The sequence below is a fragment of the Sphingobacterium sp. UBA6320 genome, from assembly GCF_002440335.1.
Taxonomy (GTDB): domain Bacteria; phylum Bacteroidota; class Bacteroidia; order Sphingobacteriales; family Sphingobacteriaceae; genus Sphingobacterium.
Genome location: NZ_DJTA01000015.1, coordinates 1 through 57,671 on the forward strand (window position 1 = coordinate 1; position 57,671 = coordinate 57,671).

Below are 57,671 nucleotides of genomic sequence, written 5' to 3' on the forward strand. Positions count from 1 at the left end.
ATTAAACTAAAAAATAGCACCATTATATTTTTACAATTAATCAAAAAAAACACAATAAATCATAAAATACTGATTAATAATCAAAAAAGGATTTAACTCATTATTTAAGAGATAAAAACAGATATTAAAAAATATATATTAAATTATTTTAACCATAAAACATGGTATAAACAAAGTATTTAAATAATAACATTATGAACAAGAACAAAAAAATGTACATCGCTCCAACTATTGAGGAGCTAGTAATTGAGCTGGAGCAAGGTATTGCTGCAGGATCAGGAAATGCACAACCCGGCGCCCCTACGGTTAATGACGAAGACGGTGCAGGAGGAAGTAGTTGGGAGGTAGATGGCTTTTAAGAATTAACTTATCCTAACTAACAATTTTAACATTATGAAGACAATGAATAATAACTTAGCAAGCAAGTTTGCTCTTGCCGCTTTTTTGGCACTAGGAACTTTAGCAGTTACTAGCTGTAACAAAGATAATAGCCAAAATGGACAAGAAATTCCAGAAGGAAGTAGTCAACTTGTAGTCCGCATCTCCGGTATCAGTGATGGTGAAAACATCAGTACAAAAGATGTAAAAGGAAGCACATCGAGCAAAAAATCCAGCTCTAATTCTGTAGAATTAGTTCAATCCAAGGGTTTCGATGCCATTGTTGCAGTAGATAATAACGTTCCCTCGGCCGGAGAGACCACACTTTCTCAAGCAGGATTAAGAGCATCAAGTGGATTAAAAGCCGCATCTACGCCCCTGACATCTACTACTACATATCGCTTATATTTATATAAAAATAACGGTGGCACCTACACGTTCACCAAATCTATGCAATTCACACCTGGAGCAGAGACACCTATCCAAGTCCCTAATGGATCTTACAAATGGGTAGCATTGTCCTACAATAATACTGATGCTATACCAGATGCAGATGTCTCAAACAATCTTATTTTGCCAGAGAATAAAGATGTTCTTTATGCGACTTCAGGTGCTACTGACATTGTCATCAACAGCAATACAGCTCCCTTAAGCATTACTTTTAATCGTCTTTACGCTCGAATTGCCATTGAAATCAATACTTTAGGTATGTTTGCTCCGATAAATTCTGCAACTATAGCAGTTACAGGACAAAGCGCAAAAGCAGCAACATTTAATCTGACATCAGGCGTTTTGACATTAGCACCGACCGGAGGTGTACCTGCATTAACAGAGGTTAATTTTACCAATTTAGATGGCAATGCCAGCAGAAAAGTTGCATACTACTACACTGCAGACCAAACCGCCCAAAACTTAACTGTTGCGGTATCCAATTTAAAGATTCAACTTGATAATAATACTGAACGCGACTTTGGTGTTACAGCACTTACACAAAGCAAATCGATCACACCTGAGCGCGGCAAAAATCACCGTTTCTTAGTAGGTATCACCGAATCAGCATTAACTTATGGAGGTGTCAACTGGTCCAGATCAAATCTATATTATAAACCAAACGATCCGACACCATACCGTTTCTACCATACCAATCCACAAACAAACGATCCAAATAGTTACTTCTCGTTTGGTGCGCATCGTCCGCGCGTGTTAGCAAGCGCAAATGCTGCTGTAGATGCCTGTTCCTTAGTTTATCCCGCTGGTTTATGGAAAATACCGACCGGTGCACAATTGGACAATGTAACCTCTAGAGGTGTGCTGGGTGGATTGCTTGGTGATCTTGGCCTAACCAATGTTGCCGGAATCGATGCGTTAGTTATTGTGCAAGATGCATTAGCTGCCCGAGTAACTAATTCAACAGCAACTGCAGCCTATTCAGAACTTACACCTACAGCAGGCAATAACTCTGCATATGGAGCAGCAACATCATCTGTAAATAGATTACGCTTTAACTACAATGGCTACATGAACACATTAGGGGCTTTAGATAATTTGATCACACTTAATTTAGGAAATACCTACGGTAGTTACAATGCATTTTGGACAAGTGAAAACTTAATCGGATCTCCTCTTATCAATCTTGGAGTGAAATATCAATTAGGACATACTACAGGTGGTAATTATAAAGCTTATAGAACAACAAGTCTTTTAAGCGCAGGTCTTCTTGGCGCAGTAAGTGTCATCAACTCACCATTGATGAACATACGTTGCGTACGTGATGCAACTTGGGCTGCAAAAAGTGCTCAACCAAGTTATAACCCAATGCCTGTTTACCCTATCTAAGATAGAAGTGTAGAACTTGGCAATAATTAGTTTAGTTAACTGTCAAAAAGTAAATAAGAGCCGTCACTTATAAGGATGGCTCTTGTTTACTATCTTTATCACATCAAGATGTGTAAAAATAATCGAATAAGCAATTTCACTTCCCTAGCACCATGGATTAGCTTATATTAAAGCTTCAATTAAAATCAAATGATATACAAGAGCAGTTTATGATACTCTATTCCAGAAAAAATTTATAAAATATAAATCTATCTTCACGCAGTTACTATTTTTCAAAAAGTGGAAAAAACAGACGGATTACAGTTCCTTTTCCCAGTTGACTCGAGAGATTAATATTGCCTCCCATAAATTCAATTAAGTCTTTTACCAATGATAGCCCTATACCAGATCCCTTTCTGTACGATGTGTTACTCCCCCTTACCTGCATATGAAAAATTTTATTTAATTCATCCTCTGGAATACCGATACCATTATCCTCAAGCACGTAGACAATTCCTTGATCAATGATTTCACTATGGATATTTAAGTAAGCTTTGTCGGTTTTGTCTGCATATTTAACCGCATTCCCGATAAGGTTAGTAAATATTTGATAGACTGCACCAAGATCTGCATACAGAGCGTACAGATTTTCTAATCTGAATTCAATCTGTTGATCAGGAAAATTCATTTTCACTTCTTTGATCCATTCCGCTATTTTTTGATCCATAGGGATTTCTTCCAACTTATTTTCAGTTCCTCTTACCGTATTGATTTGTAAGGTTTGGTTAATAATGGATTCAATATTCTGGATTGAATCCGAAAAGTTTTTATACCATCGTTTACTTACTTGCTTTGGAATATTTTCATTCTTACTCAGAAAATCATTCCCTAATTTTAAAACGGACAATGGGTTTTTCAAATCATGAGAAAGTGTATTAGCCAAAATATCCAATTTATTACGAAAAGAAAGCTGTTCACTCTGCCGTTCCATTCGATGATAAGCTAGTTTTTGATCAGTCACGTCACTAGCGGTATGGAAGATGGCATAACAGAGTCCATTTTCATCAACCATCGCTCGATATTCAAAATCAAAATAACGTTTTACCTTGTTATCACCATCGACAATATTGGCAGGCATTGCATGGCCACGATAAGTAATACCCGTCTTCCATACATTCTTTAAAATAGAACTAAATCCTTCTTTTTCGAAATTTGGAAAACATGAACATAATGTTTTGCCAAGGATAGCATCATCCGCGCGCCACATGTCTAGCATGGCCTGATTAGCATAAGCAATATGAAGATCGCGGGTGTCATAAATAGCCGTTGCCAGAGGCGAGTGCTTAAGTAAAGACAATATTGTGCTATCATTTACCATCATTGGTGTATATAAATTATTCAAAAATTACTCGGATATAAACAAAGCTGTATGACAGCATAAACATTTTCCATGCCCTTATCATAAAACCATCATCATATTCATGGACACATATCATAGACGATCAGATCTCAACTTGCGGTAGCATATGCATTTTTATTGTTGGTACAGATACCTCCAATTCAAAACATATCATACAAAAATAGATCAAAAAACAATCTTAAACAACAGCCCATTTTTACTTTGGTTGCTGCAGTGTGGAAGTCGGAATCAGTCCATCTATCGCATAACGCTTCTTTAAATGGGGATAACGCTTTCGATATTCTGATGGTGTACAGCCAAAAAGCTTTGTAAACTGTTGTCTAAAATGTTTAATATCACGAAAACCAACTTGATATGCAGATTCATTGACATTTGCTTTGGTCGTAATTAGAATTTGTGCGGCCCTACGAAGTCGGATATATCGAATGAATTCATTGGCAGATTTTCCTGATATTGCTTTAATTTGTCTATAAAGATTTGAATGGCTCATACCCATAGTTTTAGCCAGTACTTTTACCGTAAAATCTTCTTCCAACAAGTGTGCTTCAACAGCTTGGATCACCTTTTCCAAAAACTCTTTATATTCAACAGGAATTTTATGGTCATTGGACTGTAATGTGATCTCGCTATGGAAATATTCGTGCAGACGATTCCTATTCTGAATCAGATTGTCTACACGTGCCATCAGCATATCTTTATCAAAAGGTTTGGTTATGTAGTCATCTGCCCCTCCTTCAATACCCTTTAGCTTGATTTCTGATGAAGAACTTGCTGTCAGAAGAATGAAAGGGATATGGCTCCATTGATTACTTTTCTTTATTTTATGACATAGATCAATCCCCGAGCCACCTTCCATCATAATATCACTAATGATGATATGGGGTTCTATTTTTTGTAAGATTGTTATCGCCTGTTCTCCACTTTCAGCCTGTATGACATGAAACCGATCTTGAAACAATTTGTAGAGATAATTTCTGATATCAGCATGATCATCCACCAATAACATGATCTCGCGTTCATGAGCAATTGATCTATCGGAGGCCTCGCTATAAAGGTTAACTTCAGTATCTAAGGTTTGCCCTACCATCGGACGATCTAGTTCCATCGCTTCCAAAGAAGAAGAAGCATGCTGGACAACTTGCAAAATTTGATCCTGATCATTGACAATTGCATGCTGTGGCAAGTCAACACAAAAAGTCATCCCGCGATCAGGATTGGAGTAATACGTGATTTCACCATGATGGATATCCACAAATTTTTTGACTAGAAACAAGCCTATTCCAAAACCCTCCCTAACAGTATTGGAAGAGGATAAATCACGCTGAAATGGCTTAAAGATATCTTCCTTCAACAAAGTCGGAATACCCTTGCCCGAATCCGAAATTTCAATGCGAATACCTTGACCAGTACTTTTAATATGTGCGGTCACCATTCCACCATCTTGTGTATATTTTAAGGCATTCTGCAGCAGATTAAAAAAACAGATTTCCAATTTTTCAAGATCTCCATGATAGGGATAAATTTCGATCTCCGTTTCCAATGTGTAGCTGATCTTTCGCGAGTGCGCAATTTGCCGAAAACATAGAAAAACTTCCTGAACCAAACTCACTAGATCCAAATGAACAAGAGATAGTTCATCAAAGTTTCCTTCGGATTTTCTGAAGAGTAATAATTTATCCACCAGATTTAACAATCGTTTGGAATGACGGTACACATCCTGAAGCTCGTCATAATCTTTTACCTCATCTTCGTTGGCCTTCAGTAATTCTTTTATTGGATTTATAATAAGGGTAAGCGGCGTACGTATTTCGTGTACGATATGCGTAAAAAATGTGACTTTTTTCTCTGTAAGTTCATTTTCCTTATCGCGTTCAAATTCAGCAGTCTTCAATTTGGTCAACAACAACGCTCGATGCCTTACATACAGAAAATAAAGATACAGGGCAGCGGCAACACACATCCCATAGCCTGTATAAGCCCAGCCTGTACGCCACCATGGCGGTAAGATCTGAATCACAATAGTACGTTCAGTCGGGTTCCAATCACCATTTGCATCCGTCGATTTAATTCTTAAAGTATAGGTTCCTTCTTTAAGATGCGAATAGTAAGCTGATCGCTGTTTATCCACATAGTTCCAATCCTTGTCCCAACCTTCAAGAAAATAAGCATATTTAATCCGATCAGAAAAACTATAATCTAATGCGGCAAAGGAAAAAGATAATACCGCCTGATTATAAGGAATTGTCAAGTTGTTAATGGCATTGAGAGGATCTGTACCATAACGGTTATCAATACCATAGGGATTATTATTGATCTGGAGTTGCGTCAGTCTCAGTGGCGAAAAGACTGCATGAACTAATAGGTCACGCGGCTGAAACAAATTGAAACCCCGAATACCTCCAAACACCAAATGTCCGTCTGACAATTTCAGCGCCGCATTATAATTAAATTGATTGCTCTGCAATCCATCAGATTTATAGAAATTTTGGAATGAACGCGTTTTGGTATCAAATTTTGAAAGTCCATGATAAGTGGATATCCACAAATTGCCAAAATCATCATTTAATGCATTTAATAAAGTATTGCTTGGCAATCCTTCTTTTTCGGTATATTTTTTAGATTGACCCGTCACTGCATTAAAGTATAATAATCCTCCCCCTTCCGTACCTACCCATAAATGATGACGATCTGCCTGCTTAATAAAACGGACAGGTGTGCCCACTGCATATTTTTTAAAACGTCTGGTTTGCAGGTCCAAGCGGATCAATTCAGACCAAGATCCCATCCAAAGAACATCTTCCTTTTCCTCAAAAAAAGTAAGTACATCATATATGGGCAAGTTTAAAGGTTTAAACTGATCTTCCATCGCATCAAAAAGATAGACCTCTCCCCCTCCCAAAGTCGATGCCCAGATTCGCTTTCGGCTATCTTTAAACAAACGCCAAGCTGCTGAATTGACATATTCCGTATTGGGATAATAACAGGTATAGGACTTGACCTGACCGCTAGCCATATCCAACTTAAAAATACCAGCATCATAGGTCCCAATCCATAATTGATTGTTCTCATCCTGAATAAGCCCCGTGACAAACGCGCGCTCAAGAAGCAATCGGGAGGTCATGGGGTACTGTACAAATGCTTGTTGTTTTAAATTCCACTTCAACAGACCAGAACCATCCGTACCGACCCATATATGATCACCATCTGCTTGTTCCAACACAGAAATAAAATCCCGAGGGCTTACCTGCCTGTCCAATAAATTATGCTTTACTAATTGAAACTTACCCTTACGAGGATCGATCACATTCACTCCACCACGAATCGTTCCTAACCATTTCCGACGCTGAGCATCTTCGTAGATAGCAATAACAGCAGTACTGGTTAGTTTTTTTTCATCAAAACCCGTATTCTTTTCGATTTTTTTGGTATCCATATTAATCTTTTGTATACCATCTCCATCGGTACATACCCAGATTTTACGGTCCTGACCAAAATAAAGATTCACAATCCTTTTATTGGTTAGGCCATTTTGTGAACTATAATACTGAAAGGCTTTAGTTTGCAGATCATAACTGGTAACTGCCCAACTGTTTGAAAACCATATCACTCCATCGCTTGACGCAGTCATCAATGTCGCATTAAAATCTCCCTGTACAAGAACTTGAATGCAGTTATTTTTACGATCATACATGGCTAAGCCTACCCCCTGTACCATCAGCATTAAGCTTCCATCAAAAGTTTTACAGATCGAACTGACACTGTACTCCTGATCACTCACTCTTCCTGAAATATATAAAGGGACAGTATGTGCTGTGAGACCTGTTCCTGTTTTCGTAATCGACAATAGACCCGCTTTCCCGGAAGCGGCGAAGATTTGACCATGGTTATCTTTCTCCAGCTGATGGATGGAGAAATCTATCGGTTGCAATTCAGAATTTTCCCGAACTAGATCTATCCGGGTAAAATGATTACGATCCATGTCCAAAACACACATTCCGCCCTTGGTTGCAATATAAAGAAGACCCCTTTGATCTTCAAGAATATCCGTAATGCGATTGTCGGGAAGCGATTTATTTTCTAATGGATTATTTCTAAAAACCTTAAATTCATAGCCATCAAAACGATTGAGTCCATTAAAAGTTCCAAACCACATAAATCCATCTTGATCTTGGTAGATATCGGTCACAAAATCATTAGACAGGCCATGATCGATCCCCAAATATGCGATGGACGACTGCGCACGCGCATCAAAGCATAGCAATAAAAAAACAAGAAGGCATGATAGGTTGTTCCTCATAATTATTGGCGGTAAAATGATTGGTTAGATAGCTATAAATCTATGTAAAAAGCAGACTTTTTACAAGTGTTAAATTAACATTTAATATTCACAAAATGAATTTGATCTCATCTTGATAAAAATAAGCCACTTTTGTCAACTAACCACGCCAAAAAACCATTTAGCACTTAAAATTGTGATTGATAGAAACTTTTGATTAAAATCTCAGCAATCCAATTATGCTGATTTCCCCCCTTATTTTTGACCAAATCCCCCCCAATCTATTCAAAAGATAGTTGCGATAATTGTATATCGAGTAAAAATACTCACCAATTTATAACCAAACTAATTATTAATGAAAAGAGGTAAAGTGCTTAAAAAGCGTCTTGGAATTTGGATATTTCTAATGACGGTAAGCTGCTATGTTGCCACAGCTCAACAAGTCCGCGTGACCGGAAAGGTATCGGGTAGTGGCGTCCCAATTCAAGGGGTTACAGTAGGAGTCCTAGGTAGCGAATCAAAAATTCTTACAGATGCACGGGGAATGTATGCTATAAGTACCAGTAAAAATGCAACCCTGGTTTTTACAAGTGTGGGATATGCCCGCCAAGAGATCGCATTAGCGGAAAAAAAAGTGGAATCCGATAATATGATCTTACTGGATGTCATACTCCAGATGAATGAAAATGTGATAGAAGATGTCGTTGTTACGGGTTTTGGACAACGGGAAAAAAGAACCTCCGTTGTAGGATCAGTGACGACCATCAATCCAAAAGAATTAAAGGGGCCAACCAGTAACTTGACGACCATGCTAGCAGGACGTGTAGCTGGTATGATTGCTTTTCAGCGCAGCGGAGAACCAGGATCTGATAATGCCAACTTTTTCATCAGAGGCCTGGGGACATTTGGTACCGGTAAACAAGATCCGCTGATTTTGATCGATAATGTCGAATCATCCCCAACCGATATGGCCCGCTTGCAACCAGACGATATTTCCAGCTTTTCAGTTCTGCGTGATGCAAATGCTGCTGCCATGTATGGTGCTCGCGGTGCAAATGGAGTCGTATTGATTACGACCAAATTAGGTACAGATGGAAAAACAAAGTTTGAATTTCGAACAGAAAACAACATTTCCACCAACACCAGAAATTTTCAGTTTGCGGATAATATTCGCTATATGGAAATGGCCAATGAAGCTTATCTGACACGACCTGCAGATGCTTCGAGCGGTCAGGGGTTGCCGTATTGGCAAAGTAAAATCGATCATACACGCGCTGGAGATAATCCGCTATTTTATCCCAATAATAACTGGATCGATCAGCTGATCAAAGATTACACACTCAATCAACGAAACAATTTAAATATTTCAGGTGGTGGTGCAAAAGCAAGGTACTACTTAGCCGGAACTTACAATATCGACAACGGGATTCTGAAAGTTGATGGCATCAACAATTTTAATAATAATATTAAGCTGAAAAATTACTCCGTCCGTTCCAATGTCGATATCAATTTTACACCGACCACAACGGGAATTGTGCGTGTCTACGCCCAGTTTGATGATTACAATGGTCCTATTGGTGGTTTGGACGAGAATAATAACCGTATCAATGGTGGTGCGGTCACCTTTAGACGTGCAATATGGTCAAACCCTGTGATGTTTCCCGCGCTATATCCATCTTCATATATGCCTTATATGAACCATCCGCTATTTGGCAATGCATTAAATCGCAACGGAGGACTGTTTGTCAATCCTTATGCGGAAATGGTACGTGGATATCAGGAATTCAATACCTCGACCATTATGCCTCAAATTGAATTACGTCAAGACCTAAGTGCTATCGTACCAGGTCTAAACTTAACCGCTATGACCTACTTAAAACGCTATGCATATTTTGAAGTGAGCAGAAGGTACAATCCATTTTATTACTCCGCAACATCAAATGCTGATGGCGACCTATCACTGCGTGTCATGAACGATGGATCTCAAGGTTCAATAGGCCCTGTAGGAACAGAATATCTCGATTACTCAGAGTCTGCCAAAGAGGTCAATTCGATGTTTTATGCCCATGCTATTGCCAATTACAATCGTGGATTTGGCAAACACAATGTTGGCGGTACACTCATTGGATTAATTCAAAACTCATTGAGTGGTAATGCTGGTTCGTTACAATTATCTTTACCGGCTCGTAATATCGGTCTTTCGGGTAGATTTACCTATAATTTTGATGATCGCTACATTGCCGAATTTAACTTCGGTTATAATGGATCTGAGCGATTTGCAAAAGCAAGACGTATGGGTTTCTTCCCTTCATTTGGTGTATCTTATAATATCTCCAATGAGTCGTTTTTTGAACCGCTACGCGAAGTGGTCAATAAATTCAAATTAAGGGCCACCCATGGATATTCCGGAAATGATCAAATCGGTCGAGCACAGGACCGTTTTTTCTATCTTTCAGAAGTCAACATGAATGCCGGTGAAATTTCGTTCGGAGAATTGGGGGGATATCAGAGACCGACTATTGCAATCAACCGATATGCCAATGAAGCCATCACCTGGGAGCGATCTCGCCAAACCAACTTGGGTATGGATCTGAATCTATTTAATGCTATTGAATTAAACATCGATATATACAAACAAATCCGTAGCAACATTCTCACCAATCGGTCTTATATTCCTAGCACAATGGGCTTAAGAGCCCCTATCGTAGCCAATACCAATAAAGCAGAAAGCAAGGGTGTGGATCTCACATTGAGCTATAATAAAAACTTCATGAACGGCTGGTACCTTCAGGGAAGAAGCACATTAACCTATGCCGTCAGTAAACGCTTAATCGTTGATGAACCAGCTTATCAAGAGCCCGGACGCTATACCGTCGGAACCTCAGCCTCACAAGAGTTCGGATACATCGCTGAAAGACTTTTTGTGGATGATCAAGAAGTGTTAAATTCTCCTGTCCAATTTGGTAAACCTGGTATTGATTATTTAGGGGGTGATATCAAATACAGAGATATCAATGGCGATGGCCAAATTACCGACCTGGATCGTGTAGCGATTGGGTACCCAACCACACCCGAACTGATTTATGGGTTTGGAGGCACAGTGGGCGGTAAAGGTCTAGATTTTAGCTTCTATTTTCAAGGTTCTGCAAGATCTTCATTCTTTATCAATCCTGAAAACATCTCCCCTTTCTATCTCAACGGAGGTTCTCAAAATGGACTTCTAAACGTGATTGCTGATAGTTACTGGAGTGAAGAAAACCGAGATCTATATGCCTTCTGGCCAAGATTAAGTGAAAATATTATTACCAACAACAACCAAAGATCGACGTGGTGGATGCGCAATGGATCATTCTTAAGATTAAAAACTGTTGAAATCGGCTATACCTTCAAAGAAAGTTTAATGAATAGACTGAAAGCAAAAAATCTACGGATTTATGCCAATGGAATGAATCTATTCGCGATCAGTTCTTTTAAAATGTGGGACGTAGAGATGGGGGGACGAGGTATCGGTTATCCGATTCAAGCCACTTATAATATTGGCTTGCAGCTTGGTTTTTAAACATTACAAAATGATGAAACACTCATGAAATGCGGCATGGTATCCTGTTAGTTGAACCCTGCGGAATCATATCGATTGCCAACAAGCAACTCATGATTATTTATAAAAAATTATCCAAATGAAAAATTTAAAGATAAAAAAGATAAAACGGTACCTCATATATCTATCCGTAAGTACCATCGGTTTTTCCGCATGTGCAGATTATATTGATGTCGTTCCCGACAATGTTGCGACTATAGACAATGCGTTTTCATTACGCAACGAAGCTGAAAAATTCTTATTTACATGCTATGCATGGCTACCAAATAATGCCGATGCACAGAGCAATACCGGTTTTTTAGCAGGCGATGAAGTATGGATTCCTGTAGCGCAGCGCGAGATCTATCCTGCGAATAATTGGCGTATTGCACGTGGAGGACAAAATGTAAATGACCCCTTGGTAGATATCTGGCGAAGCGGAATGTGGACCGCTATACGTGATTGCAATATTTTTTTAGAAAATGTTTCCAATCCATCAAAAGTACCCGATTTATCCAGTGAAGACCGCTCGAGATGGATTGGGGAAGTGATGTTCCTAAAGGCATACTACCACTATCTTTTGATGCGTCAATATGGTCCTATACCCTTGGCACGCACCAATATTCCTTTGGATGCAAACCAACAAGAAGTACGAGTAACACAACGTCCCGTAGACGAAGCCGTGAATTACATCGTATCCTTGTTAGATTCAGCTTCAAACAGTGCTGTTCCTTTGATTATTTCGGATCAGGCATCTGAATTAGGTAGGGTCACCAAGCCTATTATTCAATCGATAAAAGCCGAAGTTTTGCTAACAGCAGCAAGTCCCTTATTCAATGGTAATGCAGATTTTCAGTCGGTGAGTAACAAAGATGGAGAACCTCTTTTTAATCCCGTGTACGATGCTTCCAAATGGACACGTGCTGCCGAAGCAGCCAAAGACGCAATTGCATCAGCTGAATCTGCAGGTATTGCATTTTTCCCATTCCGCAAAACGGAATATGGACAATTCAAAATGAGTGATGAAACTGCACAAGTATTAGGGATAAACTTAGGTTTCAATGAGCGCTGGTCTTCTGAGCACATCTGGGCAAATCCTAATTACCAAGCTTGGAATATCCAGCGAGATGCGATGCCTTTGCTCACCACAGATGCTGTAGTCGGTACTGCAAGACAGCATTTAAGCGCTCCAATCAAAATTGCTGAAATGTTTTATACCAAAAATGGCGTCCCGATCAATGAAGATAAGACCTTAGACTTTACCAATAGGTTTACCCTAAGGACCGCTAAGAATGAAGAACGCTTTCATATAAAAGAAGGATATACCACAGCTAGGCTAAATTATGACCGTGAAGCCCGATTTTATGCATCATTAGGTTTTGATGGCGGTATCTGGTTTAAATTTGACACGAAAAGCTTATCCGATGAAGACACCTATTATGTACAGGCAAAACTTAATCAACCTGCAGGGGCTAATAATCACGGATGGATCAATGAGACTGGTTATTTCTTAAAAAAACTAGTCAACTGGGAACAAGCCTTTGCCAGCAGTGGTGTGAGTTACAAATCATACCCGTGGCCAACGATCCGTTTGAGTGATATCTACCTCATGTATGCCGAAGCTTTAAATGAAGCCAATGGACCATCTCCAGAGGTATATACTTATTTGGATCGCATCCGCGAACGGGCAGGATTGGCCGGTATCGTCGAATCTTGGAGTTCATTTTCTACCAATCCCAGCAAACCAAATACGAAAGATGGACTACGCGAAATTATTCAACGTGAACGCATGATCGAATTAGTCTTTGAAGGAAAGCGCTATTGGGATCTACGCCGTTGGAAATTGGCGGTTAATTATTTCAACCAAAATATCACAGGATGGAGTGTTAACCAAGAGGTGACCAGTGATTACTACCGCTTACGCACGCTATATGCACAAACATTTGTCGCACCACGTGATTACTTTTGGCCGATCGCACAAGGAGAATTAACCGTAAACCCTTCACTGGTGCAAAATTTGGGTTGGTAGCCCTAATTTTAATATCAATGATACAAGATTATTAAGAACATGAAACAAACAAAACTTTATATTTTCACAATACTGATGCTAACAGCGGCATTGAGTAGTTGTAAGGAGGAGTTTAAAACAGCTCAGGTAACTAATACTACCGCACCACAGCCCGTAAGCAATGTCCAGGTCGAAAATTTACCGGGAGCAGCTCGTATCCATTACACACTGCCTAAGGATCAGGATCTGCTTTACGTTCGGGCAACCTACACTTTGGCCTCTGGTCAAGAAATGGAGGTAAAATCTTCCTACTACAACAACTCATTGCTTGTAGAAGGATTTGCGGATATGAAACCTCATGATATTAAACTCTCTACCGTAAACCGTAGCGAAATGAGTTCAACACCTGTAACCGTATCGGTTACTCCATCGGAAAATCCGATCTGGGATACTTTTCGAAGTTTAGAAGCGATTGGTGCTTTTGGAGGAATACGCATAACTGCAGATAATGAAAAGGAAAAAAACTTGACCATTATGGTTATGGTTGATTCTTTAGGAGAATGGGTGCCATCGGTAGACAATATTTACACATCTGTAAAACAGATCAATCGAACCATTAGAGGATTTGCCCCTAATCCAAAACAATTTGCGATCACCATACGCGATAAATACATGAATTTTACGGATACCATGGTGACCACCATTACCCCCTTATTTGAAACCGCATTACCAAAATCCCGTTATAATGCTATCAGTTTACCTACTGATGCTAAGCAACAGTATGCGTCGACAGGATTATCAAAAATGTGGGATGGCGATATCATCAATTGGCCTAATATCTCCCTCACGGATGTCACGATCAATGGTCCTCAATGGATCACTTTTGATACAGGAACCTTAGCAAAAATGAGTAGGATCGTCATCTGGAATTATCCAGAATACACCAACAATGGCCGTATGTATTATTATGGTGGGAATGTAAAAAATTTCGAAATCTGGGGTTCAGACAACCCACCTTCGGATGGAAGTTGGAATAACTGGAAACTACTAGGAACCTTTGAAAGCAAAAAACCTTCAGGATTACCGATGGGGCAACAGACCGATGAAGATTACCAACTCGCCAATTCGGGACTAAGCTTTGATTTTGATGTCAGTGCTCCAAAGGTGCGCTATCTGCGGATAAAAACTTCAAAAAACTGGCAAGGTTCTTCATTTATGGCAATTGCAGAAGTTCAGGTATATGGAGACCCTCGCTAACGAGGACCACCATTTATTTTTAAGACAAAAATTATGAAAACACAACTCATTAAAATAATAGGTAAGAGCATGCTGTTTGGCGTGGCGCTACTTCATCTTTTCAGCTGCTCAAAAAGTGATGATTATAAAAAATATCTAAAGGACGGAGAAATAAGCTACACTGGAAAAATAGATTCAATAAAAGTTTATTCTGGAAAAGAGCGGGTATATATTACCGGTCTATTTATGGCTGATCCAAAAATCGAACGATTAAAAGTCTATTGGGACAATCGACAGGACTCCGCCGAGCTCAACATCAATAGAACTCAGGGTGTAGATACGTTAAAGTTATCGTTACCCATCCGAGAAGGGGTACATAATTTTGAATTTATCACCTTTGATGGACAAGGCAATAAATCACTCAGCGTTTTTAAAACAGGAATTTCCTATGGCGAAAGGTATGGATCTGGATTACTCAATCGCCCTTACTACACGACCGGCTATTTTGCCGGCGATCAAAAAACGACCATTTCTTGGGGCGGTATCGATTTGACCAGTGGAGCAACATTTACAGAAGTTGAGTATACCAATACGGCAGGAAAGCTGGTCATACAACGTGATTCGATCCATATCGGTGAAAGCATATTAAAAAACTATCTTCCTGGAAAACCGTACCGTTATCGTACTCTATTTGTCCCCGATACCTTAAGTGTAGATACATTTTACACCAACTATGTCACAGAGATAGTGCCCAAAGAGATTTACTTCAAAAATATGAATTTCCCATTCCAGACTTCTGCCATGGCAGGAAGCAGATGGGGAACTCCAGCAGACTGGTTATTGAATGATGCCGCAAAAAACTTTAAACATACCGACAATAAGTTCTATGGAGGTATAGAGATACGCTCCAACCAAGCTTGTTTATCCCTCGAAGCAGGATGGTGGCAATGGGCTACACCATCGCCAAACTTAGCTCCGATTGTCAATGGAAAAATGTATCAAACGACCAACCTTCAACCTGGAAAATATCGGTTTACCATTACAAAACTAGACAAAGGAGCTGCAGGAACAGTACATTTAGTTGCTGCTAAAGGAACCCAATTACCTGATCAAGCTCATTTAGCTGTTCAAAGTTTGGGTTATCAGGTTATTTCAGGAACCCAGGCCGTATTGGAATTTAATTTGTCTGAAGCAAGTGCCGTCACTATCGGACTATTGGGCAACATGCCTGGAACAGCGAGTGATGGATCATACATCAAGATAACAGGTAATATGACTTTTGAAGTTTTACAATAAAAAAGAAAATATGAAAAAAAGATATTTCTATCTGCTTATGCTCGGTTTGACCCTGCAGGCATGCGCCAAATCAACATCCGATATGTTACCCGTAAAGCCAATCGAAAATTCGGAAGGAATTGCTCTGCCCAGTTTGGGAAAATTAGCATTTTCCAATATCACCACCTCAGGAGCAATGGTTAAAGGAATGGTGTCCCATAAAGGCGGAGCGCTCGTCACCAGTCGAGGTGTCTGCTGGAGCACGAGTCCCAATCCCACGATTGAAAATAATCCTCACGAAGCAACAGTCAGCAAAGGATCAGGAGAATTCAGCGTTCAGCTCAACTCCCTTGTACAGTCTACCACCTATTACATCCGACCTTATGCAAAAAACAAAGGTGGAGTGACGTACGGAGATCAGGTAATTTTAAAAACGGCAGATATACAATCTGTCAATTTTGCCCAAACACCGATGTTTATTATCGGTTCATCACGAGCTTATTATGACGTGGAAATTTTGAGCAGTGGCGGCGGAGCAGTAACGGAGCGTGGTGTTTGTTGGGGAACAGCAGAAAATCCGACAATAGCGCAAAACAAGGCTGCACATGGAACAAACGGTGTCGGCAAATTTAGAATCGGATTATCAAACTTAACTCCACAGACCAATTATCATCTTCGGGCATATGCGATCAATGAAACCGGAGTGAGCTACGGAACCAATATTCCCTTTCGAACGATTAAGACAGGGAACGTCACGTATACATTCAACAAAGCAAGCAGTCCTACAGCTGAAGAACTCGCAGCCTACTCCCGCCTGCAGGTTGCGATTGACAGTGCCGTTTGGTATGCGAATCAATATACATCAGCGACTAAGCATGTATACCTCAATTATGTACCTGGGGTAGCTACCGCTGATGCCAATAATGAAGGATGGATGCGATTTGGATCAAATACCTCTTATCAAAATATCCGTACAATGCTACATGAAATGAATCATACATTTGGAACAGGTACAACAAGCTGGTGGTCACAGCAAGCAATAAGTGCTGGAAAGTATCAATTGACCAATGGAAATAATATGTTAAAATTGATCAATTCGGATCAAAATGCGGTCTTAAGTGGCGACAGTCAACATTGGTGGCCATATGGTCTGAATCAAAATTCCGAGGTCAGTTCAAGTTGGGACTACGTATATAACTGTTTGATTATTGAAGCCATGCGTAAAGATGGTATGACCAGCCATAGCGGAAGTTATGCACCATGATTAATACCTAAAGAATTAAATCAATAAGAAAATCCAGTTTAAGATTGCAAAACCTCAGTCTGCAGAGCGGGGCTATGCAATCTTAAACTAATACATATGTACAAGTTTTTTACACATGAAATCCACCATTTTTAACAGAACAAAGACTACAAAGTGTAGTTATCTTTGAGTAACAGTTATTATTAAAAATAATTGTTCTTCAATAATGTTAGAATAATGGGACGAAGGGATTTCGTCCCATTTCTTATTTAAATAAATTAACAAGTCCAAGCCAAATTTATCTATAGATATACTATTATATGCTTATAAAGCTGTTAAAGTATATTTAAAAATTGCTATTGTTGCGATGTCATTCGATTTCTCATTTACTAATTTCACAGCAGACTTAGCCTCGAGAACCTTTAAACCAACCTTTTTACAAAAAAGTGTATCAACGCCAATATTATCCCAGTTCCTTATGAGCTGTACATCGAGACTTATTGAATGATTATTAGGAAGATTTATATGATCGACCCGAATCTCAAATGCTTCATTTGAACCAACCGCTACATGTTCAAAGGATTGATGATAGGAATACGATCCTTGAGCAAGCATTTCGGTCTTGCTTGCATCAATTTCTCTATTATACACTGGATTCACACTTAGTGATAAGAAAGGACGTAGAGTGATGGAAAGTGCTGTGCTCGCTATCTGCGCTTTAGTTTCTACAACACCAAAGAGCAGATAGCTTGCCCCAATATATAAACACAAGCACAAATATTTTTTCATAGGATGATAGGGTCAATATTATCATTAAGGTGATAGTCCAGTGTAATGGATAAAGTTAAAAAATAGCGATCAAGCTAAGTCTGTAAAAAAAAGCATTCCTCATGTTAAATATAACAGCGTCAAAGTGCGTATATCTGTCGATAGCTCATCGGAATATTCCCAGTACATTTCTTTACAAAATGCCTAAAATTGGATTCATCCGTAAATCCCATCTCATAAGCAATCTGTGAGATCGATAGATCGGTATATTTAATATAACGTAAAGCCTCCTTCAGTACGATATCGGAAATCGCTGATTTTGCGGTTTTCCCCCATATAGCTAAACACATTTCTGTTAATTTTCGAGGAGTAACGTTCAGTTTTTCCGCATAAAACTGAACATTGGTCTGCTCTTTAAAGTGCTTATGTACCAAAATAGAAAAAGCATTTACCATTCCACGTATTGGAACTGCCCCGTAGTCCAGCAAGCAGGAGTTGAATTTAATATGCTGCATACCCTCCAATAACAACGACTCAATACAATTGTGGATCACAAGATCCGATACATCATGGACAAGATTTTCTGTACGGCTGATCAGCTTCATAAAATCTTCCTCATCTCCAAGAGTGTCTGTAATCTGCACCGATTGAAAAGCATCAAAAAATAATTCCGAATTGAGAAGTACAGAATCAGAAATTGATTTTTCGTAGAAAGCAGCTGTAAAAGTGATGATATACCCTTTAGCCATTACACTTTGAGTGATATCATATTCTTTTCCTGAACCGATAAACGCCATTTTATCTCGACCAACTCTATATTGTTCTATTCCAGTTGAAATTTCTAAAGGCTCAAAAGCTCTCACAATACTAAAAAAATCAACAGGCTTATACCAATAAAAAACCTGTTCACGATTCCAATCACTTAATGGAAACAGTTTGAATTCAGTAGGGGGCACATTCATATTATTATCGTGTAAATGCTGGTTTAAGGATTGTTTTAATTTGGATTAACATGGCTGCAGGATCTGTTTTAGAAAATACATGAGATGCACCATGCCGCTTAAAATCTTCAATCTCTTCATCATCTGCACTGGCTGTATAACCAAAGATTTTGATTTCTGGAAATCTAACACCTATTTCACGAGCAGTGCTTATCCCCCCCATATTGGGCATATGGAGGTCCAATATGCAAATTTCAGGAAGCACCTCAGCGTCAGCAAGTTTTTCGATCAATTCTGCACCATCATTGCAGGTAAAATAAAGATCAAAAATCTCCATTCTTTTGATCAGCAATTTCATCATAGCTTGTTGGAAAACACAGTCATCTGCAAAAACAAGTTTAAGTTTGGGCTCCATGGCTATTATATTAATAAACTGCAGTCTCTAGACTACTTTTTAATAAAATTTTAGTTATTTTTATTTAATTATTTTTAACTCAATTAAATTCTTATTTTCATGACTGCTAACAGGAAATAAACAAATTGGTCCTGCTGCTAGGCAGTTTTCCATTTCTATCAGTATCATTTCAATTTTTGGTTGGATGTACTTTTTTTTTCGCTTATTATCTTGGTTCATATTTTTTCTTTTTAAGCCAAATAAAATATAAAATGTAGTCTAATTCAGACTTAAAAAAATATTTAAATCATTAATTATCAACCTACTATTTGTCGTAAATATTACGTTTTTAAAATTTTTATTTATTTGAGCATTGTGGTCTTTATGCTTTTAAAATGCTGTCTGATAATTAGCTATTGCTTAATTCCAATCTTTTTCATAAATTTACTAGATACAATACTAGTCTGAATTAGACTAATCAAGATATAGTACTAACTTAGCTACAAACAATTAGCTAAATGTTACTATTATGACTTTTAATTTTATTTTACTGGATGCTAACTTATCATCTACTATTGCAATCAGGTTTATCGACGATAAAAAGGATGAGCATCTTATAAAAACTCCTTTAAGGATTACCTCTTCCCGATGGGATCAAGAGAAACAACGTCCTGACAATATTTATCTAAAAAGATACAAAAAGCTACATTTACTTCTGAATAGGATTCGAATCGGAATTGCCAACTATCTAAGAGAAATCAAAACAAAACAGCGTACATTTTCCATCACTACCTTGGGACGGATTATAAAAAAAAATACAACCTTAAGCAATGTAGCTTTGCCAGAAGGTGGTTTATTGAAACATATGGAGGCTTACATCAATAATAGACACCATATAATCTCCTCTGCAACCTACAAGCGCTATATGGTTTTCTTTCGATTGTTAGAAAGATTTGAAGGCCACCGTATGCAACACCTGCATATAAACGAAGTCAATGAAACTTTTGTTAAAGATTTTTTAATCTTCTGTGAATTAGAACAGTACAGCAAAACCACCACATATCGAACCATACATTTTGTACGTACCATTTTAAATTTTTTGGAAAAAAGAGGAATACGCACGTATGTGTATGAACTTGAGCTTCCAAAGGAAAAAAAATATCATCAAATCGTAACTTTAACAGAGGATGAACTGATCAAAATTAAAAGAATGGAAGTTCCTGACACACTGCAAGCAGCAAAAGACTGGCTTATAATCAGTTGTTATACGGGTCAACGTGTTTCAGACTTTATGAATTTTAACATAGCAATGATGGAGGTTCTTGATGGAAGACCCTGTATGTCATTTGTTCAACAAAAGACGCAAAAGGATATCCTATTACCGCTTCATCCTGCAGCTTTGGTAGTTATGTCAAAAAATAGTGATTCATTTCCAGCTCGATTACCCATTCAGAAATATAACGATCAGATTAAAGAAGTTGTACGTTTAGCAGGTATAAAAAGTTTAGTAAAAGTACATAAGCGCTGTGGATTCAGAGCATACGAGATGATGGTACAAAAATGGGAAGCGATTACAAGCCATATCGGACGCAGAAGCTTTGCTTCAAATTTCTACGGTAAGATCCCCACTCCACTTTTAATGGAGGCTACGGGACACAGTACAGAGCAAATGTTTCATCGCTATATTAATAGCGTAGACACCGAAAGAACACGCTCATTAGGTAACTATTTTGAAAAATCATACAAGGAAAAGTTTCTTACCACCTAAAGTTGCTGACAATACAATAAAGACGGCCTAATTATTCGGTTAGGGTAATGACAAAACCAGGATATCAACATGAATCGCGATAGCGAAAGAATAAATGTCTAAATAAATAAGGATCATCCATTGATCACGATCATAAGCATCTCCGTTAATAACAATGCTGAGGATGAGGGGCTCCTGTTCTCTGAATCGAGATAAAATCGCCTATAAGAGAAAATTATCTATCGTAATCACAAAGCAATAATTCACCAAGAGCTTTAAAATTATATCTAAACAATTACAGAATCTCGTGCATGAAATACAGTGCTATAATTTTGAAATAAATCGATCTATCACTTGCGCACGACTTCGAAGAAATATTTTCATGCTAGCCTTATTTGCTCCCAAATTATTGTTTCCAATTTTCCATTTCTCAAAATCTCGCTTTTGAGAATCACGTATTTCTGCAGCGAAGATTTCAACAAATTGCATCAGCTCGTTAAACTTATTACTTTTATAGGCCTGCCAAGTTTTATTTAACAAGACTCTTACTTCAGGATCTTTAAGAATTTTCTTGTACAATTCTGCTCCAATTCTGTCATCATTCTCTCTAATCAAATCCAGTGTGACATTGTTGAAGTAAGTTCGATGATGTTCTTCACTAAAGCCGAAGCCAAAATCAAAATCCCAGATGGGCCCCATTGTATATTTCCCGCCCGATCTTTTATGCATATAAACACTTTTAGGATGACAGACCTCATGGTTTGCCACCAACATATTTACAATGAGAAAATTGACAAACTGCTGCTTATCAAATATATTACCATAAGAATTCTTAGGAAATTCTTTAGCATACAACAAATTTTCAAAATTTTGAAAATCCAACTTCCATGTTTCAAATTGAAATCCAGATTCAGGATCTGGATCTTTCAACATAACAGGCAAATCAAAATATTTTGTCTTAAACTTCCATTCTTCATCAAAGTAACTGTCAAGCTCCCACAAAATACCATCATCACCAACATTTACTCTATTCTCATGAATTTCAACTTGTTGTGTCAAATTATAATTTCCTCGATATACACCATTTATAGTCAAATCCACTGATACAATATCGTGAGTATAAGGCATACCCAATTGCTTCCCAATTTTCATTGCAACGGCGTTTGTCATTAAGGTATAGTCATTATAATTAGCTAATAGAACCCAATCTTTTGCATCTGGCAAATTTAAAAGTGATGCTTTTTTATCCAACTTCAATCGAAATGGCTTCTTAGGCTTACTCCATGTCGAATTTCCCCTCCCTTTAATTCTTGTTTTTATCTTGTTAACATTCTTAAATTTATCATTTCCCTCAATATATATTTCAGCACTCAGATACACATCTTTATCCATCACTTCTTGTTTATCATCAATATTGATAAAAATATGGGGTACCACAGCTCTGACACTTTCATCTAATATTGGGAGCTCTTCAATAGGAGCAATTTCAGTAGTATCAACAGGCTTTTTGGTACAGGAAGACAGGACTAAGATCAGACACATCCAGATTAACAAGCCAATAATCATTGCGTTGAATTTCTTCATATGTATTTTTTAATTTATTTATCCACTAAATGGCAACATGTACTAAACTTCTTAAGTAAAATGAGATTTTTCAAGAATATCTGGTTAATGATGTAGACGCATACTTTCCCTCGCCAACAGCATTACACATGCGGTCACAGCAACAATACCTCATTCAATTTCTACAGATCCTTTTTTATCATTTAAGTTTTTAGATCATGATCTTATTTTCACTTTCATGATCTTACAAAACAAATACTTTTACTTAAAAACAGAAACATATAAATTGTCTCAATTTGTATTGCATATAAACTATAGATCATGATTTTAGTAAAAGATACCGCTTTAGAGAATCTTAGAACAACATTGCGTTCTTAGAAGAATGAATACAATTTTCGATTAAACTAAATTTTTTTTCATTTTAGTCGAGATGGTATTATCTTTTTTGATTCATTTCTTTTTTCATAAAATGAATAAATGCCGACGGAGGAATTCCTGTAACTTCTTTAAAAGCGCTAGAAAATCTACTCAATGAAGAAAATCCGCTCATTTCAGCCAAATATGAAATTTTATAGTCGAAAAGTTCCGGTGAAGTTTTTAATTTTGCGATGATAAATTCAATCCGGCTCGACTGGATATAGTCATAGAAGTCCTTACCTCTAAATTTTTGAAGAATATAGCTAGCATAACGCATGTTTGTTCCCATATTCGTAGCCAGTTGCTGTAAGGTCACACTTTTTTCTAAATAGAAATTCGCCTCCTCCTGTTTAACAAACTCCTGGTATAGTCTTTCCTCAGTATCTTTTGCAATATTAATTCCCTTAGCTTTAATCGCGCTACTATTCCCCAACTCATTGATAGCCATTGAAAAATTATCACTTATTTCAGTTAAAGGTGCAACAACCGGGTTCACCCCTTCTTGTTTATCAGTAAGAACATGATATTGACTCTTATAAGAAGATTGCAGTCGAAAGTAATATAATGTACCAACCGCTGCAAACATTCCGATCATAAGCACAACACCGATTGACAGCATATATCTATTTTTATAATATTGCTTCCTTACATTAAATATTTCAATGAGATCATCCGATATACCTTTAGCCACCTCATCTCTATGAACCTTAAGATCAATAGCTTTCTCACGGAATTCTAAAAATTTTGTCATATCACCATCCTTCTGATAATATGCTGCCCAAGATTCATAAGTCAACATCTTCAATTCTTCCACATCGCCATTTATCAGATATGGTTTTATCATATTTAGATACTTAAAAGCTGCAGTCAGATTATTTCTTTCCAGCTCTAATTCCGCTTTTGCACGGATGATGTAGGGCTTCAAATTACTTTCCACATTTTTTATCTTTTCGAGAGAAGCATCTAGATATGATTCGGCGCTGATTAAATTTCCTAGTTTCAATTCACATATCCCCATCAATTGATCATTAGTAGCTTTTATCAGTAGCGCTTTCTTATCCTCGTTACCATCTATATGGATTAGCGAGGCTGCCGAATTCAGATATTTTTTTGCATCCGTATAGTGATCTAGTTCAAAACAATGAAATGCACGTTCATGCAAAATATTAATCTTCGTGAGCATTTTCATATGCGCGTCCAATTGATTTTCATTTGCGATTTCTGCTTTAGACAGATATCGTTCAGACACTTTTAATAAACCCAACTGTCGAAAAGATGTGGCCAAAAAACCTGCAGTAGAAGCCTGCCATGAAAAGTTGAAAGTAGCATTTGCAATCGTATCAGCTCGCATAGCATACCATATACAACCTTTCATATTACCCGCATTTTCATCCAACTTGGCCAGTAACATATAAGCTTTGATCTTTTGTTCATCAGTATTGGCTACATGTGCCAAGGAATCAGCAATTCTACGAGCTTCTTTCCTATCTGAGGCGACAAGTGAAACTACGACGTCAAGGTAACGTTTATTAAAATTGCTATTGCTCCCGCTCTGTGCAGCGCTCGTCTTGCACAAAACAAAAAGCATAAAAATAAAAATACTTAGTGATTTCATAAGAAAATGGTTAATAATAAGCCCTACTTATCTTTTTTAAAAGAAAGTATGCCTTAGAAAAAAGATAGGAATTTCAGCGTAACTTATGGAAGCACAAAAAATAAGGAAAGAGCTGCTGCCAATAGACCTCCTAAAACAGCCGCAAGGATTAAATCGCTCGATTTCCAATGACGAATCAGAGTAGGAGCTTTTCGATTTTCCTCTTCAATCGCTAGTTTAAAATCATAGTATGCCCTTAGGTTATTGGTATTGACCACAACTTCCATCGTCCTCTCAACTTCCCTAAATAAATGTAGAAGTGCCAATTGTGACGATAAATACCCTATTTCATTATTTCCTACATGCTGAAGCTGAAAAAAATCTTCCAATGCTTTGTCCAAATCATCACATATGGACATATCATGATCTGGGCAATGTTTTGCAATGGTAGATTTAAGTTTTTCTTTCATCTCCATCAACGTAATTAACAGTTCTTTTGGGTCATAAGATACCGAATCCATCATATTTATAATAGCAACTAAGTTTTGTTAACCTATTGCTAAATATGCGTATTTTATATTTACCCCTCAATAATACAAATCATAAAACAAAATAACAAATTAATAATCAGCGCAATATATTCATATTAAAGTAACGATTACCCCCTATTACTTATCGGACTCGATGTTTTTATTTAAATCTTGATCCATATAATATCCTTTATTGTTTTCAGCTCCATCAACGAGAACTTTTAAGTCCCCCTGTCGTTTTATTTCATCAGCATACAGTTCTTCATAGTCTTGCGTATAAAGAGCATTTGGTACTACATGAATATCAAATACGATCTCCTGATAGGGCGATTTTTCAAAGTTTCCGTAAAGCGCTATATAATGTTTGACATATCCGACATTTTTGGAACTATTGTAGCTCAAGGTCAGTATTCTTTCTTTTCCTGGCGGAACCGAGAATGTACCGACCCCATCCCCCAATTTAAGACATCCACATGAAGTGATAATATCCGTAATCATAAGTGGATTTAGACCCGTATTTTTCAATTTAAAAGATAGATCCTTTTCCTGTCCCGCCAATACAGGAAAATAATGTCTATGATTATCTTGAATTTCCATAGTTGTCTTCCTATTGGCAATATCTAAACACGAACCGAACAGGAAAATTATTCCTGCTAAAAATATGTAATTAGTATAATTGTATTTCATCGCAAGCTATTACTGATTTTTTTATTACTTTATTACTATAAATCCTCACCTTTACCGCGGCATTTTCCGGCATGATCAATTTTTTATCCAACAGTGCTGTAGTTGTTCCCACACTGAAATCTTCACCTCTACAGGTCAATATCTTTTTTTCGTTTGCAAATATTTCAACCCGATCAGGAATAGCCATTCGATGTTTATCATTGATCAAAAAGCGTATGGAAATCCGTTCTGATTTTCCAGCTTTCAAATGTGTTAAACCTGCTATCTGAATATCTTCACCTGCTAAAAACCAACCTTGATTAAAATCACTCGTAAATCCAGGCAAGTTGTCAGTCAATAACCTAGTATCCGGATAAATTTCCCCAGACATCAATCCCGTTGCCTCTAGATTGATAAAATGATTTGTTTTTAAATCAGCTTTTATCAGCGCTTTCCATTCAGATAAGTAAGTTTCAAAACTTCCATTCTCCTCTTTATATTTGGATAACCCTGCATAGTTATTATATTTTGCCAATATGCTCAATAGATCTTGTTCCATTACAAGACTATTACTATTCGCTCGATTCCTCACTCCACTTTTCAAAAAACCTTGATCATATATAATCTGCAGTTGCGTAAAACTCAAAGCTGTCAATAGTTGATCTATTTTCACGTCTTCTTGCCCAGACAGCTGAGGTTTAGATTTAATAAGTTTCGAATAAAAATCCTCAAACTTTTTCGCATCAAAATAAGTTGCAATTGCCGACCGAAAAGGGACATACACATCAGAAGCAGTATTCTTCTGTAGTGCCACATATTCCATCTCCAATAAATAAGATGATATCAGGCGACCAGTGACGGGATAAAATTTTTTATAATAATCTTCCATCAGTTTATGTATATCCAGTGTATTATCAATCATTAATGCACTAAGAACATACGTCTTCATATCATCAAAAGGCGCATAATCATAGCCACTTCCATTAAAAAAAATTCCGTCCACACCCATTTCTGAAAAATAATTGATGTGTTTCTTCACACGTTGCAGAACAGGGGCAGGCGTGATATAATCGTCAAAATTTGAAATATAATCCCATACATAGACATGATCCGTTTTATCCTTCCACTCTTTAACTGTACGTGTAAAACCTATGACCTTCTGTTGATTCTTATTCAACATTGGGTTTTTAGGGAGGTCAATTGTACTCACAAATACACCTGCATTGGTAGCCAGTTTTTTCATTGGAGCCTTTCGAGAAGTCTTATAAGCAGTCGTAAAAAAATAATGCCTTGGATATTCAGCCGCAAGTTTGTTTAATAGATAAGCTATCGCTCCTGTAGCGTTTCCATCTGCATTTCCCTGCGTACGACACGTAGCACAGGTGCAGACCAGATCATTGTCATTGGGATTTATCATAAACCATTTCGATTCTTCTTCACCACGTCCATATCCATCGATGATAAAATTGCAAATAGCTTTAAAAGTTTGATCCGAAGTGAAACAAAACTGATCTTGCGTTCTTTTCCCGTGCACTTCTGCATGAGATTCTTCTGGCACACCTTCCAAAAACACACGTTCCAAGTGATGTCCCCACAATCCCCAATCTTTTTCGATACTATGCGTAAGTATAATTCCTGCATAATCAACTTCTAGGTTCGGTCGAAGATGTGGTTCACGATATTTCATATCAAAATGAACCTTCCCACTTTTAAAATCAAGGTAGTTGGGAGGTAGATCAGCCACATTTATAGGATGTTCATTACCCAATTTATCCATTAGAAGATAAGACAGCCATCTAAGTGTTGATCGATCTTGCGCAAACAACGATAACTTTCTCTCCTCATTAATAATTTCATAATCACTCCCTAAATCTGGTACCACTTCAAAATAAATGATAGTTCCCGATGCAGGCTTACGTTGTACATCAGATCGTTCAATCCATAACCCATTATTAGATACATTTCGCTTCATAAGGTGCTGATGAAAATAATCTGCGGCTTCGGAACTCTCCTTATCCCCATTAGAAGCGATCAGCAATTGTGTCGAAGAAAAATCAAAACCCTTGCTCTCACAGCTATTAAAAAGGTGAAAAAACAAAAACAGTATGATGATCTTAGAATGAAACATGAAGCTGAACATATAGGTTATACAAATTTCGGTACGAGGTAGCGATGACTGATCGGTCGGTTTGGAAATTATACCAAGTTCCGATCACACTTGCTCCCACATTTTTGGTTATCGATCTCCCTATTCCGGCACCAACCATCGCATTCAACACATTGAAACTATTATACAATTGATTATTGACTAAGTCGATATCAGGTGAATTGCCAATGCTTCCAAGAACTAATATATAATTTCTTGGATTATTCATTAGATATTGTGCTCTGGCAACAACACTGTAGAGGTAAAAACGTTCCCCTTCACTGTCAAGAAAAAAATTACTTAATTTTGCTCCCAATCGGAAATCATCAATTTCTTTGGTGATTCCAACATTCAGATTAAGTAAATTCTGATCCGAAAAGAATCGTCTATAGCCTACTCCTAACTCTCCTTCCCAAGTCGGCTTCCATTCGTATAGGGCTGCTGCATTAAGCGCTATTTTTGCAAAGAATTTATTTGAAAGTGCGAGATCTATTCGAGTTGACAGTTTATCAGTCCAAGGATTAGACCATTCTACTTGACCTTGAATTCCCTTACCTTCATCTCTACCAGCATAGTTAATTCTACCGGTATAAGCAGCTCCTGAGCGAGCCAATCTCGTATATTCCGCTGTTGAGATCGATGATATCACATAGTCATCTCCAAATCTCGCTCTTAAATGTGAAATTCCAATATAGTTTCGAAGCGATTTTTGCCCAATATAATTTAGATGGCTTTTGAAATCTTTAAATTCCAAAAGCGAAGGTTCATAAAATTGTTGATAATGATATGCAGAGTCATACTGTCTAAGTCCCTCATACGCCAATCCTTTCATATATTTCAACATTTTATAATTCTCATTATAATGGAGTCCCGTATCAATGGTGAGTAAGGCCCTATGATGATCTTTCGTTTTCAATAACCTTCCAGCATATTGTTCAGTTGTATGTATAAACGTATTGACTAACGGTTCATGAAAAGGATTCAGTTGGACTTGACGGTGCAATAAGTTCCAAGAATCCCCCAATTTATCTGCCATGTGGTTCATCGCCTCAGCCAATTTAATGGTAAAAGTCAGATCCGATTCATGATATTTAACACCTTTTTCTGCATAGCTAAACATGGCATGATAGTCCTTTAGTTGGTCAGCAAGATTGATCCCATACATTAAGGCGTCCTGATTACTCTCATCCAAAGAAAGCCATCTTTCAGTTAAACTCCTAGCTATCGTCAGGTTGTAGCTCTCTTTAAATTTCTTGATCCATGGTGCAATCATTTCACCATACCCGCCAATAAGTCGCTCCCTTTCTACCTGTTGAGACGTCTCCATGATTTCTTCGTATAGAGTAAGTGCATCCTCATAACGCTCCTGTTTATTATATAAGTCCGCTTTTTTTATCATAAGATTCACTTCTTTTGGACTATTGAGCAACATCTCATCCAAAATAGTAAGCGCATCCGGATAGTTTTTCTCTGTCACAAAGGCATTATAGAGACCTTGTTGTGCTATTTCTATCGCTTCCCTATCACCATAAAGCAAGATTTGCTGCCAATCAGAGATCGCCAACGAAATTTTTCCATCCAACATATTGGCTTTTGCCTGCTGGAGCATCATCTTGACATAAGATTCTTTCAGGTCAGAGTCACCCGGATACTTTACCATGTATTCGCGAGTTAATACGGCCACTTTACCCGACGCATTCATTTTTTGGTAAACAGCGAGTTCTTTCATGTCCAGATCCTTTCTTGCTCCTACACTTCTTCTATGCTTTATTAAAGTCGCCAGAGCTTCCTCATATTGTTCTTTCGCAAGCAATTCATTAAACACATAGTCAAATGCTTCCCGATTTCCGGGAGAACCCATGAATATCTTTCCATATAAATTTAAGGGATTATTATTTTTCGCATTTCGCGCAGCCTCCAATAAAAAATAGTTATACTGGGAGCGCAAATTGCTGGCCCTGCCATTTTTCATTTCCATATCCAAAAAACTCAGAAGCTCTGAATATCGTTGCTGATGATCCAATATGGCAATTTTCTTTTGCACAAAATTTGTATTTCCAGCAAACTGGTTTAATCCTCTTTCAGCATAAACCAATGCATTGTTATAATCACCCGCTTTAATATAATGATCGACCAGTGACAAATAAGTTTCCGTTTGGCGAGGTTGATCATCAATTAGTTGTTTAGATATTTGAATTGTCTCATCAATTTTTCCAGATTTTTTCACCTCAGCAATGCGCTGGTCCACGATATAGATTTGATCTTTTTTTAGTTCTTTATCTTCCGGATAAATCTGTGCGATGCGTTTTAGCAATCGGTCTGCCTCAACATGATTACCCATTTTTCGGTATAGATCGATCTTTTTACGCCATAACCCTTTCCAGTAAGGATTGATTTCCAACAGTTCATTGATATAGCAGATTGCGCTTGAATACCGCTTTGTTTCCGTCTCTACCGCGATCAACATATGCTTGGCATCCACATTAGCAGGAGCATACATTAAGGACTTAGCCAATTCATATCGCGCGTGTTCATATTGCTGATGGTTAAGATGGTATTTACCTACAAGCATTCTCATATCCCCATCCTTTGGATTCTTTTTTAAAGTTTCATCAGCGCGTTTCTTACCTTCCTCCCACTTTCCTTGTTTGTAAAGCTCATTGATCTGGTAAGCCTCCTCATTTCGGTCTATTGTGGTACCTGCACGCTGAGCATAGATCGGCTGACTGACATATAGAGATCCAAAGAGAACGATCAGTAGTCTAAAATATTTAAATCTTTTAAGCATTATTTTTTACAGTATTAGCGTTATTGGATGGAGAAAAGCCCTGTCTTGTCATTTGCCCCCATTTAAAGTTTCTCCGAGTTAAATATTGAATATATCCCCTTAATGTGAAGATAACGATCAATGGATGATAAAAAATTGCCTCAAAAGCCGCAAAAAACACCAACTTTAAATACTCGGAAAAGTTTTTATATAATTTTTCCAAAATGAGATCATACGATATGGTGATGATTGATACCGCTAATCCAAGCAAGTAAACGTAGAGTAGCATCATCCAAAAAGTATCATAATTTACCTGATCTGTCAGGAGCAAAAACAGCAAAAACAAGAAGCCGAAAAATTCAATTATTGGAGCAAGAAATTCAAAGAAAACAATGTAAGGCATCACCAAAAATCCTAACCTTCCATAATCCTTATTCAGAAAAAATTTACGGTGGTCGATGATAAATTGCAGCATACCACGCCCCCAGCGGGTACGCTGCCTACTTAATACTTTTATATTTGGTGGCCCTTCTGTCCAGCAAAGACTATAAGGACATTGCGCAATACGATAAGCACGCTTATTTTCCCGCATAAATGCGACCATTCTAGCGGTCATGTCCATATCTTCGGCATGGGAAGCAGAGTCAAATCCGCCGGTAGAAACTACTACTTGAGTATCAAAAAGTCCAAATCCTCCCGAGACATTTGGTACTGCATTGATCATAGACCAGCCCATTTTTGCTACCAGATAAGACCGGAGGTATTCCGTTTCCTGAAACAGAGGAATTAATCTATTCGGAGGTTTTACACGGGTTATACGACCTCGTTCTATTGTACAGCTATTGACCATACGCATAGTCGCTCCCACCGCAATCACCTGTTTATCTGAGTCCAATACCGGAAGTATTATCTTTGACAGCGTATCTTCCGCAAGGATGCAATCTACATCAGTATTGATAAAATAATCATATTGGGCCATATTTACACCCGCATTCATGGCATCGGCTTTAGTACCCCCATTTTGTTTATCCACTACGATCAACTTACTGAAAGCCGGATTTGTAGAGCGCAAGACACGGTAAACAGGCTTACAGTAAACTTTGTAAACATAATAATAAGGGACTTCTTCTAAATCAAATTCTTGAATCAAAATATCTAAGGTTTTATCCTTGCTACCATCGTTTACGATGATAACCTCAAATTTCGGATAATCAAGATTCAAAAGGGAGTTAACACTATCATATATAATCACCTCCTCATTAAATGCTGGGGCAACGATTGAAATTCCAGGAGCTTCATCTGGAAATTTTTTCAGATAATTTTCCTCTCGTGCCGAATATTGATACCGATACCTTCTCGTTTTATAATAGCTCATAAACATCAATAAGATGTAGAGAAGAGCAAGGGCAGTAGCATAAAAATAGATGATATAAGTAAAAAAATAAACCATTTCTATTAAGATTTAGAGTGAAACAAGTGTTTTCTCGGCCAAGACCTGATTGAATAGAACATGCTCCTTTTCATTTCCATGCAATTCTCCTTGCAGCTGTCTGAGTACAAGATCTCCTTCTTGATCATGATTTTTAATAGCACGCGCTATTAGAAGCTTCGTATTAGCGTCCTCTGTTGCTCGATAAGCATCAACAAGAAATGACAGTGTCACCTTACTTTTTAATTTACCCATCGTTTTAATGATCGCGATCCTGACCACAGTAGATTCCAACGCGTATCTTGCAATTAAATCCAACGCACAAGCATGATCATTCAGTTCTCCTAAAGTCAGCACCGCTTGCGCCCTAACTTCTCGATTTTCATGTTTCTCAAGAAATGTCATCAAAGTCTCAGCGACTTCATATTGTTTGAAATATCCTATTTCCTTCAATATAAAAATGATATAATTTGGATTTCTCGAGCTATTCACCCAGCGCATGAGGTTGGGTAGTTTTCCTTCATTGGACCTTTTGATCAGTGTAGCATGCAATCTTAGCTTATCCAGCTGTGTAAATTCATCATCAAAATTCTCTTCCATAAATCGAAAAGGATGATACGTGTCTTGACTGGTATATAAATCACGCGCTGTTTTACGGATATAACGATTCTTATGAAAAGTTGATTTCGAAAGAATACCACTATTCACCCCATTATCCATATCGCCCACAATCTGCAAAGCAGCTCTTCGTTTCTCAACCCCTGAAGTACGAATTCGTTTTTCCCAAAATCCCATCAGATTGAGCGCTAACAAACAGTTTTTATAATTGATTTCATTAAGTTCACCCCTTTGCAATAGCTGATTCTTGGCCGACAAAACGACATCAGTTACAATTTCAGGTTTCCACCGTTTTGTGTTAGCGGCATCATATTCCAAAAGCTGCTGGATCTCTTCAACATCATAATTCGCTTTATTTTTCATGACAAATAGGAGCTTATCCTCAAAATGTATTTCCGTTTTTGCCACACGTTTTGATTTCAGATGGATCATTAACCCCACATAAAACAATCGAAGCATACCAGAAACGATTATCAAAGTCAGGCCCATGACCATAAATACGGTCATTCTGACAATCAAAGGATAACCATTATACAGGGAGTTTAAATAACTCAAATAATATAGATAATAATCGTAGTACATAAAATGATCTTTATAGTTGGTGAAATTTATGTTATATCACACATCCGATTCTCTCAGCAGTTAGCCAAATTTACCTGAAGCGCTCTACGACAAAGTTTATATTTAGTTTCGATTTTATATGTCTCAATTTAAGCTGACAAGGTTATTTTGACTATCTCAAATTATAAAAAAAATAAAAAAAACACTCAAAATCAACCACTTAACAAATAAAATAAGATCGATCACAACATTAACCAAATGACGTTTTACCATTAAACGAAAATGTTTTTGAAATTATAAACTACAAGTGTATCTCTAAAATAAGACAACGAGATTATCTTATACATTAAAAAAATAGCATAAAACAAGATCAAGCATCAAGAGATTGCCTTCGATTAGATCACCATGATCTTCTTCAAAAATCACTATAAAGCGTGGATCAAAAACAGATCATTAAGATTCCGATATTTACATCATGAAGAGGTACACCTGCAGTGGAGGATAATTTTAGATTTTTCTAATAATCAATTCAACAGCAAAAATATTTATAAAAATTTTTCAGAGAGCATGATACATACCGTTCAAAAAACGATTTAAATCACCTGCTTTTTTTCAAATCTAAATTGATGTGGAGAACATCCAAACTCCGTTTGAAAATTTCGATAAAACGATGCTCTTGAGCTAAAACCACATATCAATGAAAGATCTTCTATTGTATATATAAAGTGATCCGATTTCAACTGTCTAGCAGCATAATTCAAGCGCAACTGATTAATAAATCCATTAAAACCCTTATTAAATTCCTGCTTTAAAAAGGAAGCGACATGCGCACTAGGTATTTCCACGACATTACAAAACTTTTCTTTATTCATATCACTATCAAGGAATGCCAATGTCTCTATAAAAAACTCAATACTAGACCTATAGGCAATTTGCTGTTCTCTTGTCAATGCGGTTGATTTTCTCCTGACAGTTCTTTTTTTTGAAGGAGTTGGAATGGAAAGAATACGACTTTGTTTACTTACATGACCTTCCATTTGAGTTGGACCATAACCTTTATCTTGACTACAGATGACCAATAAAAATGTAATAAAAAAAAGAAAAATGAGATATAAAAGAATCGTTACTTCACTATGGAGATTAATATTGGCTCCATTTTCGATCATTTCCATTAATGATCGCATGGATAAACCCGACATCACACAAAATAAAACAGAACAAAATAACTTTCGTCCGCCTTGTTTTGATAATCCGATTAAAGTCGATGAAACTAGAGTCCACACCCAGATACTATAACCTATCATCTGGACAATCGTAAAAAAATGTAAAAAAACCACATACTCAAGATGATACTGATACCGTAGAGAATTATTGAATATCAGCAAAATAAAAGCAAAACAAAAACAAAAAAATGGGATACAGTGTTTCCAAAAATTAAGACTTGATTTTGTTAATCCCCTGTGTTTTATCGCTAATAAGAGTGACGGTCCATAAAGTAAACCAAATGGAAAGGACAAGATCAGATAAAACCGATGTGAATAAAGCATACTTGACATAAATACAAATACCAATTGTACTATACCTAAAAATAGTATTATTTTTAGATGCCGACGAAATGCTCTATTTTCCTTTTTCAGATCTACAAATATATAAATGGTATCTAAGCATAACACCAGTAAAGTGAAAACGGTCAATAACATATGTTAATCAGGTTAAGATTAATTTCGTCCAATAGCAGAACCTAGAATTAATTTTAATTTCTTATCTAGCTATTATAATTTATACTCAAATCTACTCTAAAAATATATACAATTTGCTTTGAGTAAGGGCATTCTTTATACTTGTAGTCAATAAACTACAAATCATAGCGCATTATGGTTATCTAGGATTTAAGTATAAAAAGCTGCCTTCGCCATCATATACCTATCTTGTTTATATAAAAGTCAAAATGAGTTAAACAAAAGTAGCATACCCTGAATGTGGACTATGGCAAAAGAACGATACCTACTCATAATTCCGAATAAACACTCTTGGATCATCATAATGTCTAAGAACAAAAGCTATACTTGCACAACATTTGAATGGAAATCAAAACATCATCTATATTCATCCTAAACTGAACTTAATGGAAGTTAAATTGTTAAAATTTAAGACATCGATTAAATAAAACGATAGCTTGCCGTTTCCATAACAAAAAAAGCACAGATCGTTAGATTTAAGTATGCCAGATTAAGCCTTTGTAATAAGGTACTCATAACAATTTATTGATTAAAAAGACTCTTATGGAAGAAGAAAAAAATAATATGGAAGCCAGGATTATCTTGTATAATCAGCATTATGGATTTTTAGAAAATCCAACAAATTTTAATTTTGATCGACATCCACATCGATTGATCATCAAAAATTATGCATTACGCAATAAAGACCGAAAGATCTATGAAAATTACCTAAATAATTTTTTCCCGAACGAAGCAGCACAGGAATTAGCTAATTTTGATTCCGAAATTACACATGTTGTGGCACTCAGCAATAAAGATGTAAGTGTTTGGTTATTGGAAAATCAGGTTAAGTTGCTCCAATCGGATATTAATGAAACGGACAAAGATGCCATTTTTAAAGTATTACATATTGCAGATGGCGAAAATCCAGATGCATACCTAGAAGAAGAAGGTGGATTTATCCTGAAAAATATTTCACCATTAAAAATAGTCGATCTCCCATACCGAGTTTGGTTGAATAAAAGCTCAGCCTACGCTAAAAATGTGAGACCTTAAACATTCATTTTATACGATTTACCTATGCTCTATATTTTAAATGAACAGACATATGACCTGAGTCCCACATTTAGTGAAAATTTAATGGAAGATGGACAAAATGTGGTCAAGACAACATTTATCAATTCAAAAAATGAAAAATTCTTTCTGATTTCAAAAGCAGATATTGCTGAGGTATTTTATGACGAAAATCATCAATCCTTAGACACCGAAGAAGCGATCAAAAGAATACAGGAATAGGTCAATGACCTATTCCTATTCGCATAGCATTATACTTCTTACTTTATTCCAATCGCATCCGGTTGATAATTCACTCTCGTTTTCGACAAGCATTCTGGAAAAGTTGTTCGAATATAGTTGATCATCTCTTCGCGTATATAACAACGCAGATCGAAAGCCTGTCCTGAATTGCGACAGCTCATCAAACAGCGAATCTCCATCGTCTTTTCTTTCAGGTCTGTCACCTGCAATACATTGACTTTCCCATCCCATAAAGGATGATGTTCAAGCAATGAGGTTAATTTCTCCCGCAGCTGTTGTACAGGAATACCAAAATCAACATAAATAAAAGCAGTTCCTAAGATCTCCGCGGTAGACCTCGTCCAATTTTGGAAAGGCTTTTCAATAAAATAGGTGATCGGCAAGACCAAGCGTCGCTTGTCCCAAATATTGACCACGACATAGGTCAGATTGATCTCTTCCACCTTGCCCCACTCCCCTTCTACCACCAATACATCATCCATACGGATCGGTTGTGTAAACGCAATTTGAAAACCTGCCAATAAATTGCCAAGCGACTTCTGTGCAGCAAAACCGATGATAATACCTCCAACACCAACACCTGTTAATAATCCAGCTCCGATTTTTTGCATGCTTTCAAAACTCAATAAGATAATGGCAAAACATACGACAATAATGATAGCAACAAAAACCTTTCGGATAAACACAATCTGCGTTCTGATTTTTCGTTCACGTAGATTGTTCTCCTTATTGATATCGAAGCGATGATAGAGGTAATCCTCAAAAACTTTAATGGCTTGGATCAAAACTACCGCAAAAAAACTGACCAATAAGATTTCGTTAATTTTACTGACGATATGAAGTGTCGACGTATTGAATCGACTCAAGGGCAACAGACCATTAAAGACAACGAGCGGAATAAATAGGCTCAAAATCTTGTTAAATCGACGTATAAAAGATCGAAATAAAGAGTAGGAAGACTGCGCTATTGCCTGATAACGTAAAATGGGTATAAATAGAATTTTTATCAGAATACCGATCAGAAAAGAAAATAGGATAAATACTGTATTCCATAACCAGGCGGGAAATTTTTGTGAAAGTTGAATTAATTCTTCGTTCATCATTATTTTTCATTTTTTATGCTAACCACTCTTATTTTCTACTTATATAACGGTCTGCAGAGCGTAACGTTTGTTTTATTTTAAAAAAGGAAGAAAAATGAGCAAAAAGATATCCATTCCGATGATATGAACGACCGTGGAATTAAACCTATTTATTTTAAAATGATGACCCATGGTACTACCACAATCCAAGATAATCACTCATCTCCTATTAAAACATGCTATTCAGGGACATATGATTTTCAAGCATCTGCATCCGTTATGATTCAGATACCAGAAGATCAAACAACGGACTGATACACGAGCAAAGCCGCCGCGAGATCCTCGATAGCCAGTCCCGCCGATTTAAAGAGTGTAATTTCAGTCGATGATGATCTCCCTTTAATCTCCCCACAGCAGAGTTCTTTGATATCCCCTTTTATACTTTGCGGATCCAATACTCCTGTAGCAATTGGAATCGCTAGTTCCCCTGTTTCATGAAGCGCACCTGCTCGCGAATCGACAAAGATGCTACTCTTCATAATGGCTGTATCATCTACTTCGCGTGTTTTAGGCGTATGAGACCCGATTAGATCCAAGTGGGTACCCGCCTTAATCCATTCTCCTAGTATCAAAGGTTCATGACTCAGCGTAGCGCAGGAGATCACATCTGCCTGACCCACTGCTTCCTTCAAATTATCGACATAGGTCACGTGATCAAATCCTGCCTTTTGCAAGTCGGATACCAATGTCGCCCCTTTCGATGGATTACGTGTCCAGATGAATACTTGACTATAGTGACGTACCGCCGAATGCGCTTGCAAAAGATGTTGAGCAACTTTCCCTCCTCCAACAATTAACAGAGTTTTTGAATCTTCTCGAGCTAAATAAGATGCCGCTAAAGCAGAAGTGCAGGCTGTTCTTCGGGAAGTCAAGCCTGCAGCATCCATCTGCGCTACAGGTTGCCCAGTGACGGCATCCAATAAGGTATATAAGGCATGAATAGCCGGTAGTTGTTTGGTATGGTTATCAGGAGCGACAACAACTTGTTTGATTCCAATATAATTGTCCGTCCAGGAAGGCATTAAAATAAGGGTATTTTCAGTTCCCTCAGCATTTTGATAAAAGTGATGATGCCGAACTGGCATCGTGAATGTTGATTGAAAAATCTGGCGCAGCGCTTCAATCAATTTATCGTATTTAAGTATCGCATCAATCGTTTCTTTTTCAATAATTTTCATTTGTTCCACAGCATTTGGTAAAACCCTAAACATAACTAAAAATAAAGAAGTCCAGTCCTTATAAACTACCTTTTGATAACCGTTTTTTACCCAAAAGAGCTGAGGGAAGTTAAATAATTAACTTCCCTCAGCTCTTGGATATGATGCGATCTATTTAGTGATGACTATGGTGGAGACATTCTCCATCACTTCTCATTATCGTTACATCTGCGCAGCATGTGTGATTGACTTAATTTCCTGTCGTAGGCGTTCCTGATGAATTAATCGCCGCGACATTCGTTAACTTCACTTCCACTTCAAATGTTCCATCCATCAAAACACGAAATCCAAATACAGGATTGATATTATGGTTAGGATGTCCATCCATCGCTGCAAAGCGCATCGGTATACGGTAATAAATATTGTAATCCCAATTTGTCTTCCCATCATTGAATTTTGTTAGGGGAAACGGAGCTACTTCATAATCACATACCAATGCGTTGTTTGTGGCAACAACCGGATTGAAACGAACGTGCGATTCAAACGTAGGACGATCTCCACGCTTGATGACCTGTCCCGCACTTGGGTCCCATGCACGACCATTTTTATCAACAACTTTTAGGATCACACGTGCACCTTCATCAGAAACCTTTTTACAGGTCAATTTGATATTACTATTATAAGCCGGTGTAAACGTTTCTGATGCATTTGATCCCGTAAGCGAGGCATATGTTATTGCAAAAACGTCCTCGAAAAATGGTTCGATCACATGTATCTCGGCAAATGCTTTATAGATTTTGGTGCCCTTGCGATTCGTTGCCTGCAAATCAAAAGTATAGACCCCTAAAGGTAGATTTGCAGATGCGCGATTAAAACTGATCTGCCCGCTGATCGGGTTAAATTCCATTGGTGTTACCTGCTTCAACTCCCGCTTTGCTTTCAGAAGAGCGACAGTGGTATCAGTGGCAGCATTAAACGTCATTCCTTCTTTAAAAACTTCAATTTCGTAGGTCTTTGAAAATTCTGCCGGAGCAGGTTCTCCCGTCAATTTATTGCGCAGGTTGATCATCTTAAAATCAAATGGAGGCGTGGATCCATCTGCATTTATGCGGTCCGAAAGCGTAAGTGTCATTCCCCGCTTACAGTAAATCACACTGTCTCGATACCGAATGGTATCACTCAAAAATCCTTCCTCAATCTTCGAACAGGAGGAGAGGATCATACCGGCCATCACGCATAAAAGGATCGTATATCTGGTTATATTATTCTTTTTCATTGGAATATATTTTATTTTTATCGGTCATAATGCTATCATGAGCAGTATAGATCACTTTGTTGAGTTTTTACTCCTCATAATTTTATAAACACAGCATTTTAAGCTCCCAATCTTGAAGATGATCTTCAAATTAATTGGCAGCCATTTTTTCTTTATTAAAAAATAAATGATGATCACCATGCAGCACATGGATCACACCTGTGGTGGTAATAATTCCTGAAGTCTGTACATCTACGCGTTGATCCCGCTCGGCTTCTGGGATCGCATTTTGGTTTGGTTCTTCCGCATCCAGCGTTCCATTCACTTTTGCATAATATAAATAATCCACATAATCGACATAAGAGCTATAATCTCTTGTTCGCCTCAATCCCAACTGAAATCGTACCCCACTGATAGGGCCAAATAAATTGCTAAAATATGCGCCATTGACATCGAGTTTTTCGCGCTCAACCTTTCCTTTAAACATATAGATCTTCAATGAATCCAATCGTTTTGGATCAATATCATCAATGGTAAAAGAGATATTTTCATCCCCCAGCTCTGCGATACGCTGTTGCTTTTTTGCACTCACGTATGCCGCTACGCCCCAATTTGTTGTCGCATAAAAAGTGATATCACTGTTCACCAGCTCTTTTAAGTTAGCCCGATCGATGATCCGCACCAATGAATCAAATTTTGGGTGCGATGCCAGAAAATCATAGGTGGTCATATTCACTTTCGCTTGATGAATACCTCCATCGTTGATATAATCATCTTTCGTGCATGAAGTCAATATGTGAAAAAACAACAAGGCAAATGATAGATATGCACCAGTTTTTTTTATTATTTTAGTCATTATTTCTAAAGAATTTAAGTTTCTAAATATGTCATTAAATCTTTCCACGCCAGTATTCTGTCTGTACCAAAAGTCTATTCTCACTAAATAAACGAGGATCTACAGGCCAGAAAAAACCACCCTGTTTAAAACGAGCCTCGCTTAACCAAGCGATATGATCTGAGTAGGTCCGGGTGCGGATCATATCAAAAAATAGATGACCTTCCAGATACAGCTCTTTTCCGCGTTCGATCATATATTCTTTCATCACTTCGGTTTTTGCTAGATCTGGTTTTAGTAAACTTGAAGGGGCACCTCCATATCGCGTTCTTGAGGCATTGATAATGGTAATCGCCCGACTCGGATTATTCTGATAGAGCGCTATTTCCGCCTGCAACAATTTGATATCGCTCAATCTAAATAAGATTAAGTTATTACTATTATAAGGTTCAAGTTGCTGTCCTGGATTTCTAAAGACAATATTGCTATATTTAATACACACCGGTTTATTCGTTGTATAATTCACAAAATTATTTTTAAAGCGTACATCCAATGTATCCAGTCCTCGAGTTTGTACGGTTTCCCAGACCCATTGCCTAATGTCTTCATGCCAGACCCAATCCTCTTTCTCTTCGATCTTGTAAAAATGACTACTTAAATACGCTGGTTTGGTAAAGAAATCGGCTTCTGCACCATACGTTGGGATATAGCTATTGTTCAAAAATTTCATCCCAATATGAGCGCTCGATCCTTCTAATGTATTTTCACTTACATTCAATTCAAAAATACCTTCGCTCGATCTTCCTTTAAAAATATCACCATATTTAGCGGTATCTGCAAGTGTGTACCCCCCCTGAGCGAGTAAAGTATTGATCGTCGTATCCGCACTATTCACATCATTCATGATCGGATTGTTCGATGCGAGATCAGTTGTCGTCGCACGCCAAAGATACAAATGTGCCAATAGGGCATAAGCCGAACCTCTATTTGCTGTAACAGCTCGTTCTGCGACTGTTTTATAGCCCCAGCTTAACAAGTTTATTGCATGGCGACAATCTTCCTCGATCTGTTTCATGATCTCAACTCTAGAAGTACGACCCAGATGGGGCGCACTGATCGGATCATCATAAGACTCTGTCACTAAAGGAACATCTCCCCATATTTTAGTCAACATGAAATAAGAAAAAGCCCGAATAAAATAAGCTTGTCCCATAATTTTTTTACGGAAAGCTTCTGGATCTGCCTGCTCTAAGATCAAGATATCATTTGAGACCAACGGCATTTCTTTGAGAATGATATTGGACATTGCTATTGTTTTATAAAATACGGTCCAATTGCCATAAGACTGTGCAAAATAATTGCTGGTCCAATTTCCTTTTCCGATTTCGGGATGACTGTAACTATCCCGATTGATACCGATATAAATATCAGGAGTCATATCCCCATAGATATAATAGCGATTTCCAACTCCAGAAAAACCATCCATCAACGCATTTCTCAATAAGGAATAATTACCAGCGATCGCAGTTTCACCTGCTTTTGGATCTTTCCAGTATACTTCTTTGAAGGTGGAGTTTTGAGGTTCTTCTTCTAAAAATTTAGAGCACGATATGGAGCTCAAACCAATAGTCACAAGAAGTACCCATTTCCAATAATTGCTTATAAATAATATTTTCATGACGCTCTGATTAAAATTGTAATTCAACACCAAAAGTAAACTTGCTCGGGATCGGATAACCATTACCCTCATATTCACCGTAATAATTTACAGCCTCGGCATCCGGTAATCTTTTCGAACGCTGAAACATCATTAAATTATCTACGATACCATACATGCGAATACTTTTCATCCCCCATCCCGAGACTAAACGATTGGGCAGACTGTAAGAAAGACTCACACTCTTCACTCTGAAATAATCACCTTTGTCCATGAAAAATGTTTGACCAGCAACGGTATAATAGCGCCAAGATCCTAAAGGATAGGCTGGATAATCGGCTCGATCTCCCGGTTTACGCCAGATATTGATCTTACTAAAATCAGGTGTCGCATACTGCGCAAAACCATCGGTTGAATTGGTCGCTGCACCATTCTCAAATAAATCAGATTGATATAGATTGAGTACATCCCTGTCAAACAAAAAGGTGAAGAGTACCCCAACATTGAAATTCTTCCAAGTCACATTATTCGTCCAGCCACCGGTAAATTTGGGATTTGGATCGCCAAGCGGAAGTTTATCCGGATTGATGCCATCATTGAAGGGATCAATCATGTAGTCTCCATCCACATCTCTGATCCACATATCACCCGGAGCAAAGGGGCTTCCTCCAGAATTATAGCGGTCACCTGTCAGCGGATTGATTGGAATTTCATTAGAATTTGAGAAAATCCCTAAAGTTTGGTACAAGTAAAAAGTATTGATCGGGCTACCGACGGATAGAATATATGTTTTATCAAAACGGGAACCGGCGACCACCAAATCGCGACCCGAATTAGGCAGATTCATGATTTTATTTTTCACATAGGAGACATTCAATCGGCTAAACCACTGAACAGGACTTGTTCTTGGAAGCGGATTAGCCATCAGCACCACTTCAGCACCATAGTTCCTTACGCCAACCGAATTGGTCAATGCGCGATCATACCCTGTTGTGACCGGCAATGCAACATCAAATAAGGATTGTTTATTTTCCTTGTTAAAGACGTCCAGTGCAAAAGAAAAACGACCATTAGCAATTTCTCCATCCACACCAATATTCCACTGTGTCGAGCGCTCCCAGCTGATATTAGGCTGTGCTACCCCATCTACCAGATTGGGCGTTATCGCGGTGACACCATTATAAGAGGTTGCATTGTTATTTCCCCAGAAATTTCCAGCATTGACCCGATAAAGATTATATTGCAAGTAATTATTTCCGGGTAGTCCACCCGTTGTACCCAAACTAGCACGCAGTTTTAACATCGAGAACAAAGACTCTTTGTCTTTCATAAAGGATTCTTCCGAAACGAGCCATGCTACGGAAGCCGACGGAAAATAACCCCATTTATTACCGACGCCAAAGCGGGATGATCCATCGCCACGGATACTGGCAGAAACGAGATACCTAGAATCATAGTCATATGCCAGTCGCGAATAAAATGAAGCCATACTATAAGCCTGATAATCGGACCAAGCCGTCAGATAACGTTGCTGAAATCCTTGTATGACTTTGATTTGGTCTGAAGAACCATTCGAAGCACCCGCCCCCACTGACCGGTATTGATTATATTCCAGGTCACTTCCCAAGATCATGCTCAGGCTATGTTTATTAAATTCTTTATTATAACTGAAATAATTAGAAGACAACACGTTGACCTGATTATCTGAAAAGACATCTTGTCTGTTTCCTGTAAAATTAGCCACTGATGAGGGTGTGCTCACATCACGTCTACTGTTGGAATAGATATAAGAAGTTTGAGAGGTAAATTTTAACGCTTTTGAAAAATCATACCCCAGATTCAGGTTGAAGGTAAACTGATTACCCGTATTGACATCCGAATCATCATTATACATCCCCAAAAGATAATTTTTTCGGGTTTCACTGAGGTTGAAATAAGATGCAGGGGTGTATCTAGCTGTTACCCCCACTCCGCCGCCACCAGCTCGGGTGCGCTCTGTACGCGAATAAGCAACAATCGGATTGATCATCAACCGTTCATTCAGTGCCTTGGACATTAAGTTTAGCCGTGTTGAATAGCGCTTAAATCCGGTGGCTTTCACAATTCCTTTCTCGTCGTATAAGCCGGCACTGAAACGATAATTTGATCCCCCAAATCCCCCTCCACTCAGGCTCAGATCAGCATTATTGACCATTCCTTTTCGGTAGTACATATCCTGCCAATCGGTAGCACCGTTAAAAGCAGGATTTAAGCTATCTGTAAGCAAAAAAGATATATTCTGATTATCAATATCAGGTCGATATTGCTGTAATTCTTCTAAAATGCGCATTTTTTGACGTCTCTCTTCAGCTCCTATCGCTACATCTCGCAACTCAGGGCGCTGTGTCAAGCCTGAATATGCCGAAACCATCACCTGTGGTTCACGACTGATACCCTTTTTCGTGGTGATCAGGATGACACCGCTTGATGCTCTCGATCCATAGATAGCGGCAGCAGAAGCATCTTTCAGCACATCAATACTTTCAATATCCTGCGGATTAATACCTGCGATAAAATTTGTACCTGTACCTGTCACTGGAGAAGTGTATTGTTGCGGAGGCTGAGGTACTCCATCTACAACATACAGCGGGGCATTACCGACGCTAAACTCATCATACTCTCGATTTAAGCTTGTATTTCCACGTACTTGAACGGTAGGAGATGCCCCTGGTTCACCTGTAAAATTCTGCACATTTACACCCGATAGGCGTCCCTGCAGCAATTGATCAAAACTTGCCGCGGGAAGATTAGCCAATTCTTTACCCGAAATACTGGAAATGGCTGCGGTAGTTTTCTTTCTAGAGATTTTTTGATAACCGATGACGACCGTTTCATCTAAAGTGGAGAAAGTCGTATTCAGTTCAAAATTGAGCGGCGACTGTGCCTCCACTTTTAGCCTTTTTGATTCGTATCCAAGCAAGCTTGCCTCGACCATATCTCCCGGCTTTGCGACCATCGTAAACTCTCCTTTGCTATTGGTTTGTGCACTTATCTGGGTAGATAAATTTCTCAGCGTCGCTCCGACCATGGCACTTCCCGATACATCCCGGACCACACCTGTTACCTGTTGAGCAAATACATCAAACGAAAGGAGAACCACGAGGACTAATAAAAGACCTACGTTTTTCATAAATTAATTAATTTGGTTAGTTAATATTAGTTGTTTAATAGATACTCGAAGGTAAAGGAGAATCAGGTTTGAATTCAATCCGAATTTAACCAATAACACTTATATTATGATCAAAAAAAATCGTATTATGCTTAATCATAGCCCCTTATTAAAGATAAAACCGTGATCGTCTCCCGAAGATTAGACGATCACGGCTTATATTTTCCGTTGATATCACCGGATTATTGCCATATCTTGAACTGCTCAAATACACCATAACCTTCCTGATTATTGGTCGCAATCTGATACAGCCCCACACGCAACTTCTGTCCTTTCAGATCTTCACGCCGAAAGGGTGTATTCGGAAGATCGATCCATGTGATTCCATCCTGAGAACTGCGCAAGAAGAAATAACTACCCACTTTTTGTACCTGGATATAAGGTGAATACTGCAATCCCGTTCCATTATTTCCTTCCTGATGGATCTGATCGCCTATACTTCTGGCAAGATTACCCAAATTCCAACCCGTTAACACGGTATTATTCATGTAAGCATTTGGGTTTCCTATAGCCTGTATCATAATACCAGCTTCACTCGAGGTGCGGGTTTTAGAAGTTAATCCCGCGACATCTTTTACCTGAACTTCTAAGGTGAAATCCCCTTCCAATTCTTTATATATAAAAGGTGGTAACAAGGATGCATCACCCCATTTTGTATGCTTAGAGCTCAAGGTCCATTGCCCATCTACACCCTTAATCCCCACCTTTGTACTATCGGGATATACACCGACTTGATAACTGTCCCAATCCGGAATTTCTTCTTCTTCTAACGTAAAGTTTTGATCGAAATCCTTTACCCGTAAAGATGATTTCTGCTTCGGCACAGCGATCAGCTGTGCTTCACTCACATTTCCAAACTCATCTTTCGCAAAAACCGAAATGGTCTTACCCAGATGCGCACGATTAAATAAATAGTAAGGCTCTTGAATCCAACCCGAATCATATTGATCTGTCGAAAATAGATACATCAGGTCTGCTTGATCTGCACGGATCTGGACAAAGAAATCGTCATCGTTAATCCAATACGGCTTCACCGCGATATTAGGCGCATACCTGTTCAAATCAGCTGCACTTTTTGCTTTCCAGATCTGATAATTTTCCTCTATCTGGTCTATATTAAATTTTTTAGGATATGCACGAAAAAAATGAAAAGCGTGCTGAAAAACAACTTCACCATCCTTTATCCGAAGTAATTTATTGATATTTAGTACCTGATCTTGCTTACTGTTCTTATAAAACACCGTCTTGCCCTGATCATACAGTGCCAAACCATGATTCCAACGGTGGCCATCAAACCAATCAAAAGCTAAGGTGTAGGACGGCTGAGTAAGTATGCTGGTCAAAATGGGATCTTTCCATGTATCCATTTTTAGTGCAGTACGGTTACCCTGTATGACAACCTCTCCGCGATCAACCGCAACCTCATGAGCCATGATCGCACCATGATTGCGCACTTTTCTGATTTTTCCTGTAGCAAGATTATCGGTCTGTATAGCAAAAAATAATTTTTTTGGACTGGAGAAAGTCTTTTCTTCATTTATTATATCAGCAGATAAGTCGACATTGGCCATCTTAATATCTGCGATATAACCTGAAAAATGCTGATCCAATAAATCAGAAGCACCTACCACAAAATAATCGGTAGGATGAACAAATAACATGCGATTTTCTTCACGTTGCAGCTTTCCGTCAACATATATACGTTCCATATAACCGTCAAATGAGATTATTATATGATGCCATTGATCCTCCTGCGGTAGCGTCTTAAAACCCATATCTGGCCAGGCACCATGTGTAACAGCTCCTCGCTGCGCATCTTTGCCGTAGCCAACGATCGCTTTGCTGATATCCTGATTACCTTTAGACCAAGCAACCACACTTTCAAAGCGATCGATTCGTGGATTATTGATCCACATGGAGACTGTATAGGGGCTGTTGCCAGCGAGTGATTGGGGCACTTTAAATGTCGAACGAAAGGAAACTGAACCATTCAAGAAAAATGCTTTTTTCCCTTGATAGTTTTTCACATAAATAGGCTTTTCACTATCTAGGGTTCCTTGCAGTAAACCTTTGTTCTGAATCGTTGTGATACGCTCCCCTTCCTGATAGTCCTCCGCATCCATGTGGATCAAAGGACCAAAAATGGTTTCTTCAGGAGGCATAATTTGCGGAGCTGACCAGACCGTTTGCTGGTCCAGCGACTTACCATAGACCTTGATATTCCATATTCCACGAGGTAGCCCCGGCAATTGTGTCTGCAAGAGATACAAGCGTACATAGCGTGCCTTCACCTTTCCGTGGGCCAAGACCGGACTTGCCCAACGATTATTGCTGGACTGGTCATCATATATCGTCCAGGTTTTAGCATCTGTTGATGTTTCGATCCGATATTGATACGCATAAGTGGGATATTCAAATTGGATGGCAACAGTTTGTACATCTGTTATCTTTTCCAGATCGATCGTTAACCATGCTGGCTGATGGTTTTCTTTTGCTCGCCATAAAGTTCCGTTATTGTCATCCACCAAAAAAGACGCTCTAAAATCAGCATGATAAGAAGAAGACACCTGCACAGGTTTTCCGAACGCTAGATCTTCGGGATAAGGTTTCGGTTTGATGAGATCAGCAATCCCTTGATGTGTGGAAACTACTTTTTGAATATTTCCGTCAGCAGTAAAAAATAATTCATCTACTGCAACCTGACGATGAAAACCACCACCCGAATGCGGATTATTGTGCCTGTGGTAAACGATGTAATACCGGCCATCCTCCTCCAACACACTATGATGCCCCGGGCCATGGATCGTACCATCTTCATTGGTTACCAAGATGGGGTTATCAGCAGGATATTCAAAGGGTCCCATCGGGCCAACTGTACTCTTGACATATTGGACACGATAAGTATGATCTTCACAATGACCAGAAGAATACATGAGGTAATACATACCATTGCGTTCAAACATATACGGAGCTTCAAAAAAATCCTTTGCCACGGTATTGGAAATCAATTCGATCTTTTTAAAACTCTTCATATCCGGATTCATTAACCCCACGGCACACCCGTGGTCTGGATAAATCCCCCAAGTGCCCCAATACATATACATGAGTCCGTCATGATCGGTGAACGTTTGACCATCCAAGGTAATCACACCCGGAATCATATAATTGGGTATAATCGATTGATGATCATCAGCCAGGGACTGCCAAGGCCCTATCGGTGTCTCCGATACCGCACCAAATATTTCGACCGGTTGACTATAATATAAATAATATCTTCCGTCGTATCCTTTAGTCATATCGGGAGCCCAATACCAATGGGTATTGGGCCAGTTCATGGGTTGTATGGTCCAATTCTTAAAATCTGTGGAAGTCCATACCTGCGATGGTCCTGCTCCCCAACCGTTACCATCTGTCGTGGCATAGATATAATAGGTATCTCCTATTTTTTTTATCGTTGGGTCTGCAAAATATCCGGGCAATAATGGATTTAAGGTATTTGGCATTTCATGCTTTTTCAACGATTGAGCAGGTACTGAACCTATTGAGCAAGCAAAGAGTACTAAAAAGAATAATTTTTTCATGATCAGTATGTATCAAAGAGGGGTACCTCGACAAACAAAGTACCCCTCCAAGTTTTCAGTATAAATTGCAATTATTTCAATGTAACATCCAGATAAACCGAGTGTCTTCCGTAGGTCTCATAAAATGGTTTAAAATCTACCCCATCGATTTTAAACTCCAAACGTTGTGGATCACCTGAAATGGATTTGCTGATATCTTTCGCATCTAAAGTTACTTTACGCCAATCTTTTCTCGCTTCGGGTTCTTGAGCAGCTAATAAGATGGGGCCATAGAATAAACTGGCAACATTCTGTTGATCCATCACTGGATCTAAATGAAATTGGAAAGGCATTTTTAAGGTGATACGATCCCCATTTTTCCAATTACGGCTCAATTTCAAATAAGTACCTGGTTGAGCCTGCACTTGCTGATCTTGACCATTGATGGTCACAAAAAATCCGTTGGTTGCCCAGCTGGGCACACGCACATGTAGATCAAATGTTCCATTCCCTTTTATGGTCAGCTCCGTCTCGTCTTGCTTTGGAAAGCTTGTCTTCTGCTCTACCGTCAACTGGCGTTCCGTCCATTCCAAAGTTGAAGGAATAAATAGATTGACATATAAAGCCTGATCATCTTTGCTTTTAAAATAAATACTATTCTGCAATTTGGTACTACTCTCGATCGCGGTACCATTGCAGCAGGTAAAACCGGTCATATTAGCGTTGCTGAATTGCTTTTGTACGCCAGGTCTTAGCGATACATGATAGGTATTAGCCGCTGAGTTTTCAGCAACAGAAGCCAAAATATGATTGTACAATCCGCGTTCGTAATAATCCATATAAGCTGCACGTTGATCAAAAAGAAACAGGTTACTGGTTAATTTCAGCATATTGTATGTGCCGCAAGTTTCATTCTGTCCTCCTTCAGAAAAACCATTTTCATATAAGGTCGAAGGTTCTGCTGTGAACACTTCTGCATTAGCCGGATTTCGAGCCCCTGCGACTCCTCCTATACTGTACATATAATCGTTGACAGCCTTATACCAAAAGTTATCGGCTACCCGATAGTATTCAGGCAGATTGGAAGCTTGATACATCTCGATGCTACCTACAATTTGAGGGATATGTTGATTGGCATGTAATCCTCGGAACGTATCGACATTTTTCGCCAATCCATGTGCATGTTGCGCATTTCCAAAGAACATATCGATGTTGTCAAACAGTTGTGCAGTCTTCAAATAGTGTTCTTTATTCGTGATGCGGTAGAGGTGAGCCATAGTCTCATTCATTCCTCCAAATTCGCCAGCAATATAAGTACTCCACACTTGTATCAGCGTTTCCTTAGGCAATTTACTGAGACGTGCATGTACCCAATCTGCCATACCGGTCGCCACTTGAAGTGCCTTTTCATTGCCACTTACTTCATAAATATCGATCAAACCGGCCGAAATTTTATGCAAGGTATAATAGGGAGCCCAAACTTGATTTTTCTGCCCACCGTACTTGGCTCCTTTTTCCAACATGATAAATTGATCCGGTGGATAGGCACTGATATACCCAACTCCCCAATTCCAATAGTCGGTACGGATACCTTCCTGACTCAGATCCGAGTCGTAGGTTGATTTTCCAGGACCATAAGGAACCGCTGTCGCATCAGCGACTGCGGTACCTCCAGCTTGTTGCGGTTTACCCGACAATTGTGCCATTTCATATAAGGTATTGACCATATAGTTCATTTTCTCGGCAAAATTCGCTTGCAAGGTTTTATCGTATCCTGTACTGGCATACGCCTGAGCAATAGCAGTTAGGTAATGACCTGTGGCATGTCCTCTGAGTTTGGTATCCTGACTATCCCATACGCCCAAAGGTTTAGCGCCTTGAGGCTGTGGCTGCCCAAAAGCATCACGAAACATGTAAAGAAAAGAGTTGGGATCAGTAACCGCTAATGTGCTGATAAATTTATCGCGATTTTCAATGAATTTTGTTTCTTGGTTCTGCGCATCGGCCTGCAATGAAACCTGATTTAAATCAAATTTCGCCAATTTTAAGCTTGGCGCTGCTGCAGTACCTGTTTTGACAGTCACGATCGCTTTAGGTTGCAAATCTGTACCTGGGACCCGCCCTGTAATGGTATAACGACCAGCTTCCAAAACCGTACTATTATCATTTGGCGAAGGCCAAATGACACGTACTTGAGGTCCTACCATATCCTCTTTATACGTTCCTTGTACATAACTCGGTAACCGCGGCAAATCGCCTAATGCCGTTTCCACCTGTACATCTGGAACAGCAATTAAGTAAGCATTGTACAGTTGTGCTTGCGTTAAAGGGAACTCGGGCAGGTTATCCTCCACCTTAGTTACATTTACAGCAACGCTGCTCCTACCTCGCTGTGAATTGGTATAAATTCCCGTAAGCTGATTTTTACTCAATGGGACGCGATAGATCCGAAAATCATGCAACATCCCATCCAACGTGGGAGATTCTGCAAAAAGTGATTTTCCGATATACAACTGATTCTTCTCTCCTGCAGATCCAAAAACCTCCGTCAATTCACGTGGTATCTGTTTGGATTCACCAACGGGCACAGCATCGACATAAGTCAACATCGTTTTGGAAGGGATATCCACCACTATAGTGAGGTACACCCATTTATTCAAGGTTATCGATGAAGAAACTGCCCCTTTTTGGTTGTTTTTTCCTGAAGTAATTAAACTCTGAAAACCAACCTGACTTTTTGTTCCTACAGGAGCAGCGAAGAAATGTTTGCGTGCATCCTTTCCGAAGTCAAAAAATACTTGACCCTTTTTTTCCGAACGCAGATAAACCCATCCCGAAATACTCAGCGACTCCATATCGGTCAAAGCATCAGTAGGAATCTGGATAAAATCATTGCTTTCGCCAGACAACGACAATACTTTTCCAAACCGCTTATCGGTGATAAATGTCGCATTCCGGCCAGCGGTTGCATGCAGATTGTTGCGGGACCAATCTTTCAGATCCCCATTAAATACATAGCGTGCGATCATGCCCGTTTCACCGATTCCATCCAAAATCTGATCACCACTTTGCGCCTGTACCGGGCTTAACCCTTTGGTTAGGATTGTGGCGACGAGAATAAATCGTAAAAAAACTGTATAACTTTTCATTGATATAAATTGTTTTTTATCTGTAATGAAGCGATCATGAGCAATATTCATCGCCTTTTGTACGTGGATGCTCATGATGGTTTCATTGGTATATCATTACTTTGTGAGCTCGCAAGCTCGGTTTATTCTTTAAAGGCCATACTAGCCCTCAGCTCGACTTCATGAGCTACTAAGCTCAATTTTTATTCATTCCTAAAGAAATGACTGTGTAGATCTGCTTACCCTGATTAAAGTGCTCATCCTGGCACGTTGCACGGCTAAACGAAGTTTTTACATCAGTTTAAATCCCTGATTATCCTAGACCTTTGTTAATATGCGTTCCAAGCTGGAGGTTCTACCTCAAGCAAGTGTTTGACAAAATAATCGCGACGTTTCTTTTCACCAAAATCACCACCAGAAGCATGTCCCATACCTGGAACCATAATGAAGTCGTGATCTTTACCATGCTTAATCAGCTGATTGACGAACTGATAAGTCGATGCCGGATCCACATTATCATCCAACTCGCCAACGATCAATAGCAACTTTCCTTCTAATTTATACGCATTTTCGATATTGGAACATGCCGCATATTCAGGTCCGATGGGCCAGCCCATCCATTGTTCATTCCACCATATTTTGTCCATACGATTATCATGGCAACCACAAGAGGAAACACCCACTTTGTAAAACTCAGGATGAAATAACAGTGCCCCAGCAGAAGATTGTCCTCCGGCAGAAGTACCATAAATACCAACTTTTTCGATATCCATATAAGGATATTGAAGCGCGGCAGCTTTCATCCAGGCAATGCGATCAGGAAAGCCCGCATCTTTTAGATTTTTCCAAGCGACATCTTGAAATGCTTTCGAACGATTGGATGTTCCCATTCCGTCGATCTGCACCACAATAAATCCCAATTCCGCAAGTTCAGTAAGTCCTGAAGGATTAGCGGAAAATGACTTGGGTACAAAAGAGCTATGCGGACCAGCATAGATATATTCGATCACTGGATATTTTTTGTTGGGATCAAAATTTCTAGGACGAACAATAATCCCCCAAATATCGGTTTTACCATCTCTAGCAAGGGATTTAAATACTTCCGGTTTGCGCCATCCCGTGGCTTCCAGATCTGAAATATCAGCTTGTTCCAAATCCATGACGATCTGCCCATCTACAGAGCGTCGTAAGACTGTCTTTGGCGCTTGATCAACACGAGAATAGAGATCCACAAATAAGGTTTGATCGTTATTAAATGTTGCTTGGTGATTAGCCGGTTCGGGGGTGAGTTCTTTCATTCCCTTACCGTCAAAGCCAATCGAATAATAACGGATTAAGTAGGGATCCGATGCCTTATCCATACCACTGGCCTCAAAAATAATTTTTTTGCTATCCTCATCGACGTTAACGACTTTACGCACCACCCAGTTTCCTTTGGTAATCTGATGTTTCAATGCTCCAGTTCTGGCATCGAACAGATACAGATGGTTCCATCCATCACGTTCCGAGGCCCAAATGATGTCGGCTGTTTTTTTGAGATCATTCCGGTATTTTTTTCCGCTATAATCAATGAATGTAGCGCTGCGCTCAGAAATAATTGCTTTGGTTTTTCCGTCTACAGCACTCAACTCCATCACATCATAACGTTGATGACCACGTTGATTATATTCAAATGTGATTCCACTATTATCCTGCTTCCATGCGATCGCAGATAATGAAAATTGATTGTCCACCTGAGCTGGATCTACCGATATCACACGACCATCCGCTAGATGAACAATAGTAGGATAATATTGTGATAAAGCATCTCCAGGTTTATTATAGTCTCTGGTTTGTAGTTTAGGTTGCAATTGATCGACAGGAGAAGATTCCAATAAAGTCAATTGCCTAATTTCTGCCTTTCGTACTTTGGAAGCGGCCAATTTTTTTGAATCATCGGACCATTGGATACGAGCACTGTAATACGCTCCGGGGCTACCATCAAAGGTCATTTGTTTCTCGCTTTTCGAATCGCCTTTTTTGCTGATGTAAATATTACTATTTTTAATATATGCGGTATAGACCTTATCGGGAGAATCCACAGGCTCACCCTTACTATCATCCCATCGTGCTCCCCAATAGCCATCCGATCTCCGATCAGCACCTGCTGTAGGAACATCCCGCAACTTGCTCAGTTTATTTTCCTGCGCATTCCACTTCCAGACCACTTTCTCTTCGGTAAACTCCACCTCGTTTGCCGTCAGCACTTTCAGATCTCTCCCCCACAAAACGCCTAATTTCACTTCTTTGCCCAACTGAGATGACAGCTGCTTTTCAATCGCGGCAACATCGGTATCTATTTTTTTCTTGTTCAGCGCATCGACCAGATATAAGCTCCTCTTGCCATCTTTCTGCGTGACCCGGTAGGAAAAACTATCTCCTTTTTCAGACCAGATAATCTGCTGCGGTACTTGGTACACCTTAGCAAATGAACTTCTGATGTCTTTGGCTCGTTTATAATCGTCCAATGTCCCCTGCGCCATTGTCGTAAGCTGCAAGAGCAGCACTAAAGCAGCGGTAAATGTTAACTTCATAGGTATTATTTTTTATATCGTATAGATCATGCCTTTATCCATAATCAGGCATGATGAAAATAAGTAAGATTAAGTCTTCGCTTCCTTTTGTTTCACAACATAGTATAACGGAATACCCAAAAGGGTAATGATGATGCCCGGCCAAGTAAATTGTGGTTTATAGATGACCAACAAAATAATAAACGATAAGCCCATCACGATATAGATCGCCGGTATAAATGGGTAGCCAAATGCTTTATAAGGTCTTGGTACTTCGGGACGTTTATATCTTAACCAAAATATGCCGATGATGCACAACACATAAAAGATGACAACTACACAGGTAATCATATCCAACAAATCCCCGTACTTACCTGTCAAACACCATATCGAGGCAATCACCGCCTGCAACCACAAGGCATATGCCGGTACGGCATTCTTATTTAAGGTTCCCGTTTTCTTAAAAAACAAGCCATCCTTAGCCATCGAATAATAGATCCTTGCACCAGCCAGAATCAATCCATTGTTGCATCCAAAAGTGCTGACCATAATCATGATCGCCAAGATGGCGATTCCAACGGGGCCAAAGATTTCCTGTGCCACAAGCATCGCCACGCGATCTTTAGGAGCACTGGCCATTTGCTCAATCGTCAATACACCGGTATACATCAAATTGGTTAAAATATAGATCACCGTCACAATCAAGGTTCCTAAAGCTAAACTTAAACCAATGTTGCGTTGCGGATTCTTGATTTCTCCCGCTACAGCAGAAGAGGAGTGCCACGAATCACTACTGAACAATGCCCCTACTAGTGCTGCAGACATGGCACCAAACGCACCAAATGTAGCATAATCTGCTGTCGATCCATCCACATTTAACCGATGCAGGTTCCACATATGCTCCGAAGACCAGTTTTGATTCCACACCTCCAGATCAAAAGCCGCAAAACCAAAAATGACCAATAAGACCAAACTTAAGATCTTGATCAGCGTCAGCACTGTCTGTACCGTTTTACCATTTTTCACCCCTCCGGTATTGATCAAGGTGAGCAGTAAAATAACAACGATAGCCAATACTTGAGCAGATGATATATGATAATCTCCGATCACCAGCAGATAAACATCTTCATCCAGCACCGGAAACAGATAAGCCGTAAACTTAGAGAAAGCAACCCCCACAGCTGCAATCGTGGCCGTCTGGATAACCGCAAAAAAAGTCCATCCAAATGTAAAACTGACCACAGGTCCATAGGCCTCTTTCAAATAAACATACTGACCACCAGCTTTGGGGAACATGGCACTGAGCTCGCCATAACTCAAAGCTGCCGCTAAAGTCATAAATCCGCAGATCAACCATACGACCATCAGCCAACCAGCAGAACCTGTATTTCGGGCAATATCTGACGATACAATAAAGATCCCCGAACCAATCATACTTCCGGCAACCAGCATCGTGGCGTCCAATAAACCCAATGACTTTTTGAAATCTTGACTATTTTCTTGACTACTCATAGATTGAGGGTTGGATTGTGGTTATTTAAAATTATAAAATTTCCATTTCGCTTGATGGTTAGCTTCAAGCTTCTGGTTGGTCAATATTGCCCTGAGCATCTCCATGGGCAAGTAATTCTCCTTGATGACACGGTCATGAAATTCGGTATAGGACATTTTCCCCGATCCTACCAATTCATCGCTGATACTCAGCAACTGTAAACCACCGATCAAATAAGCCAACTGATATAAAGGATCATAAGAACCTTCAAACGATCGCTTCACTTCGCCATGTGCATTTGCAGGCTCATGACCGACCTTGTTGACTAAGTAATCTATACATTGCTGCGGTGTCCATTCGCCCAGATGAAATTTAATACTAAAGGTGATCCGCGCACAGCGATGCATTCTCCAAAATAACATCCCGATACGTTCTTCCGGTGTCTTTGCAAAACCCATTCTATAGAGCAGTAATTCCCAATATAAGGTCCAGCCTTCGGTCCAGAATGGTGTATTGAAATTCTGCTCACGATAAGGCTTATACCTTTTATTCATAAAATACTGTAGGTGATGGCCTGGATTCAGTTCGTGCTGAACCGTACCCAATGAAAAGTGTGGGTTATTGCCCCGCATGCTCATCATCTTCTGGTCATAAGTCATCGTATTGGTGGGATAAGAAATACTGATCTCACGTCCGCCCGTAAAAAAAGGATTGACCAATTGCCGTTCAGGAGTCATCATAATCATTCCCCAAGTCTCATCCGCCAATTCAGGAATCGCGATGAGATCATGCTGCTTGATAAACGTTTGGGCTCTGTCGTACAGTTCATTGATTAAGTCGGGCTGTCGGCCTTCCGGTACATAGGTATTTTTAACCTTTTCCTGCGCAGCTTTCCAATCGTCTCCAAATCCCATCTCACGAGAAGCTTTTAATAATTCCGCCACACACCATTCCCATTCCTGATCAGCGATCCGCAAAAGCTCATCCGCATCATAAGCAATCATTTCTTCCCGCAGCTTTTTATTGAGTGCCGCTTTTCCAATAGGCTGGCCTCCAATATGGCTGCCATCATTAAACACTTTCCAGTTGCTCTTCGCTTGCAGAGCAGCTTTGTACTGGATCAGTTTTTCGTTTAACCTTTCGTAAGATTTAGGCACCCACCACGTAAACATCGGGTCATATCCATGATAGAAGTCAAATGAACTTTCCAATCGGGTTCGCAATGATTCGACCATATTGACCAAAAAATTGACATCAGCAGATTCAATCGCTGATCCATTT

Annotated in this window: 36 protein-coding genes (1 of these 36 running past the window's edge); 10 read left to right on the forward strand and 26 right to left on the reverse strand. The window is 38.8% G+C overall.

The genetic code is table 11. The features are described from left to right. The first annotated feature begins 194 nt into the window (after window positions 1–194). Both B3P23_RS09260 and B3P23_RS09265 read left to right on the forward strand, forming a co-directional pair. Window positions 195–359 (forward strand): hypothetical protein, encoded by a 165-nt coding sequence (locus B3P23_RS09260; RefSeq protein ID WP_293925481.1) that lies wholly within the window; start codon window positions 195–197, stop codon window positions 357–359. Window positions 360–393: 34 nt separating this feature from the next. Further along, window positions 394–2,214, forward strand: a complete 1,821-nt coding sequence (locus B3P23_RS09265) for a hypothetical protein (protein WP_293925482.1) — start codon at window positions 394–396, stop codon at window positions 2,212–2,214. 265 nt (window positions 2,215–2,479) lie between these two features. Here B3P23_RS09265 and B3P23_RS09270 read toward each other — a convergent pair whose 3' ends face one another. Continuing rightward, on the reverse strand, window positions 2,480–3,574 hold the full coding sequence (locus B3P23_RS09270; RefSeq protein ID WP_293925483.1) for a PAS domain-containing sensor histidine kinase: 1,095 nt from the start codon (window positions 3,572–3,574) through the stop codon (window positions 2,480–2,482). Between the two features lie 235 nt (window positions 3,575–3,809). After that, window positions 3,810–7,910 carry a hybrid sensor histidine kinase/response regulator transcription factor gene (locus B3P23_RS09275; protein WP_293925484.1) on the reverse strand — a complete coding sequence of 1,367 codons (4,101 nt, stop codon included), beginning with the start codon at window positions 7,908–7,910 and terminating at the stop codon, window positions 3,810–3,812. Window positions 7,911–8,244: 334 nt separating this feature from the next. On the opposite strand from B3P23_RS09275, the gene B3P23_RS09280 reads away from it, so the two are divergent. The 5 genes from B3P23_RS09280 (at window position 8,245) to B3P23_RS09300 (ending at window position 17,249) form a co-directional block, all read left to right on the forward strand. Then, window positions 8,245–11,448 (forward strand): SusC/RagA family TonB-linked outer membrane protein, encoded by a 3,204-nt coding sequence (locus B3P23_RS09280; protein ID WP_293925485.1) that lies wholly within the window; start codon window positions 8,245–8,247, stop codon window positions 11,446–11,448. Window positions 11,449–11,566: 118 nt separating this feature from the next. Then, the gene (locus B3P23_RS09285) at window positions 11,567–13,495 is read left to right on the forward strand and encodes a RagB/SusD family nutrient uptake outer membrane protein (RefSeq protein WP_248755423.1); all 1,929 of its coding nucleotides are present in this window, start codon (window positions 11,567–11,569) and stop codon (window positions 13,493–13,495) included. A 39-nt stretch (window positions 13,496–13,534) separates the two neighbouring features. After that, complete coding sequence (locus tag B3P23_RS09290) at window positions 13,535–14,731, forward strand: DUF5000 domain-containing lipoprotein (RefSeq protein WP_293925486.1); 1,197 nt, start codon at window positions 13,535–13,537, stop codon at window positions 14,729–14,731. Window positions 14,732–14,764: 33 nt separating this feature from the next. Continuing rightward, window positions 14,765–16,006, forward strand: a complete 1,242-nt coding sequence (locus B3P23_RS09295) for a DUF4998 domain-containing protein (protein ID WP_293925487.1) — start codon at window positions 14,765–14,767, stop codon at window positions 16,004–16,006. A gap of 10 nt (window positions 16,007–16,016) precedes the next feature. Continuing rightward, a complete protein-coding gene (locus tag B3P23_RS09300) occupies window positions 16,017–17,249 on the forward strand; it encodes a hypothetical protein (protein WP_293925488.1) in 1,233 nt (410 codons plus the stop codon). Between the two features lie 303 nt (window positions 17,250–17,552). Here B3P23_RS09300 and B3P23_RS09305 read toward each other — a convergent pair whose 3' ends face one another. The 4 genes from B3P23_RS09305 to B3P23_RS09320 form a co-directional block, all read right to left on the reverse strand. After that, window positions 17,553–17,999 (reverse strand): hypothetical protein, encoded by a 447-nt coding sequence (locus B3P23_RS09305; RefSeq protein WP_293925489.1) that lies wholly within the window; start codon window positions 17,997–17,999, stop codon window positions 17,553–17,555. A 137-nt stretch (window positions 18,000–18,136) separates the two neighbouring features. Further along, a complete protein-coding gene (locus tag B3P23_RS09310; protein WP_293925490.1) occupies window positions 18,137–18,958 on the reverse strand; it encodes a helix-turn-helix domain-containing protein in 822 nt (273 codons plus the stop codon). A 4-nt stretch (window positions 18,959–18,962) separates the two neighbouring features. After that, window positions 18,963–19,352 carry a response regulator gene (locus B3P23_RS09315; RefSeq protein WP_293925491.1) on the reverse strand — a complete coding sequence of 130 codons (390 nt, stop codon included), beginning with the start codon at window positions 19,350–19,352 and terminating at the stop codon, window positions 18,963–18,965. Window positions 19,353–19,412: 60 nt separating this feature from the next. Beyond that, the gene (locus B3P23_RS09320) at window positions 19,413–19,571 is read right to left on the reverse strand and encodes a hypothetical protein (protein WP_293925492.1); all 159 of its coding nucleotides are present in this window, start codon (window positions 19,569–19,571) and stop codon (window positions 19,413–19,415) included. Between the two features lie 289 nt (window positions 19,572–19,860). Between B3P23_RS09320 and B3P23_RS09325 the strand changes: the two genes are divergently transcribed. Beyond that, window positions 19,861–21,099 carry a tyrosine-type recombinase/integrase gene (locus tag B3P23_RS09325; protein WP_293925493.1) on the forward strand — a complete coding sequence of 413 codons (1,239 nt, stop codon included), beginning with the start codon at window positions 19,861–19,863 and terminating at the stop codon, window positions 21,097–21,099. Between the two features lie 303 nt (window positions 21,100–21,402). On the opposite strand, the gene B3P23_RS09330 is transcribed toward B3P23_RS09325, so the two are convergent. The 9 genes from B3P23_RS09330 to B3P23_RS09370 form a co-directional block, all read right to left on the reverse strand. Then, entirely contained in the window at window positions 21,403–22,662 is a 1,260-nt protein-coding gene (locus B3P23_RS09330) for a CotH kinase family protein (protein ID WP_293925494.1), read from the reverse strand. A gap of 415 nt (window positions 22,663–23,077) precedes the next feature. Beyond that, complete coding sequence (locus B3P23_RS09335) at window positions 23,078–24,673, reverse strand: helix-turn-helix domain-containing protein (RefSeq protein WP_293925495.1); 1,596 nt, start codon at window positions 24,671–24,673, stop codon at window positions 23,078–23,080. Window positions 24,674–24,756: 83 nt separating this feature from the next. Beyond that, window positions 24,757–25,176: a hypothetical protein gene (locus B3P23_RS09340; protein WP_293925496.1), complete on the reverse strand. Its 420-nt coding sequence runs from the start codon at window positions 25,174–25,176 to the stop codon at window positions 24,757–24,759. 144 nt (window positions 25,177–25,320) lie between these two features. Next, window positions 25,321–25,779 carry a DUF1573 domain-containing protein gene (locus tag B3P23_RS09345; protein ID WP_248755412.1) on the reverse strand — a complete coding sequence of 153 codons (459 nt, stop codon included), beginning with the start codon at window positions 25,777–25,779 and terminating at the stop codon, window positions 25,321–25,323. Window positions 25,780–25,849: 70 nt separating this feature from the next. Then, complete coding sequence (locus B3P23_RS09350; protein WP_293925497.1) at window positions 25,850–27,976, reverse strand: DUF4838 domain-containing protein; 2,127 nt, start codon at window positions 27,974–27,976, stop codon at window positions 25,850–25,852. Then, a complete protein-coding gene (locus B3P23_RS09355) occupies window positions 27,963–30,782 on the reverse strand; it encodes a tetratricopeptide repeat protein (RefSeq protein ID WP_293925498.1) in 2,820 nt (939 codons plus the stop codon). Before B3P23_RS09355 ends, B3P23_RS09350 begins: the two co-directional genes overlap by 14 nt. Continuing rightward, window positions 30,775–32,211: a glycosyltransferase family 2 protein gene (locus B3P23_RS09360; protein ID WP_248755409.1), complete on the reverse strand. Its 1,437-nt coding sequence runs from the start codon at window positions 32,209–32,211 to the stop codon at window positions 30,775–30,777. Before B3P23_RS09360 ends, B3P23_RS09355 begins: the two co-directional genes overlap by 8 nt. A 12-nt stretch (window positions 32,212–32,223) precedes the next feature. Continuing rightward, window positions 32,224–33,390 (reverse strand): HEAT repeat domain-containing protein, encoded by a 1,167-nt coding sequence (locus tag B3P23_RS09365; RefSeq protein WP_248755408.1) that lies wholly within the window; start codon window positions 33,388–33,390, stop codon window positions 32,224–32,226. 572 nt (window positions 33,391–33,962) lie between these two features. After that, window positions 33,963–34,673 carry a helix-turn-helix transcriptional regulator gene (locus B3P23_RS09370; RefSeq protein WP_248755407.1) on the reverse strand — a complete coding sequence of 237 codons (711 nt, stop codon included), beginning with the start codon at window positions 34,671–34,673 and terminating at the stop codon, window positions 33,963–33,965. Between the two features lie 978 nt (window positions 34,674–35,651). Here B3P23_RS09370 and B3P23_RS09375 point away from each other — a divergent pair. Both B3P23_RS09375 and B3P23_RS09380 read left to right on the forward strand, forming a co-directional pair. Then, window positions 35,652–36,143, forward strand: a complete 492-nt coding sequence (locus B3P23_RS09375; protein ID WP_045753581.1) for a hypothetical protein — start codon at window positions 35,652–35,654, stop codon at window positions 36,141–36,143. Window positions 36,144–36,167: 24 nt separating this feature from the next. Further along, a complete protein-coding gene (locus B3P23_RS09380) occupies window positions 36,168–36,383 on the forward strand; it encodes a hypothetical protein (protein WP_045753582.1) in 216 nt (71 codons plus the stop codon). Window positions 36,384–36,421: 38 nt separating this feature from the next. Here the strand turns inward: B3P23_RS09380 and B3P23_RS09385 are convergent, their stop codons facing one another. The 11 genes from B3P23_RS09385 to B3P23_RS09435 form a co-directional block, all read right to left on the reverse strand. After that, window positions 36,422–37,507, reverse strand: coding sequence for a mechanosensitive ion channel family protein (locus B3P23_RS09385; protein ID WP_260947958.1), 1,086 nt, complete (start codon window positions 37,505–37,507; stop codon window positions 36,422–36,424). Between the two features lie 278 nt (window positions 37,508–37,785). Further along, a complete protein-coding gene (locus tag B3P23_RS09390; RefSeq protein WP_281046743.1) occupies window positions 37,786–38,724 on the reverse strand; it encodes an ornithine cyclodeaminase family protein in 939 nt (312 codons plus the stop codon). A gap of 229 nt (window positions 38,725–38,953) precedes the next feature. After that, window positions 38,954–39,979 (reverse strand): DUF5007 domain-containing protein, encoded by a 1,026-nt coding sequence (locus B3P23_RS09395; RefSeq protein ID WP_293925499.1) that lies wholly within the window; start codon window positions 39,977–39,979, stop codon window positions 38,954–38,956. A gap of 130 nt (window positions 39,980–40,109) precedes the next feature. Next, on the reverse strand, window positions 40,110–40,814 hold the full coding sequence (locus B3P23_RS09400; RefSeq protein WP_260947952.1) for a hypothetical protein: 705 nt from the start codon (window positions 40,812–40,814) through the stop codon (window positions 40,110–40,112). 34 nt (window positions 40,815–40,848) lie between these two features. Continuing rightward, a complete protein-coding gene (locus tag B3P23_RS09405; protein WP_293925500.1) occupies window positions 40,849–42,471 on the reverse strand; it encodes a RagB/SusD family nutrient uptake outer membrane protein in 1,623 nt (540 codons plus the stop codon). 10 nt (window positions 42,472–42,481) lie between these two features. Then, window positions 42,482–45,619 carry a SusC/RagA family TonB-linked outer membrane protein gene (locus B3P23_RS09410; protein WP_293925501.1) on the reverse strand — a complete coding sequence of 1,046 codons (3,138 nt, stop codon included), beginning with the start codon at window positions 45,617–45,619 and terminating at the stop codon, window positions 42,482–42,484. A gap of 221 nt (window positions 45,620–45,840) precedes the next feature. After that, entirely contained in the window at window positions 45,841–49,239 is a 3,399-nt protein-coding gene (locus B3P23_RS09415) for a family 43 glycosylhydrolase (RefSeq protein WP_293925502.1), read from the reverse strand. A 71-nt stretch (window positions 49,240–49,310) separates the two neighbouring features. After that, complete coding sequence (locus tag B3P23_RS09420) at window positions 49,311–52,442, reverse strand: beta-L-arabinofuranosidase domain-containing protein (protein WP_293925503.1); 3,132 nt, start codon at window positions 52,440–52,442, stop codon at window positions 49,311–49,313. A gap of 233 nt (window positions 52,443–52,675) precedes the next feature. Then, complete coding sequence (locus B3P23_RS09425; RefSeq protein WP_293925504.1) at window positions 52,676–54,919, reverse strand: S9 family peptidase; 2,244 nt, start codon at window positions 54,917–54,919, stop codon at window positions 52,676–52,678. A gap of 69 nt (window positions 54,920–54,988) precedes the next feature. Next, window positions 54,989–56,410 (reverse strand): APC family permease, encoded by a 1,422-nt coding sequence (locus B3P23_RS09430; RefSeq protein ID WP_293925505.1) that lies wholly within the window; start codon window positions 56,408–56,410, stop codon window positions 54,989–54,991. A gap of 21 nt (window positions 56,411–56,431) precedes the next feature. After that, window positions 56,432–57,671, reverse strand: partial view of a DUF885 family protein gene (locus B3P23_RS09435; RefSeq protein WP_293925506.1) — the 3' portion only. Its footprint extends 536 nt past the window's final position; the window shows 1,240 of its 1,776 coding nt (coding positions 537–1,776); the start codon falls outside the window, past its right edge; it ends in the stop codon at window positions 56,432–56,434.

Excerpts from the sequence above, each read along its gene's own strand:
- B3P23_RS09345 (WP_248755412.1), bottom strand. The coding sequence starts at position 25,779 with ATGGAAATTCAAGATAATCATAGACATTATTTTCCTGTATTGGCGGGA.
- B3P23_RS09285 (WP_248755423.1), top strand. The coding sequence starts at position 11,567 with ATGAAAAATTTAAAGATAAAAAAGATAAAACGGTACCTCATATATCTA.
- B3P23_RS09295 (WP_293925487.1), top strand. The coding sequence starts at position 14,765 with ATGAAAACACAACTCATTAAAATAATAGGTAAGAGCATGCTGTTTGGC.
- B3P23_RS09275 (WP_293925484.1), bottom strand. The coding sequence starts at position 7,910 with ATGAGGAACAACCTATCATGCCTTCTTGTTTTTTTATTGCTATGCTTT.
- B3P23_RS09355 (WP_293925498.1), bottom strand. The coding sequence starts at position 30,782 with ATGCTTAAAAGATTTAAATATTTTAGACTACTGATCGTTCTCTTTGGA.
- B3P23_RS09315 (WP_293925491.1), bottom strand. The coding sequence starts at position 19,352 with ATGGAGCCCAAACTTAAACTTGTTTTTGCAGATGACTGTGTTTTCCAA.
- B3P23_RS09335 (WP_293925495.1), bottom strand. The coding sequence starts at position 24,673 with ATGAAATCACTAAGTATTTTTATTTTTATGCTTTTTGTTTTGTGCAAG.
- B3P23_RS09350 (WP_293925497.1), bottom strand. The coding sequence starts at position 27,976 with ATGTTTCATTCTAAGATCATCATACTGTTTTTGTTTTTTCACCTTTTT.
- B3P23_RS09430 (WP_293925505.1), bottom strand. The coding sequence starts at position 56,410 with ATGAGTAGTCAAGAAAATAGTCAAGATTTCAAAAAGTCATTGGGTTTA.
- B3P23_RS09300 (WP_293925488.1), top strand. The coding sequence starts at position 16,017 with ATGAAAAAAAGATATTTCTATCTGCTTATGCTCGGTTTGACCCTGCAG.
- B3P23_RS09425 (WP_293925504.1), bottom strand. The coding sequence starts at position 54,919 with ATGAAGTTAACATTTACCGCTGCTTTAGTGCTGCTCTTGCAGCTTACG.
- B3P23_RS09260 (WP_293925481.1), top strand. The coding sequence starts at position 195 with ATGAACAAGAACAAAAAAATGTACATCGCTCCAACTATTGAGGAGCTA.
- B3P23_RS09380 (WP_045753582.1), top strand. The coding sequence starts at position 36,168 with ATGCTCTATATTTTAAATGAACAGACATATGACCTGAGTCCCACATTT.
- B3P23_RS09310 (WP_293925490.1), bottom strand. The coding sequence starts at position 18,958 with ATGAATGTGCCCCCTACTGAATTCAAACTGTTTCCATTAAGTGATTGG.
- B3P23_RS09265 (WP_293925482.1), top strand. The coding sequence starts at position 394 with ATGAAGACAATGAATAATAACTTAGCAAGCAAGTTTGCTCTTGCCGCT.
- B3P23_RS09325 (WP_293925493.1), top strand. The coding sequence starts at position 19,861 with ATGACTTTTAATTTTATTTTACTGGATGCTAACTTATCATCTACTATT.
- B3P23_RS09340 (WP_293925496.1), bottom strand. The coding sequence starts at position 25,176 with ATGATGGATTCGGTATCTTATGACCCAAAAGAACTGTTAATTACGTTG.
- B3P23_RS09360 (WP_248755409.1), bottom strand. The coding sequence starts at position 32,211 with ATGGTTTATTTTTTTACTTATATCATCTATTTTTATGCTACTGCCCTT.
- B3P23_RS09395 (WP_293925499.1), bottom strand. The coding sequence starts at position 39,979 with ATGAAAAAGAATAATATAACCAGATATACGATCCTTTTATGCGTGATG.
- B3P23_RS09370 (WP_248755407.1), bottom strand. The coding sequence starts at position 34,673 with ATGATAGGTTATAGTATCTGGGTGTGGACTCTAGTTTCATCGACTTTA.
- B3P23_RS09320 (WP_293925492.1), bottom strand. The coding sequence starts at position 19,571 with ATGAACCAAGATAATAAGCGAAAAAAAAAGTACATCCAACCAAAAATT.
- B3P23_RS09365 (WP_248755408.1), bottom strand. The coding sequence starts at position 33,390 with ATGTACTACGATTATTATCTATATTATTTGAGTTATTTAAACTCCCTG.
- B3P23_RS09415 (WP_293925502.1), bottom strand. The coding sequence starts at position 49,239 with ATGAAAAAATTATTCTTTTTAGTACTCTTTGCTTGCTCAATAGGTTCA.
- B3P23_RS09290 (WP_293925486.1), top strand. The coding sequence starts at position 13,535 with ATGAAACAAACAAAACTTTATATTTTCACAATACTGATGCTAACAGCG.
- B3P23_RS09405 (WP_293925500.1), bottom strand. The coding sequence starts at position 42,471 with ATGAAAATATTATTTATAAGCAATTATTGGAAATGGGTACTTCTTGTG.
- B3P23_RS09280 (WP_293925485.1), top strand. The coding sequence starts at position 8,245 with ATGAAAAGAGGTAAAGTGCTTAAAAAGCGTCTTGGAATTTGGATATTT.
- B3P23_RS09400 (WP_260947952.1), bottom strand. The coding sequence starts at position 40,814 with ATGACTAAAATAATAAAAAAAACTGGTGCATATCTATCATTTGCCTTG.
- B3P23_RS09385 (WP_260947958.1), bottom strand. The coding sequence starts at position 37,507 with ATGATGAACGAAGAATTAATTCAACTTTCACAAAAATTTCCCGCCTGG.
- B3P23_RS09330 (WP_293925494.1), bottom strand. The coding sequence starts at position 22,662 with ATGAAGAAATTCAACGCAATGATTATTGGCTTGTTAATCTGGATGTGT.
- B3P23_RS09375 (WP_045753581.1), top strand. The coding sequence starts at position 35,652 with ATGGAAGAAGAAAAAAATAATATGGAAGCCAGGATTATCTTGTATAAT.
- B3P23_RS09420 (WP_293925503.1), bottom strand. The coding sequence starts at position 52,442 with ATGAGCATCCACGTACAAAAGGCGATGAATATTGCTCATGATCGCTTC.
- B3P23_RS09270 (WP_293925483.1), bottom strand. The coding sequence starts at position 3,574 with ATGATGGTAAATGATAGCACAATATTGTCTTTACTTAAGCACTCGCCT.
- B3P23_RS09410 (WP_293925501.1), bottom strand. The coding sequence starts at position 45,619 with ATGAAAAACGTAGGTCTTTTATTAGTCCTCGTGGTTCTCCTTTCGTTT.
- B3P23_RS09390 (WP_281046743.1), bottom strand. The coding sequence starts at position 38,724 with ATGAAAATTATTGAAAAAGAAACGATTGATGCGATACTTAAATACGAT.